Origin of the sequence: uncultured Paraglaciecola sp., assembly GCF_963977085.1 — a bacterium.
Taxonomy (GTDB): domain Bacteria; phylum Pseudomonadota; class Gammaproteobacteria; order Enterobacterales; family Alteromonadaceae; genus Paraglaciecola.
In genome coordinates this window covers 1-57,671 of sequence record NZ_CAXBNC010000008.1, presented here as the reverse complement: position 1 = coordinate 57,671, position 57,671 = coordinate 1, and the positions used below count along the sequence as shown (strand labels likewise).

Sequence of the window (57,671 nt, the reverse complement as noted above, 5' to 3'; positions counted from 1 at the left end):
ATTAATATTACAGATAAATGACAGCAATATTAAGATGCTTTTATGCCTATCAAAACAAAGATGAGTTCAAAAATGGATTGGGTAATATAGTGGGCGTTAAGTAAGGGAGCTATTCGAGTCTAGCGTCGACTGACATATTTTACTATTAGCTATGATACAAATTCAGTTACCTCCTATGGCACTATAAAACCCGGCCATTGACCGGGTTTTATAGTGATAACACATTGATTAATAAGGCAGCTTAAAATTCATATGCGTAGCTTAAACTAACTGATGTACCTATCTCTCTGCCTCTGACTACTACATCTGACTGAGTCACTTCTTGGTCTTCTCCAAGCAAGTTTTTCAATTTAAATTTAATAGTAGAGTTGAAGCTAGGGTAATAAGTATACACAGCATCTAATGAGTGGAAAGGCTGTTCATAAGCGTCTTCTCTTCCCGCTACACCCGCTGCCAAAATCCTTTCTCCAGACACGTTGTAAACAAGTGAGCCTGAATGTTCACCATTTGCAGCGTCATAATTGAGTTGTAAGTTAACAACATACTCAGAATGACCTGTCATAGGTTTAGTTGGATTAGTCAAATTACCAGCAAGACTTGGATCAATTTCCGCTTCTGATTTACTTAATGTCACGTTACCTGAAGTAAAGAAACCATCAGAGATATAGGTTAAGTCGTGTAACCATTCTACTTCAACACCATAAACCTCTGCAGATTCACCATTAATAAAAGTAGCAGAATAATCTTCATCCCCAATACGTAATACTGTTTCAATCGGTGCACTTATGTCTTTATAGAAAGCTGCGATTGAATAGTTATCACCCGTTGAAGAATAACGTTCAAAACGTAAATCATAGTTCTTGATTGGGCTACTTTGTAATCCCACTCGTCCAAAAGTACGAATATCAGTGAGAGGATCAAAGTATGTCACCGATACTACTTCCCTTAGATCAGGACGAACAACGGTTTCACCGTAACTCGCGCGGATTTGATAGTCATCTCCACCGACATAAGTTAAGGCTAATGACGGATACAAGTCATCGGTAACTATGCTGCCTTCTTCTATTGTCTCGGCAGAATATAAACTATTAAGATCTTCTTGCGTGAAAATCAGACTAGATGTACCAATAGAGACTTGTTTAAACTCTTCGTAACGCACACCGCCGCTGATCCTAAAGAGGTTTTTGTAAAATGCATCGAATGAAGCATAAGCGGCATCAATTTTTTGCGCGGCTATATAGTCATCGGCATCTGGTGCACTTGGCTCATTAAAATCAACGAGGATCCTTTGACCATCAATAAAGTCATCGGTCAAATAACCACTTGCTAACAAGGCTGAAGAACTGGCGTCATTAACATCTAACGACAAACCCGTTTCATTATTTACAGCAAAGCTAGAAGTACTATAGGTTCTTGCTCTATCAGAAAAGTCATACCCAGTTTTAAATTCAAGATCAAAATCTTTAATACTGACAGGTAAAGACAAATTACCAGCATAAGAATTGAGTCGATCATCCATATCAGTGAAGGAATAAATGGCTCTGTTATCGTCACCAGTAATCTGTGAACCGTTATAAACACTATCTACGAAGTTGTCGCGAAATTTAAACTCCACATCAGTAGGGATATCTGTTCTTGCATGAGAGCGGGTATAATGCCAGTCGGCACCTAGGCCCCACCAATCAAGAAAGGTATGTTTACCGACAAATTGCGACACTTTTAAGGCACGCTCTTCATTGATAAATTGATGACTTCTGTTAGCTCGGTCTCCTGCAGCGATAGTAAACACAGAACTACCCGCAGGACTTTGCAATATCGACACTTCAGATTCATCTTCATTATCAGCTAAATATAGATTCGACCAAGATACTTCATGAGAACCCAGTCTGTAGCCTATATTTAACACACCACTGTAGCGTTCCGATTCAGTGGTTTTAAAAGAGTCTGAAACTGTATTAAAGCAAGATTTACTTGCTTGTTCAGCGGTATCAAGCTCTTCTTCACATTCGTCAGCCGTCACATCTTGAGCAATAACCCCAGTGCGAATTTCAGATGCATCCCAAGTTGTATCATAAGAGCCAGACGCCAGGAATCCCAGAGTTCCACCTAACCAATCCTCATCGATACTATTACCAATATTGGCTTTAAAATTGTAACTCGGATCGAGTGACTCCTCTTGCAATGCAAATTGACGAGGTAATGCTTTTAACAAATCATTATTAATAGCCACTGCCTGCTCTGATACAGTACCAGATTCATCATTTACCAAGTTATTTTTGGTAATGATATTACCCGTGCTGAAGTCGCCACGATACTGTGTTATTGCATCGCTAAGGATGGAAGGAATATCACCCCCTTGGCTGTTATAAGTATAACCATCACTTGCACTGGAATCGTAACCCAAACCCAATTCAAAACTGGCTACAAATTCAGACGGTACTGATTTGGTACGGATATCGATACTCCCACCACCAAACGCTGCAGGCATGGAAGGTGAGAAGGCTTTTTGCACTGACAAACTTTCAATAATACTTGAAGGAATGATATCCAGTGGTAAAACATTTCGCGTAAGATCAGGGCTAGGAATAGCTGCACCGTTCAATCTTGCACTTGAATAACGTTCACCAAGACCTCGAACGTAGATGAACTTTCCATCTACTAGGGTCAAACCGGTTACCCGGCGCAGTGCTGAGGCAGCATCACTATCGCCCGTTCGAGCCAGTTGCTCTGCACCTAAAATATCGGCTACAAAGGCTTGATTTTTACGTTCTTCAATAACTGCGGTGGCACTACCCTGAAGACGAGAACCAGTAGTAACAACCTCATCAAGCACTTCTTCTTGTGCTTGAGCAAGAACTGCACCGGACGTTACCCATAACCCCAGACTCACACCAAGGGTTAGTTTATTGAGTCTATATTGAGTTTTCATATTAGAATTCTGCTCGCTTTAAACCAAAGAATAGGCGCAAAATTTGCGCCTAATGATTTTCAATGGCTAATACCATTAGTCCTGTTCAGCAGCTGCAACAGCAGTCTCTACCCAGCTATACCAGTTTGAAGAAGTGTCTTGGTCGGACACAGCTCCAATGTATGCTGCTGAATCAAAGAAACTAGAATCTAAAGTACTCAAATCATTTGCAGTAACAGTCACATCTGTTGAAGCAGTAGCTGTTGCGAAACCGTTACTCAATACAGAAGCTGACGCTGAGATACGTTCGCTTCCAGCGGCATCAAACCAATCGGTCATCAATGTACCAGTAAGTGCAGCAGGTTCTTTACCACTATTAAAGGTGCCATCTGCGTCACTAAACTCAGAGTCACAAGCCATAACAGAGTTATTAAATGTAATGTTATCCGCTCCAATCTCACCGTCGCTAGAGAAGCTAATGCAATGAGTTTGAGTAGCAACTTCTTTCACTAGCAACACGTTGTATAAAGCAGCATTAAATGAATCATCAAATTTAAATGCGGTGGATGCATCGCCATCACGCACAGATAAGCCATCTGTAGTAATAACAGTTACGTTAGCAATAGTAGGATTTGATGGCGCTACTTCAGCAGAAGATGAACCTTTAACACCGTCAGACTCAAAACCACCATTACCCATGAAAACAGTTGCGCCATCACGAGTGGTTACTGTGCCATGTTTAATAAACAAGAATTGTGCAGCACCTTGCCATCCAGCATCAAAATCAAATGAGTCATCTTGCGTATCAGTCACCACTACGTGTTTGAGCGTAGTCGCACCACCAAAAATCTCGATACCGTCATCAAAGCCTTGGTGTATGTGGATATAATCAAACTCTGAACCAGAACCAACAGCATTAAGGGTAAGTGAATTCAAATCATCACCTTCGCCACCCACTTTAGGGCCTGAACCTGCATACCAAATTTTAGTCCATTTGATATTACCGCTAGAGTCAGCATTGTCGTTACCACCAAAGTAACTTGTGATACCTTCAGAAGGCACATTACAAGTGGCTGCGGCTCTTTCGGCATCAGTACATTGGTCTGTAACGCCGTTACCATTAATGATAATACCACCCCAATCAGCATATAAAGGACCTTGTCCTTCATCATCAAAGCGATCATAGGCCAATGCAGAAGTGAAAGTAATAGGTTTAGCAGCAGTACCTACAGCCTGAATTTTTGCACCACGTGCAATACGGATAATCGCTTCACCTGAATTAAATGCCAAAGTAGCACCAGGTTGTACTGTCATTGTAGGACCAGCAGAAGGCACAGAGAAACCTGCAGTGGTATCGCCGTCTTCACCAATTTGAAGTGCATCTTCAAAGAAATGTACACCTTCGTTAGGTAATTCAGCAAATGTGATGTTTGACGTGATGGAAATACTCTTACTCGCGAAAGAGTCATTGTACAAACAATCTAAACCATCAAACGTCCCTTCGACAGTTCCTGCATCACTTTCGTAGCTCGCACATACTACATCTTCTTCAGTAGTCGTACCTGTTGTATTATTAGAATTATTAACGCTATTGTCTGTAGAAGTACTATTATCATTAACAGTGGGAGTAACATTGATATCACCACCACAACCAGCTAAAGCCATAGCTAAAAAAAGTGCACTAATTTTAAAGGTATTCTTGATTTCCATTGTGTTCTCCAAATGCGAGTAATTTTATAAGAATTAAAAAACGCGAGAAGAGTAACCAAGGAGCATGACAGTTTTGTTACATAAACCACATGTCACAAAAGTTTAATATTAAGCAGCAATACCAATTTTCTTAACCTAGGGTCCGCCAATAACCTGTTGTATTTACTGAATATCAGACATAAAAAAAGCCATATAAAGTATTATATAGCTTTTCTGATACAACAAAATAGAGGTCAATATTTTCTATTTAAATTAGAATTTGTGTTCGAGTCCTGCGGCCAACCACGCTTTGTCTGCAGTCCCTTGGACACCCGTGTAGGTAAACCATGTAAAAGCCTTAGTTGCCTTGCCTAGTTTATAATCCAATCCAATTGTCACACTATTATCGTCTTTAAGTGATTGCAATTGACCTTTTAGTACTACTTTACTAATACTGTATGCAGCACTCACCAAAGCCCCTGTTTTTGAATCACCTGTAGCGATGGATTTTTGGTTATGTAATATCGCCCCTAGCACTAAGTCTGCAAATTTAGTCTGAAAGGACATACGTTGAGTGTCGTAACCTTTCATATAAAAATCGGCCGCTATTGCAGCATACCATCGACTGTTTTTAAGGTTTTTGTCACCATAAGCAATAGAATAGGATTGTGCGTCATGACCTGTCACCTCATCTTGGGCAATATAGGAAGCGCCAAATGTCACTCCATTAAACTTAGGAGAAAAATAAGTAATAGAATCCCCCATTCGGTTTTCACCTTGCCACAAGGCTTTTATATCTGCTTCATAGTGATTAAATTGATCTATGTTACCTTGGGTCTGCTTTAAAACAGTGTCATTTCTGCCTAGCAGTACAGTACCAAAGCCCCCTCTGAGTCCAACATACTGATTTCGAGCACTAAAATTGTCTGAGCCAGATTCATCTGTAAAGTCAACACGCCACTCTGCAACATAAAGTACTTCCAGGTCATTCTCTAAATCAAGTTTTCCTTTCACACCCAGTCGAGAATTGTTACTTTTTAATTCAGTAACTTGACCTTCACCTTCATCTGTTGATTGAACCGAAACATTTACCCTTCCGTAAAGCGTAATGGGGTCGGCAAAACTTGCCGCTGACATACAACTTGCGATCAAAGTCACCGATAATTTTTTACTCAAATTCATGGTTTTAATCTCTTTTAACAATCGATACCCAGTCAAACTTGTAACTTATTTTGCTGCTCTACCTGTAAGTTTAAGTTTTATGACACTTTTATGACAGTCTTATACACTAAAAATAACATGAATATCGTTTTATTATTCTCAGCGCTAAACTGATTATTCGTATACAGGGGATTGGCTTAAAAAAACCTAATAGTCTCCGACAGTTGCAAATGCTGAAACGTCAAAATTTAGAATTGATAATAAAGAAATCCTGGAGGCATTTGACCATCAAGGGTTAATCCCAGTTTAGTAGCCAATAGAAATTTAGCTCACCGAATCGAGAGTATAAAATTGCGATAGATGAAGTGATTTATCATGCCAGTTTAGGTAGATAATTTAATTAGAGCAGAAGTAAGACCAAACGTTATGAAACCATTGGATAAAATTTGTGTACAGGCATTTTACAGGTAAAGCGTTTACATACAAAAAAAGCCAGATAGCAATTAGCTACTGGCTTTTCTTTAACATCTAATATTTAAACTAGGGCGCGAATATACCTTTAATCATAAAGAAGAAGACTATCGACAGTCCAGCACCTGCAGGAAGTGTAATGACCCAAGATACAACGATATTTCTAACCACACCTAAGTTGATCGCTGCTATGCCTCTCGCCATACCTACACCTAACACGGCACCAACCAAAGTTTGCGTAGTTGAAATAGGTAAACCTGAACCCGACGCAATTACCACAGTACAAGCGGCTGCCAATTCAGCAGCAAAGCCACGACTTGGGGTAAGGTGAGTAATACCATTACCTATAGTTTTTATGACTCGATGACCAAACAACGCCAATCCAGCCACTATACCTACGCCACCAAGAGGCAATATCCACCAAGCTAATGCAGATTTTGCACCAATTTCGCCGCCGCTTTCCACAATACTTACTACCGCAGCTAAAGGGCCTATTGCATTGGCTACATCATTTGAGCCATGAGCAAATGCCATACAACATGCAGTGACTATCATTAGCACTGCAAACACTTTTTCGACATTAGCAAAATGTGTTGATCTATTAGCCTTTGGATCAATTTTTATACGCCTAATATATAGCCAACCAACTATCCCGATAAGCAGTGCTATACCAATAGCAATAACAAAATCTTGACCATTTGGGATATGTAATCCGACGTGTTTCAGACCTTTTTTTATCGTCACCAAAGCCATAACAAAACCGGCAAACGCCATGTAAAAAGGCACATATTTTTTGGCGTTATCGAAAGGGTTGTCGGTATCAAAAATAAGCTTTTGCGCAGATTGGAATATTAGAAAAGCAATAAAACCAGATATCGCAGGGGTAATAATCCAACTACCTACAATACCTCCGACTTTGCCCCACTCTACTGCATCTGCACTGACACCTACTGCGGCAAAGCCAACAATCGCACCAATAATGGAGTGAGTAGTCGATACTGGCCATCCAAGATAGGAGGCAAACGCCAACCAGACACCAGCAGCAAATAACGATGATATCATCCCAAAAACTAATAATTGTGGCGAGTCGATGAAAAATGCCGAATCTATAATGCCTTTGCGAATAGTCGAGGTCACTTCCCCACCGGCCAAATAAGCACCGGCAAATTCAAATACCATTGCAATAAAAATAGCTTGTTTGATGGTTAACGCTTTTGAACCAACCGAGGTACCCATAGCATTAGCTACGTCGTTGGCACCTATGCCCCAAGCCATTAAAAATCCAACAGCAGCAGCGACTACGATTAATATAAAACCGTAATTATTAATAATATCCATGGTGTGAATCTCTTAGTTGGCTAACATCAATTCGAGGCGAGAACCGACTCGTTCGGAAATATCGGCCAACTCGCCGACCCAATCAATAATGCTATATAAAAACATTACATCTACTGGATTAAGATCTTTTTCAAGGGCTAACAACCCTCTTCTCAGACTAATTTGCAACCTATCGGTATCGTCTTCAATATTGTCCAAGCGCTCAATCATATCTTCGACCAATCTTAATTCACGCCCTCTAAAACCAGTTTCAAGCAAGTCATCAAGTTCGTTTATGACTTTTTTAGCTTGGTTAGTGGCGTCTAAGCAGCGTTTTAAATATTCAAGAAAAGACTCGTGCAACTCGTTTGGAATGGCCAGTTGACGACCTAATATACGGCCTGAGATGTCTTTTGCTTTATTGGCTATTTTGTCTTGTTGAGTCAATAAGTCCAAAACGTCTTGGCGTTGAATTGGCATAAAAATACCCTGGGGTAAATTAATCCGTAATTCACGTTTTATCACATCAGCTTGCTTTTCCATCATTGAAATAGCTTTTTGTTTTTCTTGGGCCGTCTTCCAATCTTGGGCATAAACAGCCTCAAAGAAGGGCAATAATGCACGACTGCATTTATGTACAATATTGATGTGATCTTCTAGGGGTTTGAGCGGTGATTTGGCAAACACCCCCAAAAAAGAATTTATTGGCATAACTTTTCTCTTCGATTAAAACATAGTTAACGTTAGACTATTTTGAGGGTTCAACACACAAATTTGACCAACAGTTGCAACGCCGCATCTATAATAACATTTGAATATGGCATTTTGATTACATTGATTTGTTTCTATACACTAAAACATTCAACATAACCGCTATCTACTTACTTTTACTCTACAAATAATACCTTACATCCTAGATAGAATGTATTAGGCTATTTAGATGAGCATTGGGCTCTAAGCTTTTACTTTATTACAGATATGTGACACTTTTATGAAACCCATTATATTTACTTTAGTTGGAATCGACAAACCAGGATTAATCAGTGATTTAGCCAAAACTGTCTATGGGATGGGAGGTAACTGGTTAGGCAGTAACTTTTCACATATGGCGGGACACTTCGCTGGATTTGTGCAAATAGACTTACCTGAAGAACAGCACCCAGCTCTTATCGAAAAATTTTCAAAACACCCCGATTTAAAAATACATTTATTACCCGGAATCACTGAGCACCCGATAGAACAACAGAGTGTGCAAATAGACATTATGGGGAACGACAAAACCGGTATAGTGCAAGAATTAACACAAATATTAAGTCAGTTTAACTTGAACATTGTTAAATTTGATTCCTGCCTTGAAAGTGCACCTAATTGGGGCGGCGAATTATTTAAAGCAAAAACCATCATTACCGTGGCGACAGATTTTGATCTAGAAACCCTAAAGGATAAGTTGGAAAGCGTGGCAAACGACCTAATGGTCGACATTGAAATTCAGTAAACTAAGGTTGTTGTCATTAAATTGTCATATTAGCAATAGACGATTGATAACATTAAATATGTTAAGAGTGATGTATGCCCGATACCCAAAACATTTATTATCCTAAAGAACTTAGCTGGCTTTCCTTTAATCAACGCGTGTTACAAGAAGCAGCCGATGTAAACAATCCCATCATTGAACGTATACGTTTCCTCGGCATTTATTCAAACAACATGGATGAATTCTATAGGGTTCGCGTGGCTGATGTGAAACGCAAGATTTACATCCACTTAAACGAAGGTGAACTAGAAGAAGCAGAACAAACCAAACTATTAATGGAAAAAATCCAAGAAAAAGTCCTTGGCATGACCAATAATTTTGACCGTATTCATGCCTCTGTGGTGAAAGGGTTAGCCAGATATAATATATTTTTGCTCGGTGAAGAAGATCTTAATGACTATCACACCCAGTGGCTGAGCGATTATTTTAAAAATAAAATTTTACGACATATCGCCCCAGTATTATTAAATAAAAAGGTCAAATTACTTTCTCGATTAAATGACTTTGCAACTTATCTGTATGTTGGCATTCACAAAGATGAGAAAGCCATTGCTTACGCCACTATTGAAGTGCCAAGCCAAAATATGTCCCGTTTTGTGGTGATCCCCCCAGAAAAAAGCCGCAAAAAGAAATATATGATTTTGTTGGATGACATCATTCGTCTGAACTTGGAGAGCATATTTAAAGGCTTTATTGAGTTCGACTCTCTGGAGGCGTTCTCATTTAAAATGACCCGAGATTCCGAATATTCTCTTAACGATGAAATTGATGAAAGTTACGTAGACAAAATGTCTGAAAGCATGAAACAAAGATTGATTGCCGAGCCTGTTCGGGTGGTACACGACAGCAGAATGCCCAATGACATGCTCAAGGATTTAAAAAAGCGCTTAAAAATATCATCCTACGACAGCCTTATTTCCAGTGGCCCATACCGTAACTTTAAAGACTTTATAGGCTTTCCTAATGTTGGCCGTGATTATTTAGAAAACAAAGCCCTCCCCGCTTTAACCTCTAGAGATTTTTCTGACTACGACACAGTATTTGATGCAATAACCGCTAAAGATATCCTACTGCATTATCCCTACCACCGTTTTTTACATGTCACTGAGTTTATTCGCCAAGCGGCGTTTGACCCCAGCGTGAAGCATATTCGCTTAAATATCTACCGCGTAGCGAGCCAATCACGGGTTATCAGTTCATTGATTGATGCTGTTGATAATGGCAAAAAAGTCACGGTTGTGGTTGAACTACGAGCAAGATTTGACGAAGAAGCCAACATTCAATGGTCTAAAAAAATGACGGATGCCGGTGTGCAAGTGGTATTTGGTATGCATTCTCTGAAAATTCATAGCAAATTATGTGTAGTCACCCGAGAGGAACAGGGACAATTAATAAACTACGCCCATTTTGGTACGGGTAATTTCAACGAAAAAACAGCAAAAATATACACTGACTTTAGTTTATTTACCCGTAACCAAGAACTCGCTAATGAAGCAGTGGCTGTTTTTGCATTTATTCAGCAGCCCTATAGACGACAAAAGTTCCAACATTTGCAAGTCTCTCCACTTAATGCTCGCACAAAAATACAAGCATTAGTGCGCCAAGAAATACAAAACGCCAACGAGGGGCTAAAAGCTGAAATCATACTTAAAATTAATAATTTAGATGACAAATTATTGATTGATGATTTATATAAAGCCAGTCAAGCTGGTGTCAAAATAAAAGCCATTATTCGTGGTATGTGTTCCCTAGTACCTGGTGTAAGAGGTTTAAGCGAAAATATTAGTGTTATCAGTGTGGTTGACCGTTTTTTAGAACATCCTAGAGTCATGGTGTTTGAAAATGCTGGCGATTCTAAAATGTTCATTTCTTCTGCCGATTGGATGACCCGTAATATGGATTTTCGAATTGAAGTGGGTTGCCCAATTTATGACGAAAACTTAAAACGAAGAATAATGGATATACTAAATATACAATTTAAAGATACCCTGAAAGCTAGGGTAATAGACAAACAACAAAGCAACCACTACGTATCCAGAGGCAACCGTAAAAATTTACGCTCTCAAATTGAAATATATCGTTATCTAAAAGCACTTGAAAAGGACAAAAATGCCTAACACTAATAATGTACTTGATTCGACCTTCGATAACGTAGAAATAAGAGACAGTAGTAAGGTCGCAGCGTTAGACATTGGATCGAATAGTTTCCATTTAGTGGTGGCACGCATTGTTGCAGGCTCTGTTCAAATATTACATCGCGTTAAACAGAAAGTACGCTTAGGAGATGGCCTAGGAACAGACGGCTTATTATCTGAAGAGGCCATGCAACGTGGTTTAGATACCTTAAAAGTGATAGCTGAAAGTTTGCAGGATTTTGAACCTGAATCCGTAAGAGTTGTGGCCACTCACGCTTTGAGAAAAGCCAGTAACGCTAAGGCGTTTCTGAAAGCCGCGAAAAAGGTATTTCCATTTCCCATCGAGATCATCTCAGGCGCAGAAGAGGCTCGACTCATCTATCAAGGCGTAGCCCACACCAATCACCAGCAAGGGCAACGCTTAGTTGTTGATATAGGAGGTGGTTCAACTGAGTTTATTATTGGCGAAGGTTTTGAGACCAAGGCATTACGTAGCTTACAAATGGGGTGTGTCAGTTATACCAATCGTTTCTTTAAAACAGGTGAACTTAAACAAAAAGCCTTTTATAAAGCCATAACCAGTGCTCAACAAGAATTGGAGATGATTGATAAAAAATATAAACAGATTGGCTGGAAAACCTGTATAGGCACATCAGGTACCATCAAGATTATTATCGAACTGGCGGCTCAACTTGATAGTACCAATAGAGAAAACCATGTGTGCCTAACTGATTTACTCACATTGATGGAGTTATGCTGCGTAGCAGGAAACAGTAAAGATCTACAGATTCAAGGTATCACTGATGATCGCCGCCCAGTTTTTGCTGCAGGTTTAGCCATTTTAATTGCTGCGTTCAAAAGTTTAGATATTCAAGAAATGGAATTTTCACAAGATGCACTACGTGAAGGTGTACTCTATGAAATGGAAGAGCACCTAACCCATCCCGATATCAGGCAACGCAGCGCAGAAAGTTTAGCCACCCGTTATGACGTTGACGTAGAGCAAGCGAAGCGAGTGCTCACCACTACTATGTCCTTACATCAGCAATGTAAGAAAGCATGGAAAATCGACGATAAAGAGCTAAAAAACATGTTAGCTTGGGCAGCCTTGTTACATGAAGTCGGTTTACAAATTAATACCCGCGGAATTCAGCGCCATTCTGGTTATATTTTACAAAATATCGAATTACCCGGATTTGGACAAGAACAACAAAACTTATTAGCCACCTTAGCTAGGTTTTATCGAAAAAAAATCAAGGTTGCGGAAATCCCTGAATTTACTCTTTTAGCGCAAGATCAAGTGTATAAACTTATTGCCTTATTGCGCTTGGGTGTGTTGCTTAACATAAAACGTCAAGATGACATTTTACCTGAGTTTTCAGTGCAAGCCGAAGGAGACAAAATACACATTCAATTTCCAGATGCATGGCTAGAACAAAAGCCCGTATTTGGAGCGGATATTGAAAGTGAAAGTGAATACATCAAGGAGTTAGGGTTGCAGTTAAGCTACAAATAATTACAACTTTTAATCTGCTGATGTTACTTCGGCCACATTGCTGGGTTGCTATCAACACAATAAGGTCGCAAATAGATTAACCAAAACTCAAATTAACATGATTTTTTATGACATAGTCAGTACCTAACCCGACAGAGATTATGTGCCATTTGCCCGTCATTCCAGTAGTCATTTAAACTAGAATCATTCAGTAGTGAAAAGCAAAAGAATTTTAATTACGGAGTAAACAGAGGAAAAATTAAAAGCAGCACGAAACAGACTAAATCAGCATGAAGCTGAGTGGAGCAGAAAAAGATAAAACAGTAGATAACTTGAAGTTGCTCTGGCTTTAAAGTTTGATTTGAATCTGATTCCGATATTCATGAATCTGCCCCCGATATTCGCAGGTAGGTCATCAAATCATAGATAGGTGCAACCCATAGATTTTTGAAACATTTTTGGTGCAGCTAAAATATGTAAATGAAGCCCTCCCACACGATTTTTGCCACCATTTAACTTCCCGAATATAAATAAACACTTTAAATCAAGCGTTTACCAATACCATTCAATTCCTGACCTCTTGGTCTACAAATTGGCACTCTTCATGCTTTTAACTAGTACAAAGGATGAACATCACACATAAGAAAATAGTTAGAAACATAATGCTGAAATATCTCTTATTTAACTGCCCTGTCTCTATCTTAATTTAGTGTAACTAAGCATCTAGCTCTTAAACCTAGTACCACTGCAATCACTGTCGTAAATCAGATAAGGAAAGTATCCATGTCGATACCCGTTATTCAATTTAATCAGCACCCTTCTCCGGGCCAGGCTATTGATGATTGTTTACATGATTTAGGCTTTATGCAAATCAGCGATTTTGGTATCGATAATGACCTACTTAAAGAAGTGTACGACCATAGCAAGGCTTTTTTTAGAGCGGATAGCAGTACTAAACTGAGTTGCCAATATCGCTCTGCTAAAGAAAATTTTGGTTATCAAGGGTTACTTGAAGAAAATCTAGACCCGTCAGCACCGGCGGATTTAAAAGAAACCTTCACCATGCGCAATATCCTCAAGGGGGAGATTGCTGATGAGCGTTGGCCTTCTGTTGAATTTAAGCAGGTTATGCAACGCTTTTATGCTAATGCATTAGAAGCAGGGCACATTTTGCAGCGAGCAATTGCCAAACATCTAAACCTAGACGAAGAGTTTTTTAGCTCAAAGCATAATGGCGAGAGCATTTCACTACGATTACTTTATTATCCGGCCCGATCTCCGGGGTCGGTTATAGAGCATCAGCTAGGGGCCGGGGCACACACTGATTACGGTTTTCTCACGCTGTTATTTCAAGATAATGTCGGTGGCTTGCAGGTACTCAATCAAAACGATGAATGGCAAGATGTTGTGCCACAAGGCAATACAGTAGTGGTGAACAGTGGTGATTTACTTGAGCGTTGGAGCAATGGTCATTATCGCTCTACTTTACATCGTGTTGCGCCGCGTATTAATGGAAAAGACAGGTTATCCATAGCCATGTTTTTTGATCCCGATAGCCCTACTTGGGTCGAGCCACTGCAGTCTTTTATTTCAGATGAATACCCATGTCGATATACAGCCACCACTGCCGGTGAGCATATTCAGGAAAAAATTCAGGCTACCCATAAAAAGAGGTTTTTAGAGTAATGGCACGATTTTCATTTCTGCGTCCTCATCTTGGGTTAATTATTGCGGGAAGTGCTGCGTTTTCAATGTCGACCTTGTTTAGTTCGGTAAAACCGGTTTTATTGACCCAGTTTATGAAGGAGGTTGGAGCTCAAGCAAGCCTTGCAGGATGGATTGTGGCTACCCCTTTTATTGGTATAGCGCTGGCTACCTTATTTGTGGCAAAACTACTTGAGCGATATTCATATCGACTCATTATTACCTATGCAGGTGCAGCATTAGTGACTTGTCAGGCATTAAATAGCCTATTTTTTGTCAACTCGTTTTCTACACTATTGTTGCAACTTGTTAGTGGCATTAGTGTTGGCGTATTAATGGGGGCAACATCGAGCTTTATCGCCCGTTCAAATGCTACGGGGGCGCTATTTGGATTGGTTGATATGATTGGTGTACTACTTATGTCCTTGATGGTAGCAGGGGCAAGTATGACCACAGAAAAATACGGCGTAGCGGGAGGTTTTGTGTTCAGTGCATTGCTGTGTATTTTGTTCTGGTTAGCAATGTATGTTTATAAACAGGAAACTGTTACAAACATTTCCCATCAAAGTGCTGGTGAGACTGAGCCTAAGGAATTTAAGCTTAGTTTGCGACCTGTGATCATTATAATTATGGGGGTGTTGTTTGTGACTTTTAGTGGTCAGGGTTTCGCCTTTATGTTTACCGTTGCCAGCAATTTGGGGATGACCTTTGAGCAATCAGGTAACAGCATTGGGCTCATCTTGTTTCTTTCGGCTTTTGCTTGCTTAATTGGTGGTATGTGTAGCGCTCGATTTGGACCAGAAAAACCATTACTTGTTGCCTTTATTGTATGTGCGCTTGGTTGGACTACTGCTATTAACAGTCAATCTCAAAGTCTGTTTTTGATGGGATTGTTTCCTGCCATTTGTGCGTTGCAATTTAGTTTTCCGGTGTTGTTATCTTTGGCAGGAACACTTGATAACCATGGCCGTTGGGCTGCTATCGCCACACCACTGTTCACCAGTGGTTTTGCATGGGCCGCTATTATGTCTGGTCAAGTGGTTGAAATATGGGGCCTTAGTACCTTAGCCACCACCACACAAATTGGTATGTTAATTTGTATAGTGTTATTGGGAGTAAGTATTTGGATATCAACTAAGCAAAGCGCAAAAGCAAATATCCCCATTGATGAATGCGCTTAAAAATTAAATACAAAAAAAAGAAAATAGATGTCGTGAATTCCTAATTTTCTTTTCTCTGCGTACTCAGGATGAGAAACTTTCGTCTTTTGCTTTGGGCTAGTATCTATTTACTATTTACTATTTACTAGCTATTGCTTTTAGCTCAAAGCGGCAGCCAGATTAAGTCAAAGCTTATTGCGCGAAACTTTCAGATCGAATAAAAGCGACTACAGTTTATACAACCAACTTGTAACCCACACCATACACGGACTGGATCCAGTTTTCGTCACCTATTAATGCAATTTTCTTCCTGAGTTTTTTAATGTGACTGTCTATAGTACGATCGCTGACAATGCGGTGATCGTTATAACAGGCATTCATCAATTGATCTCGGGAGAAGATCCTGCCTGAGTCAGAGCTGAGTAGCGTTAACATTTGGAACTCTACTGAGGTTAAGGTTATCGTTTGCTGCTCTATAGACATAACCATTCTGTGTGCATCTATACTAAAAGGCAAAGCAATATTAGTGGGGGTGCTGGTAATAGAAACCCGTCGTAAAATGGCTTTCACTCTGGCAACCACTTCTTTGGGGCTAAATGGTTTACAAATATAGTCATCTGCACCTATGTCTAACCCCAGTAACCGATCAATTTCCTCTACCTTGGCGGTCACCATAATAATTGGCACTTGGCTTGTCTGACGGATCGACTTACAAATTTCGATGCCATTTTTTCCTGGCAGCATAAGATCTAGCAAAATCACATCAGTGTGGTGCTCTGCAAGCCAAGTCTCTACCGCTAATCCATCATGTATACAACTAGTGTCATACTCAGCTACAGCCAAATAATCAGCCAATAATGATGCAATTTTTTTCTCGTCTTCAACAATTAACACATGTGATTTTTTAGGCATAGTCAGTTACTCCATTGGCAAGGTGATCAAAATCCCTAAGCCCCCTAAATCGGACGTAAAGGCACTGATTTTTCCATGATGGGCCTCAACAATTTTTTGACAAATAGACAGACCTAAACCGCTACCTCCGGTTTCTCTGTTTCTTGAGTTTTCGATACGAAAGAGATGTTCAAATAATTTATCCAAATCTGCCTCATCAACTCCACAACCGTTGTCTTCAAATCGAATTTCGACTTGTTGAGATTGTTGTAGTTCATTGACACTTATTTTCAGCATATTACCGTCATTTGCGTACTTTGCAGTATTGATAAATAAGTTGCCAAATAATTGTCGTAAACGCTTACTGTCTGCAAATACAAATAACTCACTTGGCAGTTCTGAAAAGCTGACTTTAAAGCCATTTTCTGTCAATAATGTTTGGTAATGGTTCACTTCTTCATGGAGTAATCTGGGTAAATTCAAGGATTCTTTACGGTAGTGTAAGGTTCCCAAATCGTTTCTAGTCAATTCGTGTAAATCATCTAACAACTGCTCCAGTTGTTTTACCTCTTCATTTACTGATTGAATGCGCTCTATTGATAATGGTCTTACTCCATCAAGCATGGCTTCTAACTCACCTTTAAGAACCGCAACTGGGGTACGTAACTCATGAGATATATCAGCAAGCCAACGTTTTCTTGCCTGTTCATTTTGCTGCAAGGTAGCTGCTAGTTCGTTAAAGTCACGGCTGAGGTGCGCAAACTCATCTTTTCTTTTTAGATCGATTCGCTGCTGGAAATCACCCGATGTGAGCTTGCTCATGGCCGAAGTTAAACCCTTTATTGGTTTAACAAAATGTGCGGCCAATGGCATAGCTATCAACACAGCAACTAAAACTAAACCAAGGGCGATAAGCAAAATATAGCGTTGTTGTTGCTCAACAAAATTCAACTCATAGCCAGAGGTGAGCTGATCTCTTTTCGAAACAGCTAAAAAGCCAATTACTTTTCCTTCATCTAGGATATCAACATAGCTAAAACTGAGTTTTGGGGAATACATTCCAACTAAAAATCCTTTATCAGCGTCTAACAAGGCATAACTCACTTCGAAAATAGGCGGCCCACCTCGTCTCGGGGGAGGACCTTTATCCGTGCCTCTTTGAGTATCTATTCCAGGTCTTTCTTGTCCCATTTCGGGACGAGGCCCTCTTACTTGATGAGGTGGTCTAGCAGCTTGAGGGTGGCTAAATTCCGAGTCAGCTAATCCTTGATCTATGATATTTTTGAAACGTTGATGCTTACCGGTGATTTGTTTCCAAGATCCCTCTTTTTGATAAATTTCAGCTAAAGAGGTCGCCACACCATTTAACGCTTTAAGCTCCCTCTCATTCACGTAGTCGATCATGCCTTTACCAATGCTCCACTGCATCACCAGCACTTGAGCGACAACTAGAACAGCACTAGTGAGGAAGAAAATAGCAAAGAGTTTATTCTGTATACGCATTGCGTTGCGGTCACTCCATTGTTTGATGAGACAACTAGCATAAACTAGTCCTTCAATATATCTCGCTTAAGGTAATCGGAGTTGCTTCTCTTGTCAGCCTCGAAGGTAAAGGATCCTTAATATTTACACATTATGGGAAAATTTTTTATCTTATGAAGGGATAAAGTAACAATAGAGCGGCATTAACGCCCCAGATATTGATCAATTAATAGGGATAACTTGTCTTGCAGATGTTCTTCAAACTCATCAAGTTCTTTACCGAATACCTTTAGGTACTTCTCTGCTTTGTCATGATCTAGGCGTTTGTTATTGGTTTTATATTCAGTTTCAAGCAGTGATTTATCGTAACGTGGAGTAATCACCCAACGCACAAAGTCAGAGTCTAATCCGGCCACTTCCTTTTTGGCAAATTTACAAAAATCGTCAATATGATCAACACCATCAGGGCCTAAACATCCTGGCTCGACTCTAAAAGTTACCGTGAGCTTTTTATACAAAGGTAAAGGTAGATCATAGGTCATAAATTATTCGTTCTCATCCAATACAGGTATATAAAATAAATAATAGCCTAAGCAACTCATTCTTCCGAGTAAAATAGCCGGGCACTTAAATACCCAGCTATATAATCAATACAACTTAACTTTTAGATGCCTGATAAATACTTTCAATAGAGGAATCCATAGTAGCATCAAATTCAGCATCACTTTGTTTAGCACTCAGTCCTTCAGATAACGCACGTGAGAAACTTGCTATCATGCCGTTATTGTTAGACAGCCTGCTATTCGCTTCTTCCCTTGAATAACCACCTGACAATGCGACAACTTTTAACACTTTAGGATGATTGACTAAGTCTTGATAAAAATTAGCCGTTTCAGGTAGAGTGAGTTTCAACATCACTTGCTGATCTGCCGCTAAATTATCTAAATGTTTTAAGATTGCAGCTTTAAGCAAAGCTTCGGCTTCAGCTTTTTCAGGGCTATGAATATCAACTTCAGGTTCTATGATTGGCATTAAACCAGCGGCTAAAATTTGCTTAGCTACAGCAAATTGCTGCTCAATAACGGCTTCTACACCTAGTGCATTAGCGAGTTTTACCACTGAACGCATTTTGGTACCAAACACATTTTGTGCATTAGCTTTGGCTAACAAATTGTCTAAGTCAGGCATCGCTTTTAACAACTGCGTACCATTCACTTCAGCTTCTAAGCCTTTATCTACTTTCAAAAAAGGCACAACTTGTTTCACATTCCATAAATAACTAGAAGTACTTTGTCCTAAAATATCTCTATCTAGGGTATTTTCAAACAAGATTGCGCCTAATACACGCTCTCCGGTAAATACACTTGAGGTAATAATACGGGTACGCATTTCATGTACTTTGGCGAACATTTCTTCGTCGCCTTGATACTCAGACTCTTCTACACCATACAAACCTAAAGCTTTAGGCGTACTGCCGCCGCTTTGATCCAAAGCAGCGATAAATCCATTTTGATTTCTTATTTTTGCAAGCATATCCAGTTGGGCTTGTGATGCCATGTGCAACACTCCTTTATTATTGTGTTGTAAGCCGATGAGCATAACGGCTTGTAGGGTTTAAGGTAGTAAATTGAGAGCTAAAACTCTTCTCATTATTATTTATCAAACTAAATTTAATGCTTATTTAGACGCTCTGGCTTCTAACATTGCTACAGCAGGCAACACTTTGCCTTCAACAAATTCTAGAAAAGCACCACCGCCTGTTGAGATGTACGAGATTTTGTCACTTAGATCCCATTTGTCTATAGCGGCTAGCGTATCACCACCACCAGCAATTGAAAATGCGTCACTATCCGCAATAGCTCGGGCAACAACTTCAGTACCTTTGGCGAAATTATCAAATTCAAATACACCACAAGGACCATTCCATAAAATAGTCTTAGCACCTTTTAACACTTTAGCTACGTTTTCAGCAGTTTGTGGGCCATAGTCCATAATTTCTTCGTCGTCTTGTACTTCAGAAACGTCTTTAATGACTGCAGGCTCTGACTCAGAAAAGTTCTTTCCTACACGTACATCGACAGTTTCAGGTATATCTAATGAATCCATTAAACGTTTAGCTTCAGGGATAAGATCTGCTTCATGTAACGAGCGGCCAACATTGTAGCCTCTGGCTGCAACAAAGGTATTTGATATTCCGCCACCTACCACCAACTGGTCTGCAATTTTAGATAATGCATCTAATACCGTGAGTTTGGTGGATACTTTTGAACCACCGACTATCGCCACCAAAGGACGTTGTGGGTTATGAAGCGCTTTACCTAAGGCATCAAGTTCACCTGCAAGCAAAGGACCAGCACAAGCAATGGGAGCAAACACCCCAACCCCATGAGTTGAAGCTTGAGCTCGATGTGCTGTGCCAAAGGCATCCATGACATAAATATCGCATAAGGCTGCGTATTGTTTTGCTAAAGCTTCATCGTCATTCTTTTCACCAATATTAAAACGTACGTTTTCTAATACGACCACTTCACCAGCAGCCACTTCTACACCTGCTAAGTAATCGTTCTCTAAACGCACCTTCAATTGTGTGTTTTCTTGTATAAAATCTACCACAGGTTGCAACGAAAACTCTTCGGCAAATTGTCCTTCAGTGGGTCTGCCCAAGTGCGACATCACCATGACTTTAGCGCCAGCATCTACTGCGGCTTTAATAGTTGGCAATGATGCGCGAATACGTGCATCAGATGTCACCTTGCCATCTTTTATTGGCACATTTAAATCTTCACGTATTAATACTCTTTTACCGGCTAAATCAAGCTCGGTCATTTTCAATATGGACATAATTTACCTTGTGTATAATAACTTCAAAATTTAGCTTTGACTTGTGTTGAACATTGCCATGGCAGTATCAATCATTCTATTAGCAAACCCCCACTCGTTGTCACACCAAACTAAGGTTTTTACTAACTGCTTATGACTCACTCTTGTTTGACTGCCATCCACTATACAAGAATGCGGATCGTGATTAAAATCGACTGACACTAAAGGTTCTTCAGTGTAGTCTAAAATTCCTTGTAAGCGACCTTCTCTGGCTTGTTTTAGAGCTAGGTTCACTTCATCAATACAAACATGTTTTTCTAGTGTGACACTTAAATCCATGGCGGTGACATTAATGGTTGGCACTCGTACCGCTATGGCTTCGAATTTACCCGCAAATTTGGGCAAAATTCGTTCGATTCCTATGGCTAACTTTGTATCAACAGGGATTATCGATTGACTTGCCGCACGGGTCAGTCGTAGGTCTGTATGGTACGCATCTATCACTTGTTGGTCATGCATTGACGAGTGAATAGTCGTAATAGTGCCACTGACTACATTAAATGCATCATCTAAAACTTGGATAATAGGTACAATACAGTTAGTAGTGCAGGAGCCGTTGGAGACAATTAAATCGTCAGCTGTCAATTGATGATCATTGATCCCATAAATCACTGTTGCATCCATGTCTGAACTACATGGCTGTGAAAATAGTACTTTTGTTGCGCCTTGATCTAGGTGCGCTTGCCCCGCAGCCCTGTCATTATGCACACCACTGCACTCAAGCACTAAATCAATACCAAGTTGTTGCCATGGAAGTTCAGCTATGTTTTCGTGCTGCAACAATAGAATTTCATCTCCAGCAACCACAAGTCGTTTTTCTTGTAAATCAACTGAAAAACCAAAACGCCCATGGGACGTATCGTATTTGAGCAAATGCGCAATACCCTCTGGCTCTGCAATCTCATTAATCGCCACAATTTCTATCTGAGTATTGCGACCAGTTTCATATAGGGCTCTAACAACATTGCGTCCAATACGACCAAAACCATTAATTGCGATACGTAGCATAACACTCTTTAACTTTTACCTGACGATAGAAAAAAGGCGCTAAAAAGCGCCTTTGGAACATAATATCACTTCTAGTTTAAGCCTTTTGCAGCTTCAACCACTGCCTCTGTGGTAATACCGAAGTGTTTCAGTAATGCCGCACCAGGCGCAGATTCACCGAAGGTAGACATACCTACTACCGCGCCGCCAAATCCAACGTATTTATGCCAAAAATCCACATGAGCGGCTTCAACAGCCACACGTTTAGTTACTGATTTGGGCAATACTGACTCTCGGTATTCAGCATTTTGCTTATCAAACACTGTAGTACTAGGCATAGATACAACACGCACTGCCATGCCAGTAGCAGTCAATTGTTCAGCCGCATCAACCGTAATGCCGACTTCAGAGCCAGTAGCAATCAAGATGACCTCTGGTGTGCCAGCACAGTCTTTTAATACATAACCGCCTTTAGCTACATTGGCTAACTGCTGTGCATCACGTTGCTGGGCGGGTAAACCTTGGCGACTAAAGATTAACGCAGAAGGTCCATCTTTACGCTCTAGCGCAGACTTCCATGCAACGGCTGTTTCTGCACCATCACAAGGACGCCATGTCGCAAGATTAGGGGTCAATCGTAAATTGGCAACTTGTTCAATAGGTTGATGAGTAGGACCATCTTCACCTTGACCAATAGAGTCATGGGTATACACAAAAATATTCGGAATCCCCATTAACGACGCCATACGTACAGCGTTACGGGCATATTCCATAAACATTAAGAAAGTCGCGCCAAATGGACGGAACCCACCATGTAGGCCTATACCATTCATAATACCGCTCATTCCAAACTCACGAACACCATAGTACAAGTAGTTACCGCTTGCATCGTCAGCTGAAATGCCTTTAGTACCTGACCAGATAGTAAGATTTGACCCTGCTAAATCAGCTGAGCCACCTAATACTTCAGGTAACAAAGTAGCGAAGGTTTCAATTGAATTTTGCGAGGCTTTACGGCTAGCCACATTTTCAGCTTTATCTTGTGATTGTTGGATGAAAGCATCGGCTTTTTCCGCAAAATCTGCTGGTAAATCACCAGCCAAACGTCGAGTTAATTCGGCAGCTAGTTCTGGATGAGCTTGTTGATAGGCTGCAAACTGGGTATTCCATGCTTGTTCTTTTTCAGCACCTGATGCTTTTGCATCCCAACCAGCATAAACATCTGCAGGTATTTCAAAAGGAGCATATGGCCAGTTAAGGAACTCGCGGGCTGCTTTAATTTCGTCGGCACCTAAAGGCGCGCCGTGGCAATCGTGGCTGCCTGATTTATTAGGGGAACCAAATCCGATAATGGTTTTACAACAAATTAAGGTCGGCTTAGTTGTTTCAGCTTTTGCAGCCACAATAGCATCAGCAATAGCTTGTGGGTCGTGGCCATCGACGTCGGCAATAACATGCCAACCATAGGCTTCAAAACGAGCTGGTGTATTATCAGTGAACCAACCTTCAACATGGCCATCAATTGAAATACCGTTGTCATCCCAAAACGCAACAAGTTTACCTAAACCTAAAGTACCTGCTAAAGAACAGACTTCGTGAGAAATCCCTTCCATTAGACAGCCATCACCTAAGAAACAATAAGTGAAGTGATCAACTACATCAAAATCAGGTTGATTAAATTGTGCAGCTAAGGTTTTTTCAGCAATCGCCATACCTACTGCATTACTAATACCTTGACCGAGTGGCCCTGTTGTTGTTTCAACACCCGGCGCATAACCATACTCAGGATGCCCTGGCGTTTTAGAATGTAATTGACGAAAGTTTCTTAATTCTTCAATAGGAAGTGCATAACCTGTCAAATGTAACAGTGAATAAATCAACATCGAGCCATGCCCGTTAGATAACACAAACCTATCTCTGTTCGCCCAATCTGGGTTACTAGGATTATGTTGCATATGATCTGCCCATAACACTTGTGCTATGTCAGCCATGCCCATGGGTGCACCGGGGTGTCCTGAGTTGGCTTGTTGAACAGCATCCATACTAAGGGCGCGAATGGCGTTGGCGAGTTCTCGACGTGATGACGACATGTAGTCTCCTGACTGATCCAATAATTATGATATACCGTAACTCTTTGTTACAGACACCTAAGTTAGCTCTGCATTTTGTATTAGCTAGCCTGTAACTGCAATGCTAAATCCTTTATGAATCATGATTTACATATGACTTTTTTTTACACCTTAGCAGAATAAAATTCATAGACGTTTGGACGTCTAGAAGTAAAGACTGGTATTTTAGAATTGAATTGTTAAAATACCCCTATCAATCTGAATATCGACTTTAAACCAAGGTGCTTTTATGACCTCACACTTATTTACTTCAGAATCTGTTTCTGAAGGACACCCTGATAAAATTGCAGATCAAATTTCTGACGCAGTTTTAGACGCAATATTGACTCAAGATCCAAAGGCTAGAGTGGCATGCGAGACCTTTGTCAAAACCGGAATGGTGTTAGTGGGTGGCGAAGTCACAACGTCAGCCTGGGTAGACATAGAAGAAATCACTCGTAAAACGGTCAAAGAAATTGGCTACGTACATTCAGATATGGGATTTGATGCAGATTCATGTGCCATATTAAATGCGATTGGCAAACAATCTCCTGATATTAATCAAGGTGTAGATCGTAGCTCACCTGAAGAACAAGGTGCCGGAGATCAAGGTCTAATGTTTGGTTACGCAAGCAATGAGACAGATGTATTGATGCCCGCGCCTATTACGTATTCCCACCGTTTAGTGAAACGCCAATCAGAAGTGCGTAAAAGCGGCAAGCTAGGCTGGTTACGACCTGATGCTAAAAGCCAGGTCACTTTTGTTTACGAAGATAATAAACCCGTCGCGATTGATGCAGTGGTGTTATCAACACAACATGATGAGAGCATTAGCACTGCAGATTTACGTGAAGCCGTGATGGAAGAAATCATTAAACCAGTGTTACCTGAAAAATGGTTAAGTAAAAATACCAAATTTTTCATTAACCCAACTGGTCGCTTTGTGATTGGTGGTCCTATGGGAGACTGCGGGTTAACTGGTCGTAAAATTATTGTTGATACCTACGGCGGAATGGCAAGACATGGCGGCGGCGCATTTTCTGGTAAGGATCCATCCAAAGTAGATAGGTCTGCCGCCTATGCTGGACGTTATGTAGCAAAAAATATCGTAGCAGCAGGACTGGCCGACAGATGTGAAATCCAACTGTCATACGCTATAGGCGTGGCAGAACCGACGTCAATCAGCATTGAGACCTTTGGTACAGGTAAAGTGTCAGAAAGTGTATTGGTTGCTTTAGTACGTGAGAATTTTGAACTTAGACCTTTCGGATTACTTAAGATGCTCGACTTAGAACGACCAATTTACCAAGCTACCGCAGCTTATGGACACTTTGGAAGAGAAGAGTTTCCGTGGGAAAATACCGATATCGCTGAGCGTCTAAAAGCCAGTATTTAATTAGCTAAAATCCTAAAAAATATAGCCTCGTATTGGGGCTATATTTGTTTTTGTCTAATCAAAATTGAGAGTATTCCTTTGCCGCTTCATTACACATTCCCATGGGTTCAAGTCTAATTCGCACGTCACCGGCAACTCTTACACTAACGCATTGGCCTTGTTCCGCTGATTTATCATCTGCAATTACACTAACAAGATCACCATCCACTGCTGCGAGTTGATATTCGTAACCAGTTGTATCCCCCTCCATTAAGGCGGTTAATAAGCCACCAAATAGTCCACCAATGATAGCACCAGCAAGCATATCCTGACGATTACCTCGCGCATTACTGAGTAACCCATCCACAGCTCCTATTGCGGTACCCTCACCTACATATGATTTAAATTTAATTTTTTCTACGTTTTCTACCCAAGCATAAAACTCAGTGACAAATTGATTCTTTGCCTGATGGTCAACATGCTGGGAATTGGCGCATGCCGTTAAGAAAAAAAATCCTATTAGGGTGACAGGAACAACACAAAATTTACGCATAATTGATTTAAGTAAGTTATTTGGAAGCACTTAAATTACCTGTTTTTATCTGAACAGAAGCTTAATCGATAAACAAAATAAGCGTATAATTCACATCACTTTTAGACTTTGTGAATAAAACACTATGCGTTGTACTCAATATTTGTGCTTAATATTTATCATCACGATCTTTTTTTCATCATGCGCCAAATCACCTTTAGGTCGAAATCAACTCAAACTCTATTCTAGTGCTCAGTTGGCAGGAATGGGTGAACAAGCTTTTGCTGGTATAAAAACAGAACAAAAAGTGTCCAATCAGCAAGTATCCAATGAATATGTTAAATGTATCGCTGATGCCATTACTCAACATGTCCCAAAATCAGTGTTTGCAGGTGTTTGGGAGCTAGTGGTCTTTGACTCTCCGCAAATCAACGCATTTGCCCTGCCAGGAGGTAAGATTGGCGTGTACACTGGATTGATTGAACTTTCTGAAAATCAACATCAACTTGCCGCCGTCATTGGTCACGAAGTGGGACATGTTATCGCCGAACATGGTAACGAGAGGATGTCGAGTAGTGCCCTAATTGGTGTAGGGATGGAAGTCACAAATCAGCTACTTCAAACAAATGGCATTGCCAGTAGCAGTTTAATTATGGCTGGATTGGGTTTGGGTGTACAAGTTGGCGTGCAATTACCATTTGGACGTACACATGAATCTGAAGCGGACCTAATTGGGTTAGACTTAATGGCCAAGGCAGGCTTTGATCCGCAGCAGTCTGTAAATTTATGGCAGAACATGGAGAAGGCCAGCGGTGGCGATAGACAACCTGAACTATTATCTACTCACCCTTTACCTGCAACGCGTATTAAAAATTTAACGAAAAACATGCCTAACGCACTTAATAATTACCGTTTAGCAACTAACAAACCGAGTTGTAAAATCTAATTTGTTGTAAACAAAAAAAATGCCGCCCTAGTATTACTAGTGCGGCATTTTTTACAACGAATAAGTATTAATCGTTTTTGTGAAGATGTACGTCCATTTGTGGGAAAGGTATTGATATACCCTCTGCATCAAAACGCAATTTAACTGCTTCATTAAAGTCAAATTTTACCGCCCAATAATCAGCAGATGCTACCCAAGGGCGCACTACAAAATTAACACTGCTATCGGCTAACTCAGCCACAGCAACAGTTGGAGCGGGGTCTTTTAGGATGCGCTCATCCGCTGCGACCATTTCTTTTAATATCTCTTTAGCTTTTTTCAAATCACTGTCGTAACCAATACCAACAACCATATCTACACGGCGTGTTTCTTTGGCAGAATAGTTAGTGATGTTGCCACCGTAAATCGAACCATTAGGAATAATGATTTCTTTATTATCCCCAGTCGTCATAACAGTAGTAAAAATACTGATACTTTTTACTACTCCCATTGCCCCACCGGCTTCGATAAAATCACCGGCTTTAAAAGGTCTAAAGACGAGAAGCATGACGCCAGCCGCAAAATTCTGTAATGAACCTTGTAAAGATAAACCAATTGCTAAACCTGCAGCACCTAAGATGGCAACAAGAGAAGTTGTATCAACGCCTAGCTGATCTAATGATGCAACAATAACAAACAACATTAGAATCGCGTTAATAATGGCCTTAACAAAATCAATCAACATGTCGTCGTATTTTGAACGCGCCATGACTTTGCCAAACACATTAACCAACATGCCTACAATAATTTTACCAATAATGTAAATGACAATTGCCATTACAATATTAATGCCCCAAGGGATAACGTAAGTGTCCATCATTTGGGACATTTTTTCCGCGTCAAATCCAAACATTCTTTTTTCCTACCTTTTTTGATTAAATAATGCGATTAATAAGATGCCTTTCTCCATGCAGCGACTATGATAGTTGAAATGTTTTAATAATCAATTAGACAAAAGTCTAGTAACGAAATTATTTTTAATTGGTTATGCTTGCTTCATAATTTTGTCACTTACCTAACCTATATTTATGACTAGTCAAAATCATTGAAGTGTTGGTTTGGTGAAATTATTTGTTTTAAATATAAAAAAAATTAATGCTATAATATAGCTCACCGGTTTTTGGTGATCTAATATTTTTAAAGGAATTGAAAATGTTACTAGTCAGTTTATTAGTTATTTCTTTGGTTTTGCTTTTCATTTTTTCTATGTCAAAAGAAAAGGGAAAAAACACTAAGTTCGCTCGAAAAGGGGCTAACGCCATCCCCCCAAAAAAAGAATCATCTCAACCTATTAGTGCATCTGAAGTGATTGAGATTAACTGAGCAAAATATAGGAGCAAGGCGGAACTGAACCATCCGCCTGCGCTTAATATTTATCTATTTGTCCTTCTTTAAACATCTCTGTGTTGATACCATTCGATTATAAATAGTAAAGGTTACCGAGTGGAACAATGCGCATCATCAGAATTTATTACCCCTTTGAAATTTCCACTGACTCTTTTGTCACTTTGACTGATGATGCAACCAATCACCTTGCGAATGTATTACGTGCTAAAACAGGACAAGCCGTGGTTTTATTTAATGGTGATGGAAACGAATATAGCGCGCAACTCACTGAAGTCACAAAACGCAAAGTAGTAGTGCAAATTGATTCTAAAATTTCTATCAGTATAGAGTCACCATTAAATATTCATCTAGGCCAAGGAATTTCAAGAGGCGACAGAATGGAATGGGTGATTCAAAAATCTGTAGAGTTAGGAGTGACAGAAATTACTCCGCTTATCACTGAACGCTGTGGGGTAAAACTCAGCCAAGAAAGGTGGTCTAAAAAACATCAGCAATGGCAAAAACTGGCGATTGCTGCGTGCGAACAGTGCGGCAGAAACGTATTACCCGTATTACATTCTCCTGTTTTATTTACAGACTGGATAAATTTAGCAACTAACCAAGTCCGACTGACCTTGCACCCTAGAGCAGAAAAAGCCTTTAGACATGTCACTATGCCTGTTTCTGGTGCGAGATTATTAATTGGTCCAGAAGGTGGTTTTTCAGAGCAAGAAATTTACCAAACTGAACAAAATGGATTTCAGACCATTCAACTGGGACCAAGAGTATTACGCACAGAAACCGCTGCAATAGCCGCTATCTCTGCCCTGCAGGCTATACACGGAGATCTATAATTTAACCAGCTACTTTTACAACTGGTTACAATTATGATAGATTCATTAACATAGTGTAGTGCTAATAATAAAAATAATTCTATGCAACCCCTAAAACTTATCTCCAATGATGACGATGGAAGACATGCTGCGTTAGTTTCACAGCACCTGTTAGATGACGCACGCGCCTGTGCAATGGAAAACATGTTAAATGGTAATCCGTTAGATCTTGCGCTAAATACCATCACCACATGTTTAGAAACTATTTTGGATAGTTGTCATTGTCAGGTTTTGTTATTCGATAACAAAAAGAGTGTTTTTCGTTCACTCAATAAAAGTAATGATTCACATCCATCTTTTATTAACCAAGTCATTAAAAACCTACTAAACAATCCTAAATCTGATTTCAGTACAAATTTAAAGAAAGGTTTTGACGCAATTGAGCCTGATATTTATTCATCTAAAGCATGGCAAGCTATGTATATTGATGCTAAAGAAATAGGTGTTGTTGCTAATTGGGCGATTCCAATAATAGCTGAAGATGGTTCAATCGCTGGTATCTTTAGTGCTTTATTTGAAACCAATAGAAACGCTGATGTAGGAGAATTATCACTACTAAAACGCGCAGCAAAAAGTGCCAGTGCTTTGTTATTTCATTCAAAAAGAAAAACTCAAGAATTGCGACATAAAATAACCCTACATCAAAAATTTATAGCGCAAAAAGAAACCGCAGAAGATATAAGTGGCTTATTAAAAAAGGCCATTGAGCAAAGGGCCGAGGTACAAAGTCAGTTACTGGAACTGGAAAGCATGGCTGCGTTAGGCACTATGATGTCTAGCTTAACCCATGAAATCAGCACCCCTATTGGGGTATCAGTCACTGCCGCTAGTTTTTTAGATGATATACAAAAAGACTGTCTGCAAAAGGTGCAACAAGAACAGATAAAACGCTCTGAACTGATCACCTACTTAAAAGAATCCGCAGAAGCATCACAAATCATAGAACGTAACATGTTCAGAGCCGATGAGTTAATCAAAACATTTAAACGTTTATCTGTTGATCAACACAGTCAAGACGTGCGTACATTTAAACTTTGTGAATATGTATATGAAGTTTTACTTTCCCTTAAACCAAGGTTAAAACATACGCCTCATAAAATTTGCGTAGATATTCCAGCGAATTTAACTGTCGATAGCAATCCAGGTGCCTTAAGTCAGATTTTAATTAACTTAATCATGAATTCTGCACATCATGCTTTTGCTCCTAATGTAGAAGGTAGGATTAACATTAAGGCAAATATTGAATATGATTCTGCGAGAAACAAGAAATTAATATTAGTATACAAAGACAATGGCAAGGGAATGAATGCGCGAACAATTGAAAATATGTATAAGCCGTTTTTCACTTTAGCCAGAGAAAAAGATGGTTGTGGTTTGGGAATGCATATCTGCAACAATATTGTAATGAAAGTACTTCGTGGCACCATTGATTGCCGTTCTGAATTAGACAAAGGCGCAGAATTCACTATTGTCATACCTGTTTAATAGCAGTTCTATTACTCATACAAAAATGCCTGCTAATTTAGCAGGCATTTTTTTATGAGTTAAACTAAAAAATTAATGCAAAATTCTGGTCTTAATCGTACCTTCAATTTTTTGCAGTTGTTCAAATGCTTCATCTGCATGATCTGTTTCAACATCAATCACTACATAACCAATATTCTCGTTAGTTTGTAGATACTGTGCCGAAATATTTAAACCTTTCTGGGCAAAGGCTTGGTTAATTTGTGTTAACACACCCGGTATGTTTTTATGAATATGCAATAAACGTGAGCGTTCAGCGTGTTCCGGCAAAGAAACTTCGGGGAAATTAACGGCCGATAAAGTCGAACCATTATCGCTGTACTTGGCTAACTTACCGGCGACCTCGATACCTATATTTTGCTGGGCTTCTTGCGTACTGCCACCTACATGTGGAGTCAAAATAACATTGTCGAACTGTGTTAATGGCGATTCAAAAGGATCATCGTTAGATTTTGGCTCAACAGGGAAAACATCAATAGCTGCCCCTGCTAATTTGCCACTTTTCAACGCTTCGACTAGGGCATCAATATCAATAATAGTGCCTCTGGCAGCATTCATGAGTATTGCACCATCTTTCATCATGCCAAGTTCTTTAGCACCAATCATATTTTGTGTTTGTACTGTCTCTGGGACGTGCAGAGTGACTACATCAGAGGTATTCAACAATTGTTTCAAAGTTTTTGTTTGTGTTGAGTTACCTAAGACTAATTTATTTTCAATGTCGAAAAACTGAACTCGCATTCCTAGGTGTTCAGCCAAAATACTTAATTGGGTACCAATATGCCCATAACCAATAATACCTAAAGTTTTACCGCGGGCCTCGAAAGAGCCAACAGCGCTTTTATCCCAAATTCCTTTATGGGCCTTGGCATTTTTCGCTGGCACACCACGCAACAACAAAATAATTTGCGCAAGGGCCAGTTCTGCGACTGAACGTGTATTAGAAAACGGCGCATTAAAAACGGGGATCCCACGCCTTTGTGTGGCCACTAAGTCCACTTGGTTAGTACCAATACAGAAACATCCAACGGCAACCAACTTTTTAGCTGAGGCAATCACTTTTTCATTTAGCTGAGTTCTAGAACGAATACCAACAAAATGCACATCTTTAATTTTGGCAATCAATTCATCTTCTGGAAGTGATGTTTTCAAATACTCAATGTTTTCATAACCATTAGCATGAAGAGTATCTAAGGTACTTTGATGTAGACCTTCAAGTAGTAATATTTTAATTTTTTCTTTTGGCAACGACACTTTGCTCATGAGATCTTCCAAGTGAGAGTTTAATTAGATTAGAGACATCTGGACGTCTATTTGCTGAAGAAAATACCAGAAATCCACACATTTAGAAAGCAATTATGGCTATTGCTTATGCTCTAAGTGTTTAACAGACTCAACTAGGCCTTCTAGGAGTAATAGAAAAATTAACTATTATTGCAAACTTGTAGGTTTGCTATAGTTGTACTAACAACCTTTAACGGCTTTTTTAATAATAAATCGAGGAGAATGGCCTTGGCAATCACAGACTACAAACCCGTGTTTAGTGACTATCATCATGGCGCAACTTCATTTATACATATCCTATCTAAACCTATCGCAACAACCCGCGATACGGTCATGACTCAGGACGACACTTATAAGTTAAAAGACGCTCGATTCAAATCAGCAAGAAACATCAGTACAACTCTGGCTTTTTGCGGTAAAAATAATACTGAAAAGGCGCTGCAACTCAATCAACTTGCTTATTTTACGAAACAATCGGTCTGTTTCATCGACTGCCAACGACTGGTTCAAAAATATATTGGAGAAACCGAAAAAAACCTATTAAAGTTGATTGCACAGGCTGAATCTGAGCACTGGATATTATTCTTTGATGAAGCTGACGCTTTGTTTGACAATCAAACTAGGGTGCAGGACACACATGACAAATACGCCAATCAAGAAATCAGTTATCTGTTAAAGCGCTTATCCCGATACCCAGGTCTTGCTATATTTTCTCTATTAGAAAAATCTAGACACCAAGCAATTCAATATATGGTTGACAGTGTTATCACTTTTCGTCCCCTAAAATAACTAAGGTACTCAACCGACCCCAGGTGCCAAAGAGGTATTTTCAATTAATTCAAGGGCATCTAGGTTAGCAAGTGCCAACTGACATCCTGAATTTGTATTCTCATATTGCGCAGAACAATCCACCTGCCATTGCCTTAATACATAGGAAGCAACAGCCGCCCTTAGTTTAATCGAAAGCTTTCCATCCAGCATATTATAATCCATCTCAATGGCCTTCGGCTGTTGAATTTTAGGATGGGGAATCAGCACAATTTCCACAATTTGTTGCCATTGCTGATCATAAGGACTAGCTTCATGCACATGAACTGGTCCTTGAATTAGCTCAGCATAAGTAAAGCGCGTGCACACAAAATCTCGGAAACAATTGCGCTTGCGGTCGTAAGCGCGCACATGCCAGCGGTGTCCATTATTAACAATTGAGTGGGGCACTATAGCCCTTTCTGTTTCACCCGAAGATACTGAGACATACCCACACTTAATGGCTTGTTTATTATGAATAGCCCGAGTGATACTTGCGATAATAGCGACATCTGGGTGTATCAGCCTGACCGCATCGAAACACTGCTCTGAGGGCTGTACCCCAGTAGAAATACCATTACCAAATCCGCGACTTAGAGATGTCAAAATCACTTCAGGATCATGTTTAAATACTGCTTTAAAAGTGTCGGTGCGATGATAACTTTTAGTTTGGTGTCGCAAAATAAGATTCTCGGCAGCAAGTTCCTTATAAGCACTGAAATCACGAGTACTTGCCGCCAACCCCGTTTTAAAACGTTGGATCAAATCTGTACGAGCAACATGACCAAAAAACTGCAAACTAAAATCAATAAACGCTAAACGATCTTTTTGAGCGTGGCTTAACTCTGCTAATTTTTGATTGAATTGGGGATCAATACCATTCTTTTGGTATGCCATGAAGATAGACTCATAATGACTAGATGTAGTGAGATTAAAACAGTTTTCCTAACAAAGCAATCATAATGATTGCTTCTAGTTTCATCAAACAATTGAAAATAATATATCTGACAAATTGAATGCCGAAGCACAGATGGCATTCCCCCCCATTTAGCTATATGGCAAAGTGATTGCAGTCAATCAAAACGAAAAGGGTGATCGCTATTAGCCACTGTTGAATCACATACATGCAATGCGAGAAATGCTATTAAACAACAATGAACGTATTCAGATGAGAGGAATCAAGATCTCTTCGAGAGCCTAGTGTTGTTTGTGGGCACTTGAGGTACTTTTGGTGAGTCAATAGGAGATGACGACAGGATGATAACAGAGCGGCAACTTTGCACGCCCTGTTAATATTTGACTAAGCGCGTATTTGTCCGTCGCCCATCACCAAGTATTTTTCCGTGGTCAGTGACTCTAAGCCCATAGGGCCATATGCATGCAACTTAGTTGTGGCGATACCTATTTCGGCACCTAATCCAAGTTCGCTGCCGTCAGAAAAACGCGAGGACGCATTGACCATGACCACAGACGCATCGACTGAACGTTGAAAACGTTTCGCGGTTAACTCATTTTTGGTACATATAACTTCAGTATGATGACTACCAAATCTATCAATATGCGCCATTGCCTCATCAACTCCCTCTACAATGCGAATAGCGATTTCAAGATCCAAGTATTCCTGTCCAAAGTCATCTAAAGCTAAAACATTAGCGTGATTGAAATATTCACAAGCATCAGCACAGGCGTTGACTTTGACCTGCTTTTCTCTTAATTCTTCAGCCACTTTAGGTAAAAACTCAGCGGCAATTGATTTGTCTACCAATAACCCCTCAATCGCATTACACACACCAGTTCTGTGGGTTTTACCGTTCACTAATAAATCCATAGCCACTTGCAGATCCGCATCTTTATCTATGTAGAGATGGCAAACACCTTTAAAATGCTGAATAACTGGAATTTTACTGTTATCAGTCACAAAATTAATTAAGCCTTCTCCGCCTCTTGGAATGATCACGTCAATACTGTCACGCTGTTGCATCAACTCAAACATCAAATCACGGCTAGGGTCAGGCACAACTGTAATCAGTTCTTTAGGCAAATCAAATTTTACTAACACTTGTTGTAAAACATTTGCAATGGCTAAACTGGAGACCAATGCCTCTTTACCACCACGTAAAATCACTGCATTGCCCGATTTAAAACACAAAGCCCCCGCATCTGCAGTCACATTAGGTCTGGCTTCAAAAATCATACACACAACACCAAGAGGCACGCGCATCTTGCGAATTTGTAAGCCATTAGGCCTTTCGCTAACCACTCGCTCAGCACCAACAGGGTCGGCCAATCCAGCAATCACTTCAATTCCTGATGCCATCGCTTCAATTCGCTCGTCATTTAAGGTGAGCCTATCTATCATTGAACTGCTCAAACCATTTTGTCTTGCTTGACTCAAATCTTGTTCGTTCGCTGTAAGTATGCTTTGTTTTTCCTCACGCAACGCCAGCGCCATGGCTAATAATACTTGGTTTTTAATAGTCTCATCTAACACAGCCAATGTTTTAGCCGCTTTAACCGCACCCAATGTTAAGGTTTTTATTAAACTCATACAGTCTCAGTCTCCAACAGTGCCACATTCTTATCTGAAATAATCGGCCCGGTCTGTTCTTGAAAATCACTTGCGAAGTTTTTGTCGTCTTGATTAGTAATAAAGCTCAACAAACAACTACTGTAGTTGGATTTAGCTTTAGCCAATTTAGTACCGTCATTTCTGCGTACTAAAATTGTATCGCCAACCGCAAATTCACCTTTAATCTCGACTAAGTCTTCACTGGTAAGCTGTTCACTGTGTGCATCTAGTTTAGCTGTAAAATCGTCTTCAACTATGACTTCACCCTGTGCCGTAGATGTATGTGTCATCCAATGTAAATGCTCTTGCATTGGAGAAGGATCTGAGGAAAAGCGAGTACCTGGGTTTTCGCCGTTTAACAACTTGGTAAACGATAGTTCAGTAAAACCATTAACTATGTAAGTGTCGATACCGTGTAACGTGGCTTTTTGAGCCGCTTCTACTTTAGTGATCATGCCGCCAGTGCCCACGGCACTTGTTGCGCCATCTGCCATGGCAAAAATGTCTGCATTTATCTCTGAGATGTTCGGAATAAGCACAGCATCATCATGTTTGTGAGGGTTTTTATTGTACAAACCATCGATATCGGAACAAATAATCAAGGCATCAGCGTCAGCCGCAGCAGCGACAATCGCAGATAAATTATCATTATCCCCTACTTTCAGTTTGTCGGTTACTATAGTGTCATTCTCGTTAATGATCGGCAGCACACCATGCTCTAATAGAGTAAAGATGGTTTCTTTAACACTAATGTAGCGCTCTCTGTCACGCAAATCGCAACGTGTCAGTAACATCTGTGCAGTGGGAAAATCAAAAAGCTTTTCCCATGTTGCCATCATTTCAGCTTGGCCTGCAGCCGCCATAGCCTTTTTTATTGGGATAGTTTGCTGTAATTCATTTGGAAATAAATGCGATCCTGCCGCTACTGAGCCTGATGACACTAAAACTACGTCGATTCCTTGTGTACGGCAGCTCACAATAAACTCTGCGATACTTTTTAAGTATTGGCTACTGCAGCCCTTTCCATGAGGTGCGATCAATGCACTACCAACTTTTATAACAATCCGTTTCCAATTAAATCTATTCATAAAATTAATTACTTACCTTGCGCCATTCAACGCTATTTTATTGATGTAGGCAGAAGTGCCTGTTTTCTGATTATTTATTTGAAGAGCCTCTATCTAGTGATAGAGCTTATTCTCTTGGGGAGGTCAAGACGGGTTCGAAAGCTGCATTTTTGTCCTCTTAAATATTAAACTAAATTCATCGAGTAAACTAATGGTTCGTATACTAACTAATTTGTTATAAAATTTCTACAAAATATTCGATATAACATAGTTTATAGAGATAATAATTAGATAGAGTTGAACTTTTGATGTGAATAAATAATGTGACTATTTCTGAATATAAAAATTGAACTCTAGGTTAATTACTCTTACATTAAGCGACATTTAGCGGGGGATAAAAAACAGACTTATCAACCGGTTTTCAAAGGTGTACAAAGGTCAGTGTCATGCAAAAATATGAAGAGTTATTGGTATCATTAAGAAAGGTCACCCGAGCCATTGGGCTTTACTCAAAAAAATTATCTAAGGAAAGCGGACTGACTAGTCCTCAGCTTATTGTTCTAAAGGAAATCGCGCAACATAACGGCTGTATGGTTAAAGATATAGCCCAAAGCATTAATCTTAGTTCTGCGACTGTAACCAGCATTTTAGATCGACTTGAAGCGCGTAACTATGTCATTCGAGAACGCTCAGTAACAGATAAGCGCAGAGTGGGATTGCATCTTACAGAACAAGGAGAAACTGTAATAAAAGACGCACCCCGCCCGCTACAAGCACATTTTATTGATCGCTTTGAAAAGCTTCAAGAATGGGAGCAAACTCAGCTAGTTTCTACTATGCAGCGTATTGCATCTATGATGGATGCAGAGAATATAGATGCCGCGCCATTGTTAGAAGTGGGGACTCTAGACGAAATCACTCAACCGGAATAATGTACACCACAGACCTCTAAATTATGCATGTTAGAAAAATGAGCAGTTTATTCCAGTGACTATGTGATCTTTGGCCAAATTGATTAAGATTGCTTAGTCTCCTAGCGACCTGCCTTTTTGGGATAATTTCTGCGTAAAAATCCTTTCCAAGAGATCGATCTTAAGGACTTTATACTCGACCTATCCAGACTTTTTTAATGAAGGTTGAAGTCTAAAACCCCAATAGCAAAGTATCTACCTATAAAAAGGCCATTAATTTATGCAAAAAAAGTCAGAGTCAGCTTCTATCCCTAAGAGCAGGTTAAGCCGTTTTAGTAAACTCAGTTCTTTAGCAGGGCGAGTCGCTGGCAATGTGCTAGCTGAAGGGGTCAGTGAGTTCGTTAAAGGAAATCGGCCGAAAATCAAAGATTTATTGCTCACCCCATCCAACGCCATGCGTGTCGCCGAGCAACTTGCCCAGATGCGCGGTGCGGCGATGAAAGTGGGACAAATGCTCTCTATGGATGCAGGGGATATGTTACCTAAAGAGCTAACAGATTTACTCGCTCGGCTGCGTTCAGACGCCAAATCTATGCCTGAAAATGAACTCATTACCTTGCTAGAAGCACAATGGGGTGACGGTTGGCAAAAAAGATTTATCCAATTTCCGTTGCAACCTATCGCTGCAGCCTCCATTGGCCAAGTTCATAAAGTCATCACCAAAGACTTGAAACGTTTAGCCATTAAAATCCAATACCCTGGAATCAAACAGAGTATCAACAGTGATGTAGATAACGTTGCGACTTTAATAAAAATGACCGGATTATTACCTAAGGGTCTGGATATTAAACCGCTATTGGCCGAAGCAAAAAAACAACTTCACGATGAAGCAGATTATGCACTAGAAGGGGGCTATTTAGATCAATACGCAGCCGTAATAGCAAACGACGCTGCCTTTGTTATGCCTGAATTAGAAAAAGAATTGAGTTCAGACACAATTCTTGCAATGAGTTTTCTAGATGGCTTACCAATAGAGCAGTTAGTTAACGAATCGCAAGAAACTCGCGATAGGGTTATGACGCAATTGATGCGTTTATTTTTTAAAGAATTGTTTGACTTCCAACTGGTGCAAACCGATCCCAATTTTGCCAACTTCCAATATGATCAAGAATCCCAAAAAATTGTGCTTTTGGATTTTGGGGCGACTCGCACTTACACGTCAGAAATGGCCGAAGGTTATCGCCGTCTTATGCAAGGTGCCAGTCATCATGACAAAATACAAATTCGCCAAGCGATATTAGATATTGGGCTAATTAGGCAAGATTTACCTGAAAATGTGCAGCAAAATATCACTGACCTCGCCTATATTGCCTGCGAGCCCTTATATGCTGAATCACCCTACGACTTTGCTGGATCAGACTTGTCTTCCCGATTACAGCATCAAGGCATGCAACTAGGGCTAGAAAAACAGTACGCACATACCCCCTCGGCTAATGCGATATTTTTACATCGTAAATTAGGAGGCTTATTTTTGTTAGCGATAAAATTAAAAGCCAAAGTGGATATGCAAAGTTTATTCTCGCCTTATAATAAGACATAAATTAGCGGTACCAATGGACACGTAAATGCTTATACAACTCTCACCAATTCAAGCGCGGCTTATCGGTGTTTTACTTGAAAAAGAAGTAACTACACCTGATCAATACCCACTATCCCTCAATGGCTTAACACTTGGATGTAATCAAAAAAGTAACCGAGATCCAGTGATGAGTCTCACTGAATCCGATGTTCAAAATGTATTAGATGAGCTTAAAGAGAAAAAACTCATCCTTGAACATACCGGTTCCGGCAGTCGAGTTGTTAAGTACAAACATCGTTTCTGCAATACCGAATTCAGTGATTTAAAATTTAGTCGTCAACAATTGGCGATAATTTGCGTACTGTTGTTGCGCGGTCCGCAAACCCCAGGCGAACTTAGGACTCGCACCAACCGCTTGGCGGACTTTGACAATGTAGAAGAAATAGAGGCAACACTGCATAAGTTACAGGACTTAAACGACCAACAGTTAGTGGTCAAACTAGACAGAGAACCCGGCAAGCGCGATTCTCGTTATGCACACTTATTTAGTGGTGAACAAGGATTACAAATCCAAACGTCCCTCCCGACCTACTCTAACCCGGCTGACTATGAGGGAAATGCAACATCTGTATCCTCGAAAGACTCAGAGCGGATTACACAACTAGAACAACAAGTCGCCTCCTTGACTAGCCAACTAGCAGAATTAAAGGAAATCGTTGATATCTTGAGTGAATAAAAAATAATAACAAGTCAGCGATCTTCTCGATTTAACCCCCTTCCCCATCCCAATAAAGAAATAAACACTTCACTATTGGGATGGCTTTAACACCTGAGTCCTGCCCGACTATCCACCCGCCTCTATGATCCGCAGCCAGTTTTCCCAAAGACCTAACTCAGATAGTACAAGTTTTATACATACCAACAGTGGCACAGATATCAATATGCCAGAGAGTCCCCACAGCCAACCACAAATTATTAACCAGAGCATAATAACAAGTGGGTTAATTAGCATATTTCGACCTAAAACTGTTGGGGTAATAAATTGTGACTCGAGCATATTTAATACTAAATAAGCACCTACAGGCATTAAGACGGTTACATTGACACCATATTGCACCAATCCAGCAAGTGTTAAAATCAACACCCCTAATACCGACCCAACGTAAGGAATAAAATTTAGAATTCCTACCATAACGCCCCACAACAACGCGTCCTCTAAGCCAATCAAATATAAAGCCAAGGCGGTTGATAAACCTAAGCCAGAGTTAATAACGCTGACGGTGATAATATATCGAGAAAGTTGTGCTTGGGTCATGCTCACCAAATGGATTGCTTTTTTGCGTTTCTGAGGTGTTGGTAACTCTTTAATAAAGGCATTAAAAAGGCTGGGACCAAAAATAAGCAAAAACAGAATCAATATGACGCTGACTAAAATTTGTGCTAAAAAAACCGGTGCTGCTCCTAATGCCTCGAGTATAAACTCTAGGCCTCCCTGCTTGATGTGTTCAGTCACTACTTCGCTGGTTGTTTCTTTGGGTGTAGTTACCACTTCATCACGACTAAACCAATCAAAAAAACTCGATTCTTTCACTGGTTTCGCTTTTATTTGTTCTTCTTTTTGTTGTTTTTCAAATGCATCACTGATTGATTCTACTTGCTCGGTCAGATGAACAGACAGTTTAGGGATAAGTTTTGCCCACTTCTGAGCCGGTTCAATCAATTCAAGGCCTAACAAAGTAAAAGGGGCGACTAACATTACCATCAATGCTATGGATGAAAGCGATCGCGGCACCTGTACTCGTTTTAACAAAGTCACTAATGGACTTAAAAGCAATGCGATAAGGATGGTTATTACCAAAGGAATAATCAGTGATTGTGCAAAATACAAAGTATAAAAAACGGCCAGTAGCAAAATCCATTTAATGCAGGGAATATCCGTTAACCTTTGGTTTTCTTTTGCCTTTTTTACGTCTTCAAGGGGTGCACTGTTGGACTTTTGCATGACTTTCCAGAATCTAAAATAAACTAAAACAAAGCAGCCGCATAATTTCAATCGGGCTGCACAAGGTTATATCCTAATGGATCGGTTTAGGTTTAAAAAGCAATCTTGTCATGCTTGCGCATTTCGTGTGGAGGTATAACTACTATTGTCCACAGCTAATAATTCTACAAAAAGGCAACAAATTATTAGCCATATGTCTATAGTGCTAAATAGCAGTCAAGCCACCATCCACTGGTAAGCTTGTCCCTGTGGTGAAGCTTGCCGCATCAGAGCTCAAATACAACACCGCAGCAACCACTTCTTCTACTGTTCCGACACGGCCAATTGGATGCATGGCCCCTATCCTATGCGCCTTTTTTTCATCTCCTGCTGCGGCACGGCGGTACATATTGGTATCAATAACTGCAGGGCAAATGGCATTAACCCTGATCCCTATTTTGGCATATTCAACCGCCGCTGACTTTGTTAAACCTATCACCGCATGTTTGCTTGCAGCATAAATACTCATCTTTGGCGCCGCACCTAAGCCCGCTACAGAGGCAGTATTGACTATGGCCCCACCGCCATTTTTTAGCATGCTTTGGATTTCGTGCTGCATACACAACCACACACCTTTGACGTTAATATCCATAATTTTGTCAAAATCATCTTCAATGCCTTCAGCCAATTTACTCGACTCTATATCAATACCGGCATTGTTAAAGGCTATGTCTAAACGCCCAAAGGTGTTTTCAATAAAAGCAAAAAGCGCTGTTACAGAATCGCTGTTACTCACATCACAAACTTGGAATACAGCGTGTTGACCTTGCGCACACATATTTTGCGCTAGCTGCTCGCCCTGTGTATTAATGTCTGCCAATACAACCTTAGCCCCCTGCGCAGCAAAAGCCCGTGCGGCGGCTTCACCTATCCCAGCGGCTGCTCCTGTTATCAAAACAACCTTATCTAAAAACCCATTTTTATTATTCATCTATTCAGTCTCTACTTGGTAAGTAGAATAAGACTAGCAACCCCAGTGACAAACAATAAATAAACTTTCAACATGTTGAGCTATCAATACAATGAATAGGTCATTTCCAAATAAAAAGCTCATTATATTTTTATTGAATAGTTATTTAAGTGCATGACTATCAACATCATTTTTTGTTGCTACACTGGTATGCAACAAACCAAAAAAATCTAAATCGGACGACGGGCACAACTATGATTACATTTACATTAAACGGTAACAAGATGAGTACGGATGCACCTAAAGACACCCCTTTATTATGGATTATACGCGATGAATTTGGACTGAAAGGTACCAAGTTTGGATGCGGCATTGCAATGTGTGGTGCCTGTACTGTGCATTTGAATGGTAGTCCGGTTAGATCTTGTTCATTACCCATTAGCGCTCTTGATGGCGGTAAAATAACCACCATAGAAGGGCTTGAAAATAAACATCCTTTACAAAAGGCTTGGGTTGACCAACAGGTCCCTCAATGTGGTTACTGCCAATCAGGTCAAATCATGCAAGCCTCTGCATTGTTGGCAACTAATGCCAATCCTAGCGATGCAGAAATTGTTAATTATATGACCGGAAATCTATGTCGTTGTATGTCGTATAAGCGTATCAAAGAAGCTATCAAGCAAGTCTCGTCAGCAAGTGCTAGTGTTGTGGAAATTTATGATCCCAAAAGAGAAAGTATTCTAGAAAATAATAATGAACAGGAGGCAGTGTAAGATGACTCGCCTCAATAAAACCGAAAAAATTGAACAAAGCCGTCGTAATTTTTTAATCGGTACAGTTGGTACTGGCTTAGTTATGGCCTTTGCGCCTGTGATGACAGCAAACGCCTCAGAATCTGCTGCAAGCGCACTCAATAAAAAACACTTTAATCCAACAGTTTGGTTTGAAATTGATCAAACAGGTTCCATTCTGGTCAACATTTCCCGCGCTGAAATGGGACAACATGTAGGTACAGCCATCGCCCGTATTGTCGCAGATGAATTAGGTGCAGACTGGGATAACGTCAAGATCAAACATGTGGATACCGACCCTAAATGGGGGTATATGGTCACTGGCGGTTCATGGTCTGTATGGCAGTCTTACTTACCTATGTCTCAAGCAGGCGCTGCGGGGCGCACCGCTTTAATTGAAGCCGCAGCAGCATTACTTGGGGTACAAACAATTGACTGTAAAACACAAAACAGTTATGTGGTATGTGGTAACCAATCCATTAGCTTCGCAGACATTATTAGTAAAGGTAATATAGACAAAACCTTTACTGCAGAAGAGCTCGCCCAGTTCACACCTAAAGATCCAAAGGCGAGACAACTTGTAGCAAAACCCAGCAATGCTTTGGATATACCTGCGAAATCCACAGGCACCGCAAAATATGGCATTGACGTTGAAATTCCTGGCATGGTTTACGCCAGACCATTAATACCTCCCACTCGTTATGGTTCAAAAGTGCTTAAAGTGAACGATAGCCAAGCGACTAAGATGAAAGGTTACTTAGGGTATGAAATATTGCAGGATCCCAGCAATATACTTCAAGGTTGGGTGTCTGTTCTGGCAGATACCTACTACGGCGCAATTCAAGCAGCCCAAGCTATAAATGTAGAATACCAAGCCGGAGAAACAACCAATGTCAGTGAACAAGATTTAATTAAAGAAGGTGAAAAGCTAGTAGCTGACAAAACCTCAGGTGGACGTTTTGTCGACCACGGAGATATAGAAAAAGCATCTGCTGACGCCAAAAAATCTATCGATTCCACCTATCGCACGTCTTCTGTTCTGCACTTTGCGTTAGAACCAGTCAATGCTGCAGTAGAGTTCAAAGACGGTATTTGTCATGTGCATACAGGCAACCAATGGCAATCGTTATTTTTGCCTGTTGTGGCTAAATCTGTTGGACTCACTGATGACAAAGTCATTATTCATCAATATTACCTTGGTGGTGGTTTTGGTAGACGTTTAGCAGGTGACTATATGATCCCTGCAGCGCTCACGGCTAAAGCTATAGGTAAACCTGTGAAACTGGTATTTACTCGGGAAGATGATTCACGTTTCGACTGTATCCGCTCACCTTCAGTACAACATTTTGCAGCCTATTGGGATGGTGATAATGCCCTACAAGGTATTGAACATGCCGCCGCCGCTGGCTGGCCAACCTTGACTATGGCGCCTGGATTTATGCCAGACAGCGTTGATAAAAAAACTAAAGTCGATGCTTTTTCGATCAGTGGCGCCGACCATTGGTACAGCCTCAACAACCATAGAGTGCGAGCCATCAACAATACATTAGCCCAAAAGACTTTTGTACCAGGTTGGCTACGTGCTGTAGGCCCAGGTTGGATTGCATGGGGTGTTGAGTCTTTTATGGATGAAGTCGCCCATGCTCAAAATGTTGATCCTATTGATTTTCGTATGCAATTGTTAGATGCAAAAGGTAAAAATTCAGGAAAAGCACCTGAAGCGGTAGGTGGAGCAAAACGTCTTGCTCATGTGTTAAAGGAAACAAAAAGGAAATCTGGTTGGGGTAAAACCTTACCAAAAAATGAGGGATTAGGCGTAGCAATTGCGGCCGGGCAAGAACGTACTATGCCTACTTGGAGTGCCTGTGTGGCTCATGTTAGAGTTGATCCTGAATCGGGTGAAGTGAAAGTGTTAAAGCTTACCAGTGTGATGGACTGTGGCACTGTTGTTCACCCTGATGGCGCATTAGCCCAAACAGAAGGGGCCATGCTTTGGGGGCTTAGTCTTGCATTACACGAAGGAACGGCTATTAAAGGTGGCCAAGTGGCTGACACAAACTTAAATAGCTATACACCACTACGCATGGCAGATGTACCAGAGTTGGATATCAGTTTTGTAGAAAATACCGAAATACCTACCGGATTAGGCGAGCCTGGTTTAATTGCTGTTGCCCCTGCTATAGGAAACGCAATTTTTAATGCCGTAGGCGCCAGAGTACGTGACTTACCTATCACATCTAAGGCTGTAAAAACTTTAATATAGAATAAACTGCTCCGCTAAGTGCAATTTTTCAAAGCGCCATTTCTTTAATAAGTTATGGCGCTTTTTTATGAATAACGACATGGGTCATATCTGATCCGTCTTATACCTATATAAAACTAATCAAAACTCTCAATCTTGCTATGATCTCTGTTTCGAACAATATCAGGAGCTAACTGTACAAATGACAAGCATTCAACGCCAAGAAACCAAACAACGCATGAGTCGAATTGTTATCCATCAGGGTACTATCTACCTTTGCGGACAAGTTTGTGCCGATGCCACCCAAGACATTACACATCAGACTCAAACCATGCTCGATAAAGTTGAAAAACTGTTATTGGACGCGGGTAGTGATAAAGAACACATGCTCTCAGCCACTTTATATATTAAAGATATGCAAGACTTTGCGGCCATGAATGCTGTGTGGGATAGCTGGGTACCAGAAGGTCATGCGCCTGCAAGAGCATGTGTGCAAGCATCCATGGCTAGACCAGAATTATTAGTTGAAATTTCGGTAGTGGCCGCACAGAAAGAATGACCAAAAATTTAGTTTTAAAGATATCCAATACGCAGTGCCCAATGCGCACTGCCGTATCAAATTCCAAATATATACACAGTTTACCTGTTCCTCCAAAAACTTAATTTCCATAAATTTCAATATTTTGGGTTAATAAATCACCATCACTGCATAATTTTCAAACAATTAATTTGCCAACTGTGCATAGCTGTATATACTGTGCATATCGGATATACACAGTAACGATATTTAATGACGATTAAATTGTTTCTTTCACAAACGGATAGCAGGCCTATGTACCTGCAGATCATGAACCAGATTAAACAAAAGGTGATGGTCGGTGACTGGCAGGCAGGATTTCATTTGCCGTCTATACGGGAAATGGCCTCTGTGACTGGCGTAAGCGTGATTACGGTAAAACGCGCTTACTCCGAATTGGAGCTTGAGGGCGTAATAGTGACTCAGCAAGGCCGTGGATCTTTTATTGCTGAGTCTGCAACCGTAGGTTCAGATTTAAAGTTATCTGAATTGGATGAAAAGTTAAAACAGGTGGTTTATAGCGCTCGTCAGTTAGGGTTGAGCTTTGATGAAACCAAAGAACGTATGAATCAAGTGATATTAAATATCAGTGGAAATGAACAATGAACGAGATTGCGATCCATTTAGAAAATGTCAGTAAACATTTTAGCTATTTTGACCTAAAGAACATTAATCTTGCCTTGCCCACAGGCCAGATCATGGGATTTGTTGGCGCTAATGGCGCCGGCAAATCTACCACTATCAGGATCATCATGGGATTAATGCAAGCTGATAGCGGTACAGCAACGGTGTTAGGGCAAACCATGCCTAAATTTCAAACTCAGATTAAACATCACGTGGGTTATAGTTCTGAGGAAATGAAGTTATACGCTGGTAAAAATCTTGGCTGGCACATGGCGTTTATCAAATCGATATACCCAGGCTGGGACGATAACTACGCGAAAGAATTGCTACAGCGATTTGATCTCAATCTTGAGCAAAAAATCAAACAGTTCTCCAAGGGTCAGCATATCAAAGCACAATTATTATTGGTGTTAGCCCGTAAACCCAAATTGTTAGTGCTAGATGAACCCACTACTGGGCTAGATCCGGTAGCACGCCAAGAAGTGAACAATGAATTAGCGCTGATTTTAAAAGATGAAGAGCGAACAGTATTGTTCTCGTCACACAATACTGCTGACGTTGAAAAGATATCCGACCAAATTACATTCATCGATCGCGGCGCAATTATCGATACCAATGACAAGGAAAGCTTTTTAGAAAACTGGCGTCGCATTCAGGTTGAATTGCCTTCTGATCAACCTATGGTGCCTACGGGTAATATTGTACAAATTGAGCAAGACGGACGCTTGGCCGCGGTAATTAGCAATCAGTTTTGCCCTTCAATATTAGAGGCATATCAACAACAAAATATTAAAGTCATAGCCGTTGAAAATATGTCCTTAGAAGAGATTTTTTTAGCCAATGTCAATCACCGTAGACAAGCAAAGATTGTAGGAGCCAAATCATGAATACCTTTATGCTCACAAAACTCATTACTAAAGATTGGCATTTATATAAAGAATATATGTTGGGATACGCATTACTAGGCATTATTGCTGCAGGTCTAATGACAGTACAATCTTATACCGTATATTACTTAGGATTCGTGGGATTAATCACTGTTTTGATTGGTTCTAGCGCACATTTAGCCATCAATACTGTAGTGACAGAAAAAAAAGAGTATCAATTGTCTTTTATCATGGCCTTACCTATCACCCCGTTAGATTACGCACTATCAAAAATGCTTGGTGGTTTAGCCATTTATTTAGTGAGTTGGGGGATTATAGTAGTCTCAACTACCCTGATTATATATTTCAGTCATATGCCAAACGGTATGATACCTATGTTGCTCATCTGCGCTTTAGAAATTTTGGTGGCGACTACAATTATCCTGTGCGCAGGAATATTAAGCGGATCTATGGCAGTCACCATAGTGACTATGATTATTCTCAACTTGTTTTTTAATATGTTTATATTTGCAGTAGCAGGTATTAAATCAATTGGCAGCAATATTGAATCCGAAACTGCCGACTTTAATTCAACCGTTTATAGCATAATCGGCGTTGAGATTTTTGCCATAGCGATAGTTTTAGCTGTCACCATTTTTATCAAATCCCGAAAGGCCTGCTTTCTCTAGCTAGGCCTCATCACAGGCCTATTTAATATTTAGGCCAACTAAACACTCTGTTTAAACTTAACTTAAAAGGTGCTCATTATGGGTAGTCATAGTCGTGTCCACTATATGGATAATTTACGGGCGTTTGCCATGTTACTTGGTGTATTTTTTCACGCTGCATTAGCTTACAGCCCTGCACTCAAAGAGGTTTGGTTACCAGCCAGCCCTCAAACTTCTGAGGTAGTCGATTTTATGGCTTTTTTCAGTCATACCTTTCGGATGCCATTATTCTTTTTGATTGCAGGCTTTTTTTGCGCCTTGTTAATTCAAAAAAGAGGCTTAGGTGCAATGCTGAAAAATCGTCTCATGCGCATAACATTGCCATTGTCGATATTCTTACCTTTAGTGCTTACTGCTTTCGCAATATTGATAGGCTGGGCAATGGAAAACATCCAAGCTAAATCACCCATGCTGGGTTTGATTGCCATGATGGCGCAATACCCAGATGCCCCACCACCGGTTACCACAACCCATTTATGGTTTTTATACCAATTAACATTTTTTTACTTGGTAACTGCAATAGCGGTGAAATCGTTTAAGTTTGATTGGATGTCGCGAATCATCAAGATGCCAAAACTGTTCTTGTTATTAGGCCCTCTTTTATTGGTTCCCGCACTTTTAACTCAACACGCACCTATTCCTGCACCTGAACAATTTATGCCGCAGTTATGGTCATTTGGGTTCTTCGGTATGTTCTTTGTGTTTGGTTTTGGGTTATTTACCCACCAAGAATTTTTAGACAAACTTCAACCCTATGGGTGGCTAATGTTTGCGACAAGTGTTGCCGCCTATATCCTGTTTTTTGAATTATTTCCAAGGCATAGCAGCATGCAAGAAATCATGACTGTTATGGCAACTTCGCCATCTATAGACCTAAAGCAAATAGGACTTGGCGCTTTGCAAGCTTATATCAGTGTGTTTATGAGTCTGGTCTTGATAATAGTGGGTCGAAGTCTGTTTAATAAACAAAGCCCTAGTGTGAAGCTAATTGCAGACTCTTCTTACTGGATCTACATCATTCATTTACCGGTATTGTGGCTTATTCAATTTTACTTACTGGATACCCAGTGGCCACTGTTAGTTGAATTTTTTCTGAGCTCTATCTGCACACTTGCTATTGGTTTAATCAGTTACCTCCTTCTAGTCAGGTGGACACCAATCGGCTGGTTCTTGAATGGTAAAAAGAAGCCAAGTAACACTTGATATTAATGCCCCAGGATTGGGGCGTTAATATCCAAAGATTAACCCAATTTTTTTAGGCACTGCATTATCCAGGTTTTTAGTTGTGACCCGCTGAGGCCACCAGACACTCTATCGATTTCCCTGCCGTGTAGAAAAAAGATAAGGGTTGGAATACTACGAATAGCTGCATCTGCTGAAACTTGCTTTGCTTGTTCGGTATTCACTTTGGCAAACAATATCTCTTCAGACTGTTGCGCAATGGCACTAAATACAGGTGCCATTGCTTGGCAGGGTCCGCACCAACTTGCCCAGAAGTCCACAATCACCGGTAAGTCATTTTTCTCGATATAACGATAAAATGTATTATCCGTTAACTCAATGGGACTTGAAGAATAAGCAGCCTGTTGGCATTTACCACATTTGGCCTGAGTATGGCTTTTGTCTTCTGGTATACGGTTTATTGCAAAGCAATGGGAACAAACTATGTGCATTTATTTTCCTATAGGTAACTTAATTAAAGGTTAATTTATTGTTTACTCTATGCAGTCTCTTTGGAATATCTAACTGCATACTCTCTAATCCACCTACCGATTGCAAAAAAGTATCAACAGACTGCTTCTGCTGATCCTCAAATTGACGGTAACAATCCAAGATTCGTTGTACTTTCCATTGATGGAAAGTACCAATGGCACGCTGTTCGGATACATCACCAATAGTATACTGGTGTTCGCCTATAGTTCTAGGGATCTCAGCGACTTGAGGATTTTGCTCAGCCCACTTTTGTAACGCTTGCACTGTATTCGTTAAAACTGGCCATTGTTCTTTAAAGATTCGAGTTAAGAGTTCAAGCAAAGTGTCAGGGATAACATCATCAGCTAAATATTCTCCTTCGACGTCTTGGGGTTGATTCATTCTTTCGACCCATTTGGCCAGGTTAGGGGCTATTTTTTTCATTAGAGCACCAGGCTCAGGGTCTCGGTATAAATGAGCATATAAAGGGCCCATTAAACCAAAGTCGCCTAAACAAGGTTTACTACCAAGTAGGTAATCATGCTTAGAAAAATGTCTATCCAATAGTGGCAATACATGGTTTTCATACCAATCTTCAATGGCAGGAATACTCGTAGGGGTAATCCCCAACATTGGCACAAATCCCTTGAATTTAGCGCCGATTTTTTTGCCAATAAAAGCACGAATAAAGCCTGGCATATTCGGCGCGATGACTTTCCCAAACTCTTGATAAATAAAGGGGAAGTTGGCTTTGTTCCAACGGTAATGCATGGCCGGAATGACTAGCCATTCATCCCCCCAAGTTTCAAAAAGGTATGAAACTAACTTCTGTTTAGGGGTGGTGGGGATAACCGGACGCTCAGGATGACGTTGCTCGAGCGTATCTATAATCTGTGCGGTATCTTGTAAATATTCATCTTCAGGTGTTTTGACCACTGGTACAAAACGGACGCCAGTTTTGGGAACAATGACACTTTTATAAACCTTCAGCGACGAAAACACTTCTGTGTAAGGCAGACTTTTAAAAATCAAATAAGCTCTAGCCTTGCCCGTATATAAAGACATGGGGGCGCCATAAAGCGTGTATTGTTCAGACATGTTTTATCCTTTAGATGATTTAACCTAATACATAATCGTATTGGGATATATACCGGCTCTAGAATAAAACCCTTTCAGCTAATCGCCATTTCTTTGCATGATGATTAACTATAGATTTAACAGCCCTGTGCAGACCGAACACAAGTTTCAGCTTTACAGGTCAGCAACGCACTGTTATTTTTGTCTAGCAATATAGACTTACTTTATAACTAAGGAGATTTTTGATGATTGTTGTCACTGCCCACATAGCTTTGCAAGAGCGGGTAGCTGCCTAAATTTCACTCACTACCCGTTGTCTTGACGAGCGATGACTATTTATGGTCTACAAATCGACCCGTTATTCATTAGACAACAGGACTTACCATGTCTGGAAAAAATTACACCTTAGCTCAATTAGGTTGGAAAACGTTTTTTAATCAACAGTTAACTTTAGAAAACCTAGAGCAAACCGCCCCCTATAGGATCACCCAAGTTTTTAGAAATCGCGTCATTGTTTTAGGTGAAAACGGCGAACGTGAACTTAATTTGGCACAGTTTCCTCACTTGCAAACTTGCACTGTGGGAGATTGGTTACTGATACCCAAAATACAAAGCGATACACCTGTCATCTTAGATAGGCTGAGTGTTTTCCAACGAAAATCTCCCGGAGCCAACACCAACCAATTGATTGCAGCCAATGTGGACACGGCTTTTATTGTTAGCTCTTGCAATAACGACTTCAACTTATCTCGAATCGAACGTTATTTAGCCTTAGCTAAAGAAGCGCAAGTTGACGCGGTATTAGTGTTAACCAAAGCAGATTTGATTAACGAGCAACAACTATCCGATTATTTAGCACAATTACATGAGTTACAGTCTCATTTAGTTGTGCTGCCCATGGATGCCCTAAACAAGGAAAAAGTGCAACAGCTCAACGATTGGTGCAAAGTTGGGCAAACTGTTGTGCTGCTGGGATCTTCTGGCGTGGGTAAAACTACTTTGTCCAATTCGCTGTGTTCCATGGAAGAAGCCACCGCTGCGATCCGTGATGACGACAGCAAAGGAAGGCACACCACAACAAGCCGCTCTTTATATTTTACTCAAGCTGGTGGTTTAATCTTAGACTGTCCTGGCATGCGTGAATTACAACTCACCGATTGTGAAGAAGGAATTAAAGCGGTATTTTCGGATATAGAACGTCTCGCCAAGCAGTGTAAGTTTACTGATTGCCAACACCAGTCTGAGCCCGGTTGTAAAGTGTTAATGGCTCTAGACACTGGTGACTTAGCCCCCCGTAGACTCGCCAATTATCAAAAGATGTTAAAAGAACAAGCAAGGAATAGTTTGACCCTCGCTCAGTCTCATCACCAAGATAAAGTCTTTGGTAAGCTAATAAAAAATAGCTTAAAAATTAAAAAGTCGCGGCTAGATCCCTAAAAGTCGCTATGTTTAGTTCCACAACAGATTAGTGCAGCCTATGTTGCACTATTTTTGATTAGCTAAAGTCAGTAACTGACTCACAGTTTTCCAATTTCTGGCAGTGGTTGCTACTGCCAGTAATTTTTCTGCTTTTGCAGCCAATTTAGAGCGACCAATACCATCTGGCGCATGTAAGTAGAAAACATCTTCGATGAGTTCGAAAGATTCATTGTCTTTTTTTATGCATTTCATAGCATCAAAGTCTAGGTTGCGCGCTGGCTCTGCGAGGAAAAACATATGTAATGTTTTAGGATTAGATTGCGCATTGGGAAAAGGATTATTGGTCGCTGCTTGTTCAAATTGCGCAAGTGTCAAAAGCAAAATATGTGGCTGAAAACCAAATGTTTGTAACATCTCATTGGCAATCTTTTCTGATAACACTTGTGCGTTTGATTCTGAATTTTGCAACAGCACATTACCACTTTGAATATAGGTGTGAACATTTTGACAACCTAAACCAAGCAACATGTCCGCAAGCTGTTTCATAGGAACAATGTTTTTACCGCCAACGTTGATGCCTCTGAGCAGAACTATCCAATTATTCATCTGTGTTTACCTAATAAGTCGTCAAATATTGACTCAACGCTTCTAACATTTCTGCATGTTTAGGATTGGCTTCGGGTACATTGCAAGGCATTATTTCTTCAAGCATTGAAGCGTTAAACTTCATATCAGACAATTGCTCTTGGTCAATCACAAGATCAGCATGGCATACATCCAATTCTTTTGGAATTTCAAATAATCTATTAGGCCCAGTGTTCACAGCCATCAGACTTTTAACTCCCGCTATAGGTGTAGTGATATCTGCCATTGAGTGAGCAGCAAAAATAGGTAGGTTGAGCGGCGCACCTTGTGCAATTAATTCACGTACAGAAAAAATGACTTCTGTTAATTCAAATGCTGAGAAACGCGCCACACTGGGATATTTGTAAGGGTTGGGGCCTAGTGTTTTATATTCGCCATCTAAAATTTTAGCTAACCACTGTATACCCCAGATGTTGGCCATAGACTCTACACTTGAGTCCAGCGCTAATGCTCCAGAAAATAACATTAAACCTTTCACTGCTTTAGGATTTTGCAAAATATACTCGGAGGCCAAACCGCCACCTGTTGAAAAACCACCAACATAAACTTGCTTGCCTAATCCCTCAGAGAAATCAATCATTTCTGACACATGGACTCGCCAGCGATCGGCTAATTCGGTGTCTTGCATATCCTCATCGGCTTGTTTTTTACCATGACCGGGCAATAAAGTAACAACCACATTATGACCTTGCTGATGTATCGATTGCGCGATAGAACGCAGGAAAAATGGCGAATCACTTAAGCCATGAAACAAGACTACGACTTTGTCTGTGACTTTATTATGATGCAAAATATAAGGGGCGTTACCGTCATTTTTTAGACTATCAGCGCAGACCCTGAACACGTTCATTTGAGGCGATTTACAACCACGAGTTGCGCCAAGTTGTGCTTGGTAAATAGCGTTAAACTTATCAAACTCGTGCTCAATAGACTGAGAAGAAGCGACAAAAGACGTGGTACTAGCGGTTAAAAGCAAGAGTACAAAAAGTAACTTCATTTACATTTAGCTCAATTATTTAGTAGCCCCTACTATATCCAGTTGCGTCACGATTTACTAATTTGCAGGCATAAAAAATGGCGCTCTTAGGCGCCATTTTTAGTCAACACAAAATTTAAGCAAAATAAGCTTCTAGTTCGTCAGAACCACCGATTAACTTACCACCAATAAATACTTGTGGCCAAGTTTCGTTACCTGAAAGGGCTTTAAGTGAAGTGAAAGACACTTCTCTGCCCATAACTAATTCTTCATATTCAAAACCTTTTGCATCTAACAAGGTTTTTGCTTTAGCGCAGAAAGGGCAACCAGGCTTAGTTAAAATGGCTGTCGCTACAGACGCTTTAGCTTCTGGGGCAACATAAGCCAACATAGTATCGGCGTCTGATACTTCAAAGGGGTCGCCAGGTAAATCAGGCTCGATAAACATTTTGTCTACTATGCCGTCTTTAACCAGCATAGAATAACGCCAGCTACGCTTACCAAAACCGATTTCAGATTTATCGACTAATAAACCCATGCCACTAGTGAAATCACCATTTCCGTCAGGGATAAGTGTTACATTATCTGATTCTTGATCTTCTGCCCAAGCGTTCATAACAAAAGTATCGTTTACAGATACACAGATAATTTCATCTACACCATTAGCTTTAAATGTTTTAGCCAATTCATTGTAACGGGGTAAATGAGTAGAAGAACAGGTAGGCGTAAACGCGCCAGGTAAAGAAAAAACAACCACTGTTTTACCTTTGAACAATTCATCAGTAGTCAGTTTTACCCACTCGTCATTAACACGTGCGGCAAAAGTACATTGAGGAACAGCTTGTCCTGATTTATCTTCAAAATTTGGGTTAGACATATTGATCTCCGATCTAAGGTTAATAAACTAATTACAGCTAAGATACCTAGATTTCTTAATCATTTAAAATAATTAAAAACGATTAGGTCAATCTAATTAACTGATTAGAATAAGGTTATTCTTTGAAGAAATCGTCAGACTGCTCACTTAACATGGCTTCAATGTCTTCAATATCAAAATCTGGCAATTTTATTGTTTCTTCATCTTTGTTTGCACCACAAGGAATAGATTTTTCCTCATCCGCCCATTCACCTAAATCAATTAGCTGACAAGTTTTACTGCAAAATGGGCGAAAAAGATTACTTTGGATCCACTCCACTGGTTTTTTACAATTAGGACAATTGACTGTAGTTGGCATAGGATTAAATAGCCTCGAATGAAATAATGGAAAGGTTTAGCAACAAGCCAGTTTAAAATTTACTTTGCTGTCGACAGCGGTGCTCCCTTCCATGGTAGGAGTAAATAAAGTAAAACGAATAGCGTATCGATATTTATTGCCTGACAACATTGGGTAATACCCTTGGTCAGTTGACGTCAACACTCGGATTAACTCATTTTTATCTTCAGCAATACCTTGGTAAAAACCTTTTTCAGCTTCAACCGCGGTAAAACGTCCTCTTTCCCGCAAAAATGATAGAGTGATCTCCATCGCTTGTTGAATAGGTGTCAGTTCTTGTAACCAGCTGTTGATATCCTGTTGTTTAACTTCATTGGGTTGCTGTAACCAGTAATGTAAATTAGGTAAATCAAAACTACAGGTGCCACCAGGGATGGAAAATCTCTGTCTTATGGAGGCCAAAAATCGATCCTCTTTGAGTTCTGCGCCGACTTTTTTATTACTTTTTAATGACTCACGTAAACGTAGAATTTTTTGAAGGGCAAATTGTAATGCTTCGTCATCTATATTTGGATGTTGCGACCAAATAACCAGATTTTTTTCATGAGACTCAATGTCTTTTAATACGTCGTTACGCAAATCGATTCGTTCTGACAAATCAAGTAAAGTGAATAGACTGTCGAGAAAATTAATATATTGCCAATTTTCACTAGACGTCTTCCCTTGCTCGAGCTGCTTAAATAACTGCTCAAGCCTAAGGTAGGTACGTACCTTTTCATTGAGTGGAAATTCGTAAATTGCTTGAGACATGATCACCTGTTTACCTTGATTAAACTGCAATACCTGCAGTGGATAAACATTGTAAAGAATTTTTAATCAAATCAATAGGCTAAATTACACAAAGCTGACAACAACAGTAGTGTGACTCTAGTAAATAATGACGAGTCTTAAAAGATGAAAAGATTATTACCACAGTACGCTGCGCTACAAAGAGACAACAGAAAAAAAGCACTGGTTTCCCAAGTATTAAATCAACTTAACCTGGCAATTTTGATTCCTAGAGGCGATAGAGAATAACCCCAAAATTGTAGCACGACAGGTTAACCCGCCAATTTCTTAACTTTTAAAACTATCCACTAATATCTAGCCACTATTTACTATCTACTTTTCTTGTGCCGCCAAAAGCATATATTTTTTGTGCAGAACGTCGACCTGTGCGGTCAAGTTATCAGCATTGCCATTGTTATCAATCACATCGTCAGCTACGGCTAAACGTTGCTGTCTAGTTGCTTGGGCGCTCATAATCGCGCGGATTTGTGGCTCATTAGTTTTGTCGCGCAACAGGGTTCTTTGCAGTTGCGTCTGCTCATCCACATCGACAATTACCACCCTATCTACTTGTTGATACAATTTATTTTCAACCAACAAGGGCACACTCAATAGACAATATGCCGACTTAGCTCGCTGAGTCTGTAATAACATTTGTTCCCTTATGGCAGGATGCAAAAGCTGATTGAGCCAATTTTTGACTTCAGTATCTTCAAAAACCAAAGTGCGAAGTTTAGCTCTGTCCAAGCTGCCAGCTTGGTCTAATACTGACTCACCAAACTTAGTAACAATTGCTGCTAAGGCAGGAGTTTCAGGTTCGACCACTTCTCTGGCAATCAGATCTGCATCGATCACTTCAACCCCATATTTTGCAAACAAATCAGTGACAGTGGTTTTACCACTACCAATACCACCACTTATACCAACAACAAAGTTACTCACATCCATCCCTGCCAATTTAATTCTATTCCTCTGTGCAGCCCTCTGTGCGCCGCACCCGGTGTACTCTGTGGTTGAAAGTTTTTAATTGCTGAAAAGCCAAAGAATAAAGGATTTTGAAACACAGAGGGCGCAGAGAGCGCAGAGAAAAGCAAAGGAGAATGGCGGCTTTGCCTAAAAAAACAAAGCCATAAATTATTGCAATTAATTGTTCTTAACATTCTATTCCTCTGTGCAGCGAAGCTGCCCGACGCTCTGTGTGCGGCACCCGGTTTTCTGTGGTAGCAAGCTTTTAAATGCTCAGGGCAACATCCACTGCCAATACTGGGCAACAATCCAATCACCGTATAACAAAGTCAACCAACCGGCTGCAGCCAAGTAGGGGCCAAAGGGGATGGGCTGGCTTTTGTCTTTACCTTGCACTGTCAGCAAAGTGACACCTACAATTGCACCGACAAATGACGACAACAAAACCACCACAGGTAAATGTTGCCAACCTACCCACGCACCTATAGCTGCGAGTAGTTTGAAATCGCCGTATCCCATGCCTTCTTTGCCAGTTAATAATTTAAATACCCAATACAAACTCCATAAACTTAAATAACCAACAGCAGCGCCAATCAGCGCATCTTGACTGGATACAAATGGACTTTCGATACTCAGTAACAACCCTAACCACAACAGAGATAAAGTTAATTGATCGGGCAATAACATAGTATCGAGATCGATAAAGGTCATAGCAATCAGCAACCAAGTAGCGACAACAGCAGCAAAGCCAGCTAGGCCAAAACCGAAATGCCATGCAACTAAAGTCGATAACAACCCTGTTGCCAATTCCACTAAAGGGTAACGAATCGATATGGGGTTTTTACATTGACTGCATTTTCCCCTGAGTAATAGCCAACTTATTAAAGGGATATTCTCCCAGGCTCTTATTTTATGTTGGCATTTAGGGCAAGTAGAATCGGGTTTAACTAAATTAAAGGGAGGATCATTAGGCTTAGTGGTAGCGGGTATAGCTTCATTTTGTGACGCTGAATACTCAGCAATTTCGGCTTTCCATGAGCGTTCCATCATGACAGGCAAACGATAAATTACAACATTAAGGAAACTGCCCACCATCAGACTGACGATAAACACAAAACCCATAAAAAATGCCGAAGAGTCAGCCATCAACTGAAAAGATGTTTGCATAAAGTCGCTTATAAAAGATTAGTAAAAATTTCTAATGGCGGTAGCTTGCCAGAAAGGCTCGAATGAGTCACGGGTTTCGAGCTTCTAGCTTCTAGCTTCTAGCTTCTAGCTTCTAGCTTCTAGCTTCTAGCTTC

The 57,671-nt window shown here is 40.3% G+C and carries 51 protein-coding genes; 22 read left to right on the top strand and 29 right to left on the bottom strand.

Features of this window, described 5'->3' with window-relative positions; genetic code table 11:
- Nucleotides 1–241: 241 nt before the first annotated feature.
- From AAC000_RS11365 to AAC000_RS11345, 5 genes are all read right to left on the bottom strand, one after another.
- Nucleotides 242–2,929 (bottom strand): TonB-dependent receptor plug domain-containing protein, encoded by a 2,688-nt coding sequence (locus AAC000_RS11365; protein ID WP_339722775.1) that lies wholly within the window; start codon nucleotides 2,927–2,929, stop codon nucleotides 242–244.
- Nucleotides 2,930–3,004: 75 nt separating this feature from the next.
- The gene (locus AAC000_RS11360) at nucleotides 3,005–4,618 is read right to left on the bottom strand and encodes a hypothetical protein (RefSeq protein ID WP_339722773.1); all 1,614 of its coding nucleotides are present in this window, start codon (nucleotides 4,616–4,618) and stop codon (nucleotides 3,005–3,007) included.
- Nucleotides 4,619–4,870: 252 nt separating this feature from the next.
- On the bottom strand, nucleotides 4,871–5,779 hold the full coding sequence (locus AAC000_RS11355; protein WP_339722772.1) for a porin: 909 nt from the start codon (nucleotides 5,777–5,779) through the stop codon (nucleotides 4,871–4,873).
- A 519-nt stretch (nucleotides 5,780–6,298) separates the two neighbouring features.
- On the bottom strand, nucleotides 6,299–7,567 hold the full coding sequence (locus AAC000_RS11350; protein WP_339722770.1) for an inorganic phosphate transporter: 1,269 nt from the start codon (nucleotides 7,565–7,567) through the stop codon (nucleotides 6,299–6,301).
- Nucleotides 7,568–7,579: 12 nt separating this feature from the next.
- Nucleotides 7,580–8,257: a TIGR00153 family protein gene (locus tag AAC000_RS11345; RefSeq protein WP_339722769.1), complete on the bottom strand. Its 678-nt coding sequence runs from the start codon at nucleotides 8,255–8,257 to the stop codon at nucleotides 7,580–7,582.
- Between the two features lie 280 nt (nucleotides 8,258–8,537).
- Here AAC000_RS11345 and AAC000_RS11340 point away from each other — a divergent pair, with 280 nt between their 5' ends.
- The 5 genes from AAC000_RS11340 (at nucleotide 8,538) to AAC000_RS11320 (ending at nucleotide 15,595) form a co-directional block, all read left to right on the top strand.
- Nucleotides 8,538–9,041, top strand: coding sequence for an ACT domain-containing protein (locus AAC000_RS11340; RefSeq protein ID WP_339722768.1), 504 nt, complete (start codon nucleotides 8,538–8,540; stop codon nucleotides 9,039–9,041).
- Nucleotides 9,042–9,115: 74 nt separating this feature from the next.
- Nucleotides 9,116–11,197 (top strand): polyphosphate kinase 1, encoded by a 2,082-nt coding sequence (ppk1, locus tag AAC000_RS11335; protein ID WP_339722767.1) that lies wholly within the window; start codon nucleotides 9,116–9,118, stop codon nucleotides 11,195–11,197.
- Complete coding sequence (ppx, locus tag AAC000_RS11330; protein ID WP_339722765.1) at nucleotides 11,190–12,731, top strand: exopolyphosphatase; 1,542 nt, start codon at nucleotides 11,190–11,192, stop codon at nucleotides 12,729–12,731. The genes ppk1 and ppx overlap by 8 nt, the downstream gene beginning before the upstream one ends.
- A 762-nt stretch (nucleotides 12,732–13,493) precedes the next feature.
- On the top strand, nucleotides 13,494–14,396 hold the full coding sequence (locus AAC000_RS11325) for a 2OG-Fe(II) oxygenase family protein (RefSeq protein WP_339722763.1): 903 nt from the start codon (nucleotides 13,494–13,496) through the stop codon (nucleotides 14,394–14,396).
- On the top strand, nucleotides 14,396–15,595 hold the full coding sequence (locus tag AAC000_RS11320; protein ID WP_339722761.1) for an MFS transporter: 1,200 nt from the start codon (nucleotides 14,396–14,398) through the stop codon (nucleotides 15,593–15,595). Before AAC000_RS11325 ends, AAC000_RS11320 begins: the two co-directional genes overlap by 1 nt.
- Before the next feature lie 213 nt (nucleotides 15,596–15,808).
- Here AAC000_RS11320 and AAC000_RS11315 read toward each other — a convergent pair whose 3' ends face one another.
- The 7 genes from AAC000_RS11315 to tkt all read right to left on the bottom strand — a co-directional run bounded on the left by AAC000_RS11315 (nucleotide 15,809) and on the right by tkt (nucleotide 23,904).
- A complete protein-coding gene (locus AAC000_RS11315; protein ID WP_339722759.1) occupies nucleotides 15,809–16,486 on the bottom strand; it encodes a response regulator in 678 nt (225 codons plus the stop codon).
- A 6-nt stretch (nucleotides 16,487–16,492) separates the two neighbouring features.
- Nucleotides 16,493–17,968 carry an ATP-binding protein gene (locus AAC000_RS11310; RefSeq protein WP_339722758.1) on the bottom strand — a complete coding sequence of 492 codons (1,476 nt, stop codon included), beginning with the start codon at nucleotides 17,966–17,968 and terminating at the stop codon, nucleotides 16,493–16,495.
- Between the two features lie 182 nt (nucleotides 17,969–18,150).
- On the bottom strand, nucleotides 18,151–18,489 hold the full coding sequence (locus AAC000_RS11305) for a hypothetical protein (protein WP_339722757.1): 339 nt from the start codon (nucleotides 18,487–18,489) through the stop codon (nucleotides 18,151–18,153).
- Between the two features lie 115 nt (nucleotides 18,490–18,604).
- Nucleotides 18,605–19,504 carry a fructose bisphosphate aldolase gene (locus AAC000_RS11300; RefSeq protein WP_339722755.1) on the bottom strand — a complete coding sequence of 300 codons (900 nt, stop codon included), beginning with the start codon at nucleotides 19,502–19,504 and terminating at the stop codon, nucleotides 18,605–18,607.
- A gap of 120 nt (nucleotides 19,505–19,624) precedes the next feature.
- On the bottom strand, nucleotides 19,625–20,788 hold the full coding sequence (locus tag AAC000_RS11295; RefSeq protein WP_339722753.1) for a phosphoglycerate kinase: 1,164 nt from the start codon (nucleotides 20,786–20,788) through the stop codon (nucleotides 19,625–19,627).
- Between the two features lie 30 nt (nucleotides 20,789–20,818).
- Complete coding sequence (epd, locus tag AAC000_RS11290) at nucleotides 20,819–21,835, bottom strand: erythrose-4-phosphate dehydrogenase (RefSeq protein WP_339722751.1); 1,017 nt, start codon at nucleotides 21,833–21,835, stop codon at nucleotides 20,819–20,821.
- A 71-nt stretch (nucleotides 21,836–21,906) separates the two neighbouring features.
- Entirely contained in the window at nucleotides 21,907–23,904 is a 1,998-nt protein-coding gene (gene tkt, locus AAC000_RS11285) for a transketolase (RefSeq protein WP_339722750.1), read from the bottom strand.
- A 268-nt stretch (nucleotides 23,905–24,172) separates the two neighbouring features.
- On the opposite strand from tkt, the gene metK reads away from it, so the two are divergent.
- Nucleotides 24,173–25,318, top strand: a complete 1,146-nt coding sequence (gene metK / locus AAC000_RS11280; RefSeq protein WP_339722748.1) for a methionine adenosyltransferase — start codon at nucleotides 24,173–24,175, stop codon at nucleotides 25,316–25,318.
- A gap of 58 nt (nucleotides 25,319–25,376) precedes the next feature.
- On the opposite strand, the gene AAC000_RS11275 is transcribed toward metK, so the two are convergent.
- Entirely contained in the window at nucleotides 25,377–25,880 is a 504-nt protein-coding gene (locus AAC000_RS11275) for a hypothetical protein (RefSeq protein WP_339722746.1), read from the bottom strand.
- 94 nt (nucleotides 25,881–25,974) lie between these two features.
- Here AAC000_RS11275 and AAC000_RS11270 point away from each other — a divergent pair, with 94 nt between their 5' ends.
- Nucleotides 25,975–26,775 carry a M48 family metallopeptidase gene (locus AAC000_RS11270; protein ID WP_339722744.1) on the top strand — a complete coding sequence of 267 codons (801 nt, stop codon included), beginning with the start codon at nucleotides 25,975–25,977 and terminating at the stop codon, nucleotides 26,773–26,775.
- 67 nt (nucleotides 26,776–26,842) lie between these two features.
- Here the strand turns inward: AAC000_RS11270 and AAC000_RS11265 are convergent, their stop codons facing one another.
- A complete protein-coding gene (locus AAC000_RS11265) occupies nucleotides 26,843–27,667 on the bottom strand; it encodes a mechanosensitive ion channel domain-containing protein (protein ID WP_339722742.1) in 825 nt (274 codons plus the stop codon).
- Nucleotides 27,668–27,966: 299 nt separating this feature from the next.
- On the opposite strand from AAC000_RS11265, the gene AAC000_RS11260 reads away from it, so the two are divergent.
- From AAC000_RS11260 to AAC000_RS11250, 3 genes are all read left to right on the top strand, one after another.
- Nucleotides 27,967–28,137 carry a hypothetical protein gene (locus AAC000_RS11260; RefSeq protein ID WP_339722741.1) on the top strand — a complete coding sequence of 57 codons (171 nt, stop codon included), beginning with the start codon at nucleotides 27,967–27,969 and terminating at the stop codon, nucleotides 28,135–28,137.
- Nucleotides 28,138–28,265: 128 nt separating this feature from the next.
- On the top strand, nucleotides 28,266–28,994 hold the full coding sequence (locus tag AAC000_RS11255; RefSeq protein WP_339722739.1) for a 16S rRNA (uracil(1498)-N(3))-methyltransferase: 729 nt from the start codon (nucleotides 28,266–28,268) through the stop codon (nucleotides 28,992–28,994).
- A gap of 81 nt (nucleotides 28,995–29,075) precedes the next feature.
- Complete coding sequence (locus AAC000_RS11250) at nucleotides 29,076–30,518, top strand: HAMP domain-containing sensor histidine kinase (RefSeq protein ID WP_339722738.1); 1,443 nt, start codon at nucleotides 29,076–29,078, stop codon at nucleotides 30,516–30,518.
- A 72-nt stretch (nucleotides 30,519–30,590) separates the two neighbouring features.
- Here the strand turns inward: AAC000_RS11250 and serA are convergent, their stop codons facing one another.
- Nucleotides 30,591–31,820, bottom strand: a complete 1,230-nt coding sequence (serA, locus tag AAC000_RS11245) for a phosphoglycerate dehydrogenase (protein WP_339722737.1) — start codon at nucleotides 31,818–31,820, stop codon at nucleotides 30,591–30,593.
- A gap of 249 nt (nucleotides 31,821–32,069) precedes the next feature.
- Between serA and AAC000_RS11240 the strand changes: the two genes are divergently transcribed.
- Nucleotides 32,070–32,630, top strand: coding sequence for an AAA family ATPase (locus AAC000_RS11240; RefSeq protein WP_339722736.1), 561 nt, complete (start codon nucleotides 32,070–32,072; stop codon nucleotides 32,628–32,630).
- A 9-nt stretch (nucleotides 32,631–32,639) separates the two neighbouring features.
- On the opposite strand, the gene AAC000_RS11235 is transcribed toward AAC000_RS11240, so the two are convergent.
- The 3 genes from AAC000_RS11235 to proB form a co-directional block, all read right to left on the bottom strand.
- Complete coding sequence (locus AAC000_RS11235; protein WP_339722734.1) at nucleotides 32,640–33,545, bottom strand: WYL domain-containing protein; 906 nt, start codon at nucleotides 33,543–33,545, stop codon at nucleotides 32,640–32,642.
- 403 nt (nucleotides 33,546–33,948) lie between these two features.
- Nucleotides 33,949–35,196 (bottom strand): glutamate-5-semialdehyde dehydrogenase, encoded by a 1,248-nt coding sequence (locus tag AAC000_RS11230; RefSeq protein WP_339722732.1) that lies wholly within the window; start codon nucleotides 35,194–35,196, stop codon nucleotides 33,949–33,951.
- On the bottom strand, nucleotides 35,193–36,305 hold the full coding sequence (proB, locus tag AAC000_RS11225) for a glutamate 5-kinase (RefSeq protein ID WP_339722730.1): 1,113 nt from the start codon (nucleotides 36,303–36,305) through the stop codon (nucleotides 35,193–35,195). Before proB ends, AAC000_RS11230 begins: the two co-directional genes overlap by 4 nt.
- 425 nt (nucleotides 36,306–36,730) lie before the next feature.
- Here proB and AAC000_RS11220 point away from each other — a divergent pair, with 425 nt between their 5' ends.
- From AAC000_RS11220 to AAC000_RS11210, 3 genes are all read left to right on the top strand, one after another.
- Complete coding sequence (locus AAC000_RS11220) at nucleotides 36,731–37,216, top strand: MarR family transcriptional regulator (protein WP_339722729.1); 486 nt, start codon at nucleotides 36,731–36,733, stop codon at nucleotides 37,214–37,216.
- 259 nt (nucleotides 37,217–37,475) lie between these two features.
- Complete coding sequence (locus AAC000_RS11215; RefSeq protein ID WP_339722728.1) at nucleotides 37,476–38,795, top strand: AarF/ABC1/UbiB kinase family protein; 1,320 nt, start codon at nucleotides 37,476–37,478, stop codon at nucleotides 38,793–38,795.
- Nucleotides 38,796–38,820: 25 nt separating this feature from the next.
- Entirely contained in the window at nucleotides 38,821–39,510 is a 690-nt protein-coding gene (locus AAC000_RS11210) for a DUF480 domain-containing protein (RefSeq protein ID WP_339722726.1), read from the top strand.
- 108 nt (nucleotides 39,511–39,618) lie between these two features.
- Here AAC000_RS11210 and AAC000_RS11205 read toward each other — a convergent pair whose 3' ends face one another.
- The gene (locus tag AAC000_RS11205) at nucleotides 39,619–40,776 is read right to left on the bottom strand and encodes an AI-2E family transporter (protein ID WP_339722724.1); all 1,158 of its coding nucleotides are present in this window, start codon (nucleotides 40,774–40,776) and stop codon (nucleotides 39,619–39,621) included.
- A 205-nt stretch (nucleotides 40,777–40,981) separates the two neighbouring features.
- Nucleotides 40,982–41,746: an SDR family oxidoreductase gene (locus tag AAC000_RS11200; protein WP_339722722.1), complete on the bottom strand. Its 765-nt coding sequence runs from the start codon at nucleotides 41,744–41,746 to the stop codon at nucleotides 40,982–40,984.
- A gap of 233 nt (nucleotides 41,747–41,979) precedes the next feature.
- Here AAC000_RS11200 and AAC000_RS11195 point away from each other — a divergent pair, with 233 nt between their 5' ends.
- The 7 genes from AAC000_RS11195 (at nucleotide 41,980) to AAC000_RS11165 (ending at nucleotide 48,756) form a co-directional block, all read left to right on the top strand.
- Nucleotides 41,980–42,498 carry a (2Fe-2S)-binding protein gene (locus AAC000_RS11195; protein ID WP_339722718.1) on the top strand — a complete coding sequence of 173 codons (519 nt, stop codon included), beginning with the start codon at nucleotides 41,980–41,982 and terminating at the stop codon, nucleotides 42,496–42,498.
- 1 nt (nucleotide 42,499) lies between these two features.
- Nucleotides 42,500–44,779 (top strand): molybdopterin cofactor-binding domain-containing protein, encoded by a 2,280-nt coding sequence (locus AAC000_RS11190; protein WP_339722717.1) that lies wholly within the window; start codon nucleotides 42,500–42,502, stop codon nucleotides 44,777–44,779.
- 181 nt (nucleotides 44,780–44,960) lie between these two features.
- Entirely contained in the window at nucleotides 44,961–45,317 is a 357-nt protein-coding gene (locus tag AAC000_RS11185; RefSeq protein WP_339722716.1) for a RidA family protein, read from the top strand.
- Between the two features lie 231 nt (nucleotides 45,318–45,548).
- The gene (locus tag AAC000_RS11180) at nucleotides 45,549–45,941 is read left to right on the top strand and encodes a GntR family transcriptional regulator (RefSeq protein ID WP_339722714.1); all 393 of its coding nucleotides are present in this window, start codon (nucleotides 45,549–45,551) and stop codon (nucleotides 45,939–45,941) included.
- A complete protein-coding gene (locus tag AAC000_RS11175; protein ID WP_339722712.1) occupies nucleotides 45,938–46,846 on the top strand; it encodes an ABC transporter ATP-binding protein in 909 nt (302 codons plus the stop codon). The genes AAC000_RS11180 and AAC000_RS11175 overlap by 4 nt, the downstream gene beginning before the upstream one ends.
- Nucleotides 46,843–47,514: a hypothetical protein gene (locus AAC000_RS11170; protein WP_339722711.1), complete on the top strand. Its 672-nt coding sequence runs from the start codon at nucleotides 46,843–46,845 to the stop codon at nucleotides 47,512–47,514. The genes AAC000_RS11175 and AAC000_RS11170 overlap by 4 nt, the downstream gene beginning before the upstream one ends.
- Before the next feature lie 78 nt (nucleotides 47,515–47,592).
- Nucleotides 47,593–48,756, top strand: a complete 1,164-nt coding sequence (locus tag AAC000_RS11165; RefSeq protein ID WP_339722709.1) for an acyltransferase family protein — start codon at nucleotides 47,593–47,595, stop codon at nucleotides 48,754–48,756.
- Between the two features lie 38 nt (nucleotides 48,757–48,794).
- Here AAC000_RS11165 and trxC read toward each other — a convergent pair whose 3' ends face one another.
- Nucleotides 48,795–49,226, bottom strand: a complete 432-nt coding sequence (gene trxC, locus AAC000_RS11160; RefSeq protein WP_339722707.1) for a thioredoxin TrxC — start codon at nucleotides 49,224–49,226, stop codon at nucleotides 48,795–48,797.
- Between the two features lie 19 nt (nucleotides 49,227–49,245).
- Nucleotides 49,246–50,343, bottom strand: a complete 1,098-nt coding sequence (locus AAC000_RS11155; RefSeq protein WP_339722705.1) for a glutathione S-transferase — start codon at nucleotides 50,341–50,343, stop codon at nucleotides 49,246–49,248.
- Nucleotides 50,344–50,706: 363 nt separating this feature from the next.
- On the opposite strand from AAC000_RS11155, the gene rsgA reads away from it, so the two are divergent.
- Nucleotides 50,707–51,759 carry a ribosome small subunit-dependent GTPase A gene (rsgA, locus tag AAC000_RS11150; protein WP_339722703.1) on the top strand — a complete coding sequence of 351 codons (1,053 nt, stop codon included), beginning with the start codon at nucleotides 50,707–50,709 and terminating at the stop codon, nucleotides 51,757–51,759.
- Between the two features lie 48 nt (nucleotides 51,760–51,807).
- Here the strand turns inward: rsgA and AAC000_RS11145 are convergent, their stop codons facing one another.
- The 7 genes from AAC000_RS11145 to AAC000_RS11115 all read right to left on the bottom strand — a co-directional run bounded on the left by AAC000_RS11145 (nucleotide 51,808) and on the right by AAC000_RS11115 (nucleotide 57,537).
- The gene (locus tag AAC000_RS11145) at nucleotides 51,808–52,347 is read right to left on the bottom strand and encodes a DUF1697 domain-containing protein (RefSeq protein WP_339722702.1); all 540 of its coding nucleotides are present in this window, start codon (nucleotides 52,345–52,347) and stop codon (nucleotides 51,808–51,810) included.
- Between the two features lie 10 nt (nucleotides 52,348–52,357).
- Nucleotides 52,358–53,383 (bottom strand): alpha/beta fold hydrolase, encoded by a 1,026-nt coding sequence (locus AAC000_RS11140; RefSeq protein ID WP_339722700.1) that lies wholly within the window; start codon nucleotides 53,381–53,383, stop codon nucleotides 52,358–52,360.
- Between the two features lie 115 nt (nucleotides 53,384–53,498).
- Nucleotides 53,499–54,239, bottom strand: a complete 741-nt coding sequence (locus AAC000_RS11135; protein ID WP_339722698.1) for a glutathione peroxidase — start codon at nucleotides 54,237–54,239, stop codon at nucleotides 53,499–53,501.
- 115 nt (nucleotides 54,240–54,354) lie between these two features.
- Entirely contained in the window at nucleotides 54,355–54,597 is a 243-nt protein-coding gene (gene yacG / locus AAC000_RS11130; RefSeq protein WP_339722696.1) for a DNA gyrase inhibitor YacG, read from the bottom strand.
- A 36-nt stretch (nucleotides 54,598–54,633) separates the two neighbouring features.
- Nucleotides 54,634–55,386 (bottom strand): cell division protein ZapD, encoded by a 753-nt coding sequence (zapD, locus tag AAC000_RS11125; protein WP_339722694.1) that lies wholly within the window; start codon nucleotides 55,384–55,386, stop codon nucleotides 54,634–54,636.
- Between the two features lie 351 nt (nucleotides 55,387–55,737).
- Nucleotides 55,738–56,352: a dephospho-CoA kinase gene (gene coaE / locus AAC000_RS11120; protein ID WP_339723000.1), complete on the bottom strand. Its 615-nt coding sequence runs from the start codon at nucleotides 56,350–56,352 to the stop codon at nucleotides 55,738–55,740.
- A 291-nt stretch (nucleotides 56,353–56,643) separates the two neighbouring features.
- A complete protein-coding gene (locus AAC000_RS11115) occupies nucleotides 56,644–57,537 on the bottom strand; it encodes an A24 family peptidase (RefSeq protein WP_339722692.1) in 894 nt (297 codons plus the stop codon).
- Nucleotides 57,538–57,671: the final 134 nt, after the last annotated feature.

What these genes read in the sequence shown, in the direction of transcription:
- AAC000_RS11365 (WP_339722775.1), bottom strand. Translation starts at nt 2,929, where the DNA reads ATGAAAACTCAATATAGACTCAATAAACTAACCCTTGGTGTGAGTCTG.
- AAC000_RS11360 (WP_339722773.1), bottom strand. Translation starts at nt 4,618, where the DNA reads ATGGAAATCAAGAATACCTTTAAAATTAGTGCACTTTTTTTAGCTATG.
- AAC000_RS11355 (WP_339722772.1), bottom strand. Translation starts at nt 5,779, where the DNA reads ATGAATTTGAGTAAAAAATTATCGGTGACTTTGATCGCAAGTTGTATG.
- AAC000_RS11350 (WP_339722770.1), bottom strand. Translation starts at nt 7,567, where the DNA reads ATGGATATTATTAATAATTACGGTTTTATATTAATCGTAGTCGCTGCT.
- AAC000_RS11345 (WP_339722769.1), bottom strand. Translation starts at nt 8,257, where the DNA reads ATGCCAATAAATTCTTTTTTGGGGGTGTTTGCCAAATCACCGCTCAAA.
- AAC000_RS11340 (WP_339722768.1), top strand. Translation starts at nt 8,538, where the DNA reads ATGAAACCCATTATATTTACTTTAGTTGGAATCGACAAACCAGGATTA.
- ppk1 (WP_339722767.1), top strand. Translation starts at nt 9,116, where the DNA reads ATGCCCGATACCCAAAACATTTATTATCCTAAAGAACTTAGCTGGCTT.
- ppx (WP_339722765.1), top strand. Translation starts at nt 11,190, where the DNA reads ATGCCTAACACTAATAATGTACTTGATTCGACCTTCGATAACGTAGAA.
- AAC000_RS11325 (WP_339722763.1), top strand. Translation starts at nt 13,494, where the DNA reads ATGTCGATACCCGTTATTCAATTTAATCAGCACCCTTCTCCGGGCCAG.
- AAC000_RS11320 (WP_339722761.1), top strand. Translation starts at nt 14,396, where the DNA reads ATGGCACGATTTTCATTTCTGCGTCCTCATCTTGGGTTAATTATTGCG.
- AAC000_RS11315 (WP_339722759.1), bottom strand. Translation starts at nt 16,486, where the DNA reads ATGCCTAAAAAATCACATGTGTTAATTGTTGAAGACGAGAAAAAAATT.
- AAC000_RS11310 (WP_339722758.1), bottom strand. Translation starts at nt 17,968, where the DNA reads ATGCGTATACAGAATAAACTCTTTGCTATTTTCTTCCTCACTAGTGCT.
- AAC000_RS11305 (WP_339722757.1), bottom strand. Translation starts at nt 18,489, where the DNA reads ATGACCTATGATCTACCTTTACCTTTGTATAAAAAGCTCACGGTAACT.
- AAC000_RS11300 (WP_339722755.1), bottom strand. Translation starts at nt 19,504, where the DNA reads ATGGCATCACAAGCCCAACTGGATATGCTTGCAAAAATAAGAAATCAA.
- AAC000_RS11295 (WP_339722753.1), bottom strand. Translation starts at nt 20,788, where the DNA reads ATGTCCATATTGAAAATGACCGAGCTTGATTTAGCCGGTAAAAGAGTA.
- epd (WP_339722751.1), bottom strand. Translation starts at nt 21,835, where the DNA reads ATGCTACGTATCGCAATTAATGGTTTTGGTCGTATTGGACGCAATGTT.
- tkt (WP_339722750.1), bottom strand. Translation starts at nt 23,904, where the DNA reads ATGTCGTCATCACGTCGAGAACTCGCCAACGCCATTCGCGCCCTTAGT.
- metK (WP_339722748.1), top strand. Translation starts at nt 24,173, where the DNA reads ATGACCTCACACTTATTTACTTCAGAATCTGTTTCTGAAGGACACCCT.
- AAC000_RS11270 (WP_339722744.1), top strand. Translation starts at nt 25,975, where the DNA reads ATGCGTTGTACTCAATATTTGTGCTTAATATTTATCATCACGATCTTT.
- AAC000_RS11265 (WP_339722742.1), bottom strand. Translation starts at nt 27,667, where the DNA reads ATGTTTGGATTTGACGCGGAAAAAATGTCCCAAATGATGGACACTTAC.
- AAC000_RS11260 (WP_339722741.1), top strand. Translation starts at nt 27,967, where the DNA reads ATGTTACTAGTCAGTTTATTAGTTATTTCTTTGGTTTTGCTTTTCATT.
- AAC000_RS11255 (WP_339722739.1), top strand. Translation starts at nt 28,266, where the DNA reads ATGCGCATCATCAGAATTTATTACCCCTTTGAAATTTCCACTGACTCT.
- AAC000_RS11250 (WP_339722738.1), top strand. Translation starts at nt 29,076, where the DNA reads ATGCAACCCCTAAAACTTATCTCCAATGATGACGATGGAAGACATGCT.
- serA (WP_339722737.1), bottom strand. Translation starts at nt 31,820, where the DNA reads ATGAGCAAAGTGTCGTTGCCAAAAGAAAAAATTAAAATATTACTACTT.
- AAC000_RS11235 (WP_339722734.1), bottom strand. Translation starts at nt 33,545, where the DNA reads ATGGCATACCAAAAGAATGGTATTGATCCCCAATTCAATCAAAAATTA.
- AAC000_RS11230 (WP_339722732.1), bottom strand. Translation starts at nt 35,196, where the DNA reads ATGAGTTTAATAAAAACCTTAACATTGGGTGCGGTTAAAGCGGCTAAA.
- proB (WP_339722730.1), bottom strand. Translation starts at nt 36,305, where the DNA reads ATGAATAGATTTAATTGGAAACGGATTGTTATAAAAGTTGGTAGTGCA.
- AAC000_RS11220 (WP_339722729.1), top strand. Translation starts at nt 36,731, where the DNA reads ATGCAAAAATATGAAGAGTTATTGGTATCATTAAGAAAGGTCACCCGA.
- AAC000_RS11215 (WP_339722728.1), top strand. Translation starts at nt 37,476, where the DNA reads ATGCAAAAAAAGTCAGAGTCAGCTTCTATCCCTAAGAGCAGGTTAAGC.
- AAC000_RS11210 (WP_339722726.1), top strand. Translation starts at nt 38,821, where the DNA reads ATGCTTATACAACTCTCACCAATTCAAGCGCGGCTTATCGGTGTTTTA.
- AAC000_RS11205 (WP_339722724.1), bottom strand. Translation starts at nt 40,776, where the DNA reads ATGCAAAAGTCCAACAGTGCACCCCTTGAAGACGTAAAAAAGGCAAAA.
- AAC000_RS11200 (WP_339722722.1), bottom strand. Translation starts at nt 41,746, where the DNA reads ATGAATAATAAAAATGGGTTTTTAGATAAGGTTGTTTTGATAACAGGA.
- AAC000_RS11195 (WP_339722718.1), top strand. Translation starts at nt 41,980, where the DNA reads ATGATTACATTTACATTAAACGGTAACAAGATGAGTACGGATGCACCT.
- AAC000_RS11190 (WP_339722717.1), top strand. Translation starts at nt 42,500, where the DNA reads ATGACTCGCCTCAATAAAACCGAAAAAATTGAACAAAGCCGTCGTAAT.
- AAC000_RS11185 (WP_339722716.1), top strand. Translation starts at nt 44,961, where the DNA reads ATGACAAGCATTCAACGCCAAGAAACCAAACAACGCATGAGTCGAATT.
- AAC000_RS11180 (WP_339722714.1), top strand. Translation starts at nt 45,549, where the DNA reads ATGACGATTAAATTGTTTCTTTCACAAACGGATAGCAGGCCTATGTAC.
- AAC000_RS11175 (WP_339722712.1), top strand. Translation starts at nt 45,938, where the DNA reads ATGAACGAGATTGCGATCCATTTAGAAAATGTCAGTAAACATTTTAGC.
- AAC000_RS11170 (WP_339722711.1), top strand. Translation starts at nt 46,843, where the DNA reads ATGAATACCTTTATGCTCACAAAACTCATTACTAAAGATTGGCATTTA.
- AAC000_RS11165 (WP_339722709.1), top strand. Translation starts at nt 47,593, where the DNA reads ATGGGTAGTCATAGTCGTGTCCACTATATGGATAATTTACGGGCGTTT.
- trxC (WP_339722707.1), bottom strand. Translation starts at nt 49,226, where the DNA reads ATGCACATAGTTTGTTCCCATTGCTTTGCAATAAACCGTATACCAGAA.
- AAC000_RS11155 (WP_339722705.1), bottom strand. Translation starts at nt 50,343, where the DNA reads ATGTCTGAACAATACACGCTTTATGGCGCCCCCATGTCTTTATATACG.
- rsgA (WP_339722703.1), top strand. Translation starts at nt 50,707, where the DNA reads ATGTCTGGAAAAAATTACACCTTAGCTCAATTAGGTTGGAAAACGTTT.
- AAC000_RS11145 (WP_339722702.1), bottom strand. Translation starts at nt 52,347, where the DNA reads ATGAATAATTGGATAGTTCTGCTCAGAGGCATCAACGTTGGCGGTAAA.
- AAC000_RS11140 (WP_339722700.1), bottom strand. Translation starts at nt 53,383, where the DNA reads ATGAAGTTACTTTTTGTACTCTTGCTTTTAACCGCTAGTACCACGTCT.
- AAC000_RS11135 (WP_339722698.1), bottom strand. Translation starts at nt 54,239, where the DNA reads ATGTCTAACCCAAATTTTGAAGATAAATCAGGACAAGCTGTTCCTCAA.
- yacG (WP_339722696.1), bottom strand. Translation starts at nt 54,597, where the DNA reads ATGCCAACTACAGTCAATTGTCCTAATTGTAAAAAACCAGTGGAGTGG.
- zapD (WP_339722694.1), bottom strand. Translation starts at nt 55,386, where the DNA reads ATGTCTCAAGCAATTTACGAATTTCCACTCAATGAAAAGGTACGTACC.
- coaE (WP_339723000.1), bottom strand. Translation starts at nt 56,352, where the DNA reads ATGGATGTGAGTAACTTTGTTGTTGGTATAAGTGGTGGTATTGGTAGT.
- AAC000_RS11115 (WP_339722692.1), bottom strand. Translation starts at nt 57,537, where the DNA reads ATGCAAACATCTTTTCAGTTGATGGCTGACTCTTCGGCATTTTTTATG.